Origin of the sequence: Chitinimonas koreensis, assembly GCF_014353015.1 — a bacterium.
GTDB classification, from domain to species: domain Bacteria; phylum Pseudomonadota; class Gammaproteobacteria; order Burkholderiales; family Chitinimonadaceae; genus Chitinimonas; species Chitinimonas koreensis.
Map to the genome: position 1 here is coordinate 874,373 of NZ_CP060704.1, position 54,920 is coordinate 929,292.

The following is a 54,920-nucleotide window of genomic DNA, read 5'->3' on the forward strand; positions in this document are numbered from 1 at the left end:
GCGCGTGCTGCTCGAGGGCGAGGGCGTGGTCTTCGGCGACAACGGCCGGATCGACCTGCGCCGCTTCGGTTGGGGCGAATGAATCGCATTTCTCGGACAAACGGCCATCCCACATTCGGCCCGGGCGGACTAGAGTCAAAGCTCTCGCGGCGTTGATGGCCGTCCACTGCGGATTGGAGGTCGGATGCAGGAAAGTCCCCCGATGATCGACACAAGCAGTTACCGTGGTCCGGACCGTCGCCTGCAGGAGAGGCGAGCGCCGATACACCAGGAAGACCGCGATTGGCGCGTGCTCAACCTGGCGCTGGTGGGCAGTGAACAGCGCGCCTCGCTGGGCCGGCGATTCGAAGACTACGCGTTCCTGACGGGCCTGCATGTCTAGCCCGTGATTGCGCGGCATGCCTGAATGCCGCAGCCGGCCTGGCCGGCAACCGACAAAGGCGATCGAGACCGATCGCCTTTCGTCTTTTCCGGGCCTGCCGTTTTCCGATGCTTTCCGCCGGCCGCGCTTTGCGGCATTCTCGGCCGCAGCGATCGCCGTCGCGGCGCGTTTCGGCGCCTCGGCCCGCCACAGGCAAGGATCTCCATGGACTACACCCAACTCGGCGGCTGGCTGCTCGCCATCGCGCTGATGCTGGCCGGCCTCGCCGGCAACCTGCTGCCGCTGATCCCGGCGGCGCCGCTGCTGCTGGCCGGCTTCGTGCTCGGCGCCTGGATCGACGGCTTCGAGCGCGTCGGCTGGGGCTGGCTGGCGCTGCTGACCGCGCTGGCGGTGATCATGCAGGTGATCGACTTCGTCTCCGGCGCCTGGGGCGCCAAGAAGATGGGCGCCAGCCGCCAGGCGGTGATCGGCGCCACGCTCGGCGCCATCCTCGGCCTCTTCTTCGGCATTCCCGGCCTGGTGTTCGGCCCCTTCGTCGGCGCTGCGCTGGGCGAATTGCTGGCGCGCGGCGACCTGGCCCACGCCGGCCGCGTCGGCGTCGCCGCCTGGCTCGGCATGGCGGTCGGCACGGTGGCCAAGCTCGCGCTCAGCATCATGATGATCGGCCTGTTCGCCTTCGCCTATTTCGTCTGACGTCCATCCGCCGGGCCGCCGCGCCCGGCTTCATCCTTCATTCCGGAATCCGCCATGCCCGTCCTGCTGACGCCCGACCAGTTCGCCGGTTTCCTCGCCGCCGCGCTGCTGATCACGCTCTCGCCCGGCCCCGACAACCTGATGGTGCTGAGCCTGGGCGCCGCCCGCGGCCGCCTGGCCGGCATGGTGTTCGGCCTCGGTTGCGCGCTCGGCTGCCTGAGCCACACGGTGCTGGCCGTGCTCGGCGTCAGCGCGCTGATCGCCGCCTCGCCGACCGCCTTCACCGCGCTCAAGCTGGCCGGCGGCCTGTATCTGGTCTGGCTCGGCATCCAGGCGCTGCGCAGCAGCGGCGTCAACGCGCCGGGCTCCGCCGCGGCCCGGCCCGAACGGCTGCGCGCGCTGTTCGCGCGCGGCCTCCTGGCCAACGCGATCAATCCCAAGGTGGTGCTGTTCTTCCTGGCCTTCCTGCCGCAATTCGTCGATGCCGGCCGTGGCGGCGCGGCCTGGCAGATCGGCCAGCTGGGCCTGCTGTTCACGCTGCAGGCCGCGGTGCTGTTCGGCGCGCTCGGCTACTTCGCCGGCCGCATCGGCCAGTGGCTGGTACGCAGCCCGCGCGCGGGCGTCTGGCTCGACCGGGTGGCCGGCACGGTGTTCGTCGCGCTGGGCGCCCGGCTGATCGTGGCGCGCTAGGCCGCGGACTGCGCGCGCGATCCGGCGCGGCGCCGTGCTAAGGTGCGCCGGCCGGCGCCCGGCAATGTCCGGTCGGCCGGCCCTGCCTCTCATTCCTTTGCCATCGCCATGCTCAATCACATCAATCAACTGACCGAGTCGCACGGCCCGATGCGCCGCGGCCACGGCCTCGTCTCCGGCATCTTCGCGCTCGGCCTGGCCATCCTGTGCTTCCTCGGCGTGCTGGCCTTCCATTTCCCGGCCTACCTGACCACGCCCGAGCTGCGCCACGCCTACGACGTCCATACCATCCGGCTGATCATGTTCTGGAGCCTGGCGATCGCCGGCGCCGTCTCGCTCGCCAACATCGTGCTGGGCCGCGTGCGCTGGCTGTCGGCCTGGGCCTTCGCCTTCGTCGCGCTGACCGCCCTCCTCGGCGGCCACAAGGTGCCGGTGCACGACTTCGCCGACCATACGCCCTATATCGGGCTCGACTGGTTCATCCTCGACCTGCTCGGCTCCAGCCTGATCTTCATCTTCATCGAGAAGCTGTTCCCGCTGCGCGGCGAGCAGCCGGTGTTCCGGGCCGAGTGGCAGACCGACCTGCACCACTTCATCGTCAACCACATGGTGGTCGGCTTCATCCTGCTGGCGACCAACCTGCTGGTGCACCGGCTGTTCGGCTGGGCGGTCCACGGCGGCGTGCAGGACTGGGTCAAGGATCTGCCCTTCGCGGTCGAGCTGTTCCTGATCGTCCTGGTCGCCGACCTGGTGCAGTACTGGACCCATCGCGCCTACCACGAGGTGCCGCTGCTGTGGCGGCTGCACGCCGTGCACCACAGCGTGAAGAGCATGGACTGGCTGGCCGGCTCGCGGCAGCACATCCTCGAATTGCTGATGACGCGCACGCTGGTGCTGGCGCCGATCTTCGTGCTCGGCTTCAGCAAGGAAGTGATCGACGCCTACATCGTGGTGGTCGGCTTCCAGGCGGTGTTCAACCACAGCAACGTCAGCGTGCGGCTGGGGCCGCTGCGCTACCTGATCGTCACGCCCAACTTCCATCACTGGCACCACAGCCAGGACCAGGAGGCGCTGGACCGCAACTACGCGGCCCATTTCGCCTTCCTCGACTACCTGTTCGGCACCGCGGTGAAGAGCGACCGGGCCTGGCCGACCGCCTACGGCGTGCTGGGCGATTACGTGCCGAACGGGTTCTGGAAGCAGTTCAAGTTTCCGTTCGGCTGGAAGGGCTGAGGCGGCGACGGGCGAGGCTGGCTATATATTTTCGCCATGGGATAATGCGCGCCGCCGCGACCGGCGGTGCCTCTCCCGTGCCTTGCTGGCGCCGGTCCAGCCAGCTCCCGATTACGTCTCCCATCTGTTCGGATACCTGCTCATCATGTCCTTCGCAACGCTGTTGCCCGCCCGTTTCGTCGCCTCCGCCCTGATCGCCGCCTGCGCCGTGTTCTCCACCGCCGCGACCGTGGAGGAAGATACCGATCGCTATCTGAAGGTCGTCCAGGGCGACGTCGCCCAGCACGCGCTCGAACTGCAGGACATGGCCTGGATGGGCCTGTCCGATCCGCGCCTGTTCGACGCCATCGAGCAGCGGCTGCTGGCTGACCACGTGGCGGCCGACCGCAAGGAGGGTAAGGACGGCAAGCTGGACCGGCTGCGGATCGCGCGCTATATCCTGGCGCTCGGCTTTTCCGGCCAGTCCAAGTACGTCCCCACCCTGCAGAAATTCAGGGGTGATCTGGATTACGGGCGTTTCGCCAAGGACGCGCTGGAGGACATGCCGGTCTACGCCAAGTGGAATCCGGTGATCTCCAACCGCGCGACTTTCGATCCGAAGCTCGGCGACGAGGCGAACCGGGCGATCAACATGCTGCGGTCCGACGACATGATGCTCAAGCGGCTCGGCGCCAAGCGGGTGTTCTTCCAGGTGCGCGACGATGCGGTGCTCGACGTGCTGGCCCAGCAGGTCGAGCAGAACTACATGTCCACCAAGGACGAGAACGAGGATGCGGTGGCCTGGCTGGTCAAGGCGCTGAGTCAGGCGCGCCGTACCGGTGATTTCACGCTGCTGCGCAAGGTGCAGACCCAGGCGCCGAGCGGCAAGATTCGCAGGTACGCTTATTACCAGCGCTGATCGCCGTTCCCGCCGCAAGACATGAAAAAGGCCTGCATGAATGCAGGCCTTTTTTCTTACCGGAACGAGCGCAGGCCGGGTTTCGCGTCAGGCCGCCTTGCCCGGCTTCACCAGGCCCTCGCACACCGGCTTCTGCGGATCCTTGGCCGGCAGCTTGCCGCAGATGCCGCTCAGCTGGCCCAGCACCCGCTTCACCGCCGCGTCGTGCTTCTTGTCCTTGTTCCAGCCCTGCAGCTTGGCGACCAGCTTTTCCAGCGAGCGGCGGTTGCGTTCGTAGAAGGCGTTCTGGGTGCCGGCCAGCTCGCCGATCACGCTGCTGGCGGCCTTCTCGATGCGCGCCTCGTCCTGCGGCGCCAGCTCGACCGCGCCGCTGACGTAGGTGGTGCCCCACTGCAGGCGGGTCGCCGGGCCTTCCGAGCTGGCATAGGCCTTCTCGTACCAGTCCACCGCCGCCGCCTTGTCGCCGCGCTGCTTGGCATTGCTCGCCAGCGCCAGCATGAAGTAGTAGGGCGAGTGCGAGCGCTTGAGCTCGGCCTGCAGCAGCTTGTCCGACTCCTCGAGCAGGCCGGCCTGGGCCAGCGTATAGCCGGCGGTGCTGATCACCGACTGGCGTTCGTAGCCGTTGGTGGTGCGCTTGTCGGCGTCGGCCACCGCGGCGCGCACGGTCTTCAGCAACGGTTCGGACAGCGCGCCTTCGGGCTTGCCGAGCCGGGCCAGCGCGATCTGCGCGGTGACGGCGCCGAGGCGGTCGTTGGTCGACAGCGTGGCGTCGATCGCCAGCCGCTGCAGCGCCTGGTCCCAGGCCTTGACCAGCGCATCGCGCGCGGGGCCGGATTCGCTGACGAAGCCGGCGATGTCGCCGGCGTAGTTCACCAGCACGTCGAAGTTGTCGCGCGCCAGCTTCGGATTGCCGAGCACCTTGGCCAGCGCGGCCTGGGCGGCCGGCTTGTCGAGCGCCGGCGCCTTGTCGGCGGTCGCCGCGGCGGCCAGCGCCTTCAGCTGCAGCCGCGCGGCCAGCGCCTCGTTGCCGGCCGGCACGGCGCGCGCCAGTTGCAGCAGCGTGGCGGCCAGCTTGTCCTCGGGGACCAGCTGGGCCTGGTCGGTATCCCACGAGTAGTCGGCCAGCAGTTGCCAGTCGCCGAGCGCCAGCTTGTCGCCCTTGAGGGCCGCGGCCAGCAGCGCCTTGACCGGGCGGGCGGCGGTCAGGCCGAGTTCGAGCGTGCTCAGGTAGCGCTCGCCGTCGACCTCGCCGGGCAGCCGGGTGATCTCGGTGCCGTCGGGCTTGAACAGGATCATGGTCGGATAGCCGCGTACCTTGAACTGGGCGCCGAGCTTCTGCGCGCCGGGGCTGTCGCCGTCGAGGTAGACCGGGATGAACTGGCGGGTGCGGTCGATGAAGTCCTGCCGGTTGAACAGCGTCGCCTTCACCTGATTGCACGGCGGGCACCAGACCGCGCCCCAGTAGAGGAACAGCGGCTTGTTGCTGGACTTGGCCAGCGCGAACGCGGCGTCGACGTCGCCCTGCTGCCAGGCGATGCCGGGCGGCAGCTTGTGGTCGGCGCCGGCCGGCGGCGTGACGGCCAGGGCAGGGCCGGCGGCGATCAGCCACGCGGCGATCAGGGGAGGTGGCGCTTCATGGGCGTCCTTTATGCTGGATTGGGTGATCGGATGCTAGCGCATCCGGTGTTCCGGCATAAAGGATCAGTTGGCGGCTGTTGCGGCGCCGCCGCTGACGAGCGCTTGGCCGTGTACCGCTGCCGCACAGGCGGCAGCCGGCTCACACGACGGCCAGTCCCTCGTCCTTGTCCTTTTCCTCGCTGACCAGGCTCAGGTGGTCGAGCCCGTCGGTGACCTTGCCGCTCTCGCCGAGCTTGCTCTCGAGCTTGATCTTGAGCCGCAGCTCGTTGACCGAGTCGGCGTTGCGCAGCGCCTCCTCCATGCTGATCTTGCCGGCCTCGTACAGCTCGAACAGCGCATGGTCGAAGGTCTGCATGCCGAGTTCGCGGCTCTTGCCCATCACCGTCTTGATGCCGCCGATGTCGCCCTTGAAGATCATGTCGGCCACCAGCGGCGTGTTGAGCAGGATCTCGATCGCGGCGACCCGGCCCATGCCGTCGCGGGTCGGCACCAGCCGCTGCGACACGAAGCCCTTCATGTTCAGCGACAGGTCCATGTAGAGCTGGGCGTGCCGCTCCTCGGGGAAGAAGTTGATGATCCGCTCGATCGCCTGGTTGCTCGAGTTGGCGTGCAGCGTGCCCATCGCCAGGTGGCCGGTCTCGGCGAAGGCCATCGCGTATTCCATCGTCTCGCGATCGCGGATCTCGCCGATCAGGATCACGTCGGGCGCCTGCCGCAGCGTGTTCTTCAGCGCGGCGAACCAGTGCTTGGTGTCGCGGCCGACCTCGCGGTGGGTGATCAGGCAGTTCTTCGACTTGTGCATGTACTCGACCGGGTCTTCGATCGTGATGATGTGGCCGAAGCTGTTCTCGTTGCGGTAGTCGATCATCGCCGCCAGCGTGGTCGACTTGCCCGAGCCGGTGCCGCCGATCAGGAGGATCAGGCCGCGCTTGGTCATCACCACGTCCTTGAGCACCGGCGGCAGCTTGAGGTCGTCGAAGGTCGGGATCTTGGTGGTGATGGTGCGCAGCACCATGCCGACCTGTTCCTGCTGGACGAAGACGTTGACGCGGAAGCGGCCGATGTCGGCCGGGGCGATGGCGAAGTTGCATTCCTGCTCACGCTCGAATTCGGCGCGCTGGGCCTCGCTCATCACGCTGTAGGCCAGCGCGCGGGTGTGCATGCCGCTGAGCTTCTGGCCGCCGACCGGGGTCATCTTGCCGTTGATCTTCATCGCGGGCGGGAAGTCGTCGGAGATGAACAGGTCGGACGCCTTGCGCGCCAGCATGGCGCGCAGCAGGTCGTGCATGTACTTGTGGGCGACTTCGGGCGTCATGGCGGCCTCGTGCAGGCGGGTGGCGGGATCGGACGGGTATTTTTCCCTGCGGGCGCGGCATGGTTCGAAGGCCGGGCGGAGCGCTACTCGTGCCGCTGCCGAGGAATGCGTGCTCGGCCGTCCACAGCCTCTATAGTGAATCGAACGTCCGCCGACAAGCACCGCCCCGAGGAAACGCCATGGCCACGCCCATCCAGCCCACCATTCCGCCCAACGACTACCAGCTGGCCGGCGCCGGCGGCGAATTCCTCAGCGAACTGCGCGGCCAGTTCGGCGAATCGCCGCTGCTGCGCATGTTCGACGACGCGGCGATCGAGATCCTGGCCGACTACATGCAGGTCTACCGCGTGCCGGCCGGCAAGACGCTGCTGCGCGAGGGCGAGAAGAGCGATTTCGCGCTCCTGATCCTGTCGGGCGCGGTGAACGTGATGAAGTCGCATGCCGACGGCGGCCAGCACCAGATCGCCACGGTGCTGCCGGGCCGGCTGATCGGCGAGATGTCGCTGATCGACGGCGAGCCGCGCTTCGCCAGCTGCGTGGCGGCCACCAACGCACTGGTGGCGGTGCTGGCGCGCCGCTCGGTGCTGGCGCTGCTGGACGAGCACCCCAAGCTCGGCTCGCTGCTGCTGATGCGGCTGACCGCGCTGGTCAGCAACCGGCTGCGCCAGACCAGCGCCAAGCTGGTCGACCTGATGGCGTCGGCGCAGGCGGACAAGGCCGCCGCGCATTAGACGGATCGCTACCGAATAAATGAGCCAGGTTTTCCGTAGGTCGGGCTTTATGCCCGACTGCGGTCTAGATTGGCGGCGCTGTCGGGCGTAAAGCCCGACCTACGCTGGGGTTCGCCAAACGATGTCTATCGATTGATGACTCACCCCATTTCAAAGAGGTCGTTGACGAGCGCTAGCGAGGCTCCCTCTGGACCCCCACAAAGTCTCCGACTTTGCGGGGGCCCCGGTGGCGGCGAGGGCGGGGGAGTTGGGGTGAATCAGGGGGAGATCCCGCGGTTCAGCCTGCACGAATAATGAACGCCCGGCTTTGCCGGGCGTTGCGCTGCCATCCGAGCCTGGCAACAGGCCGGGAGACCTACGGGACCGACGGGTGCGTCATCTCCAAGGGCACCATCCACGCCGCGAACTGCGCCTCGGTCAGGTAGCCGAGCTCCAGCGCGGCCTCCTTCAGCGTGCTGCCGTCGTGGTGCGCCTTCTTGGCGATCGCCGCGGCGCGGTCGTAGCCGATGTGGCGGTTCAGCGCCGTCACCAGCATCAGGTTGCGCTCGAGGTTGGCGGCGATCTTCTCGCGCGCCGGTTCGATGCCGACCGCGCACTGGTCGTGGAAGGCGTCGCAGGTGTCGGCCAGCAGCGCGATGCTCTCCAGCACGTTGTGCACCATCACCGGCTTGTAGACATTGAGCTGGAAATTGCCCTGGCTGCCGGCGAAGGCCACCGCCGCGTCGTTGCCGAACACCTGCACGCAGACCATGGTCATCGCCTCGCACTGGGTCGGGTTGACCTTGCCCGGCATGATCGACGAGCCCGGCTCGTTCTCCGGGATGGTCAACTCGCCGATGCCGCAGCGCGGCCCGCTGGCCAGCCAGCGCACGTCGTTGGCCATCTTCATCAGTCCGCCGGCCAGCGTGCGCAGCGCGGCCGAGGCGTTGACCAGCGCGTCGTGGGCCGACAGCGCGAAGAACTTGTCCGGCGCGGCGCGGAACGGCTGGCCGCTCAGCGCCGCGATGCGCGCCGCGGCGCGGTCGCCGAAGGCCGGATGGGCGTTGAGCCCGGTGCCGACCGCGGTGCCGCCGATGGCGAGGTCGTACAGGCCCGGCAGCGCGTTGCGCACGGTGGCCAGGCCGAAGTCGATCTGCGCCACCCAGGCGCCGATCTCCTGCCCCAGCGTGATCGGGGTGGCGTCCTGCAGGTGGGTGCGGCCGGTCTTGACCAGGCCGGCGTGCTCGGCGGCCTTGGCCGCCAGCGTGTCGCGCAGCCGGCCCACGGCCGGGAACAGCCGGCGCTCCAGCTCCTCGACCACCGCGATGTGCATGGCGGTCGGGAAGGTGTCGTTGGACGACTGGCCGCGGTTGACGTGGTCGTTCGGGTGCACCGGCTTCTTGCTGCCGAGCTGGCCGCCGGCCAGCTCGATGGCGCGGTTGGCGATCACCTCGTTGGCGTTCATGTTCGACTGGGTGCCCGAGCCGGTCTGGAACACCACCAGCGGGAAGTGGCCGTCGAGCCGGCCGTCGATCACCTCGTCGGCCGCGCGCACGATCAGTTGCGCCAGCTCGGCCGGCAGCTCGCCGAGCTCGGCATTGGCCTCGGCCGCTGCACGCTTGAGCAGGCCGAGCGCGCGGATGACCGGGCGCTGCCAGCGGAAGCGGTCGACCCCGATCGGGAAGTTGTCGATCGAGCGCTGCGTCTGCGCGCCCCAGTAGCGGTCGGCCGGTACGGCGACGGCGCCCATCGAGTCGGTTTCGGTACGTGGTTTGTTCGGCATGATCTTCTCCCGGTCGATCGGCTGGTCGATCGCCTTGGGGTTGCGAGGGATGGATGAGTTCCCGCGCGCTGGATGACGCGAGAGGATGTAGGTCGGAATTCATCCCGACAGCCCATGCTGGCCTGCAGCGAGGTCGGAATGCCTGGTGAAGCGGGGCCGGCCCTGAACGCCGACCTGCAGAACGCCCGCGACGCGCCGGACGGTCACGGCGCCACGAACACCGCGCCGTAGTCGCCGCGGCGGATCGCATCGTAGCTGAGCCCGATCGCTGCGCGGTAGCGCGCCTCGAGCTCGCCGCCGCGGATCAGCGCCTGTACCGCCTGCTCGTAGCGCTGCATCAGCGGCGCGGCGTCCGGGTGGTACCAGTGCAGCTGCGGCTGGGCCGCCACCAGCGGTTGCAGCAGGCGGATCTTCAGCCCCAGCTCGCGCTGCTTGTCGCGGCCCCACAGCACGTCCTCGAACTGCACGTCGACGCGCCGCGCCGACAGCTGGCGCAGGCCGTCGATGGCGTCGCCGACCATCACCGGCCGCCAGGCGCGGTAGCCGGCGATCGGCTCGGGATACAGGTAGTCGGTGACCATGGCGACGCGGGCGCCCCTGAACTGCTCGATCCGCTCGTAGCGGACCTGCGGCGACCCCGCCTGGACCCAGGCGCCGACCAGCCAGAATTCGGTCGGCACCTGGGTGCTGCGCCAGCCGGCCGGCAGCAGCTCGCGGTCGGCGAACAGCATGACGTCGATCTTGCCGGCGCGCGCCGCGGCCGCGCAGCGGCTCTGGGTGGCCGACTGGAAGCGCAGGCCGACGTCGAGCTCGGCGAACACCTCGCGCATCAGCTCGAGCGTAAGGCCGTGGTAGCCCCTGTCCGGCGTGAAGGCGGCGTAGGGCGCCCAGTCGTCGAAGCAGACGGTCAACTGCTCGCGCGCCTGCGCCGCGCCGAGCAGCAGGAGCGGCAGCAGCGCGGGCAGCAGCCGGTTGCGCGCGCGGCGCCAGGATGCGGTCGATCGGAGGGAAAGGGCGCGGACGGTGGGCATTCCTTTAGATGTATGCCCATTTGCAGCCGAAGAGAAGGAAAACCCGTCGCCTGGCGGCGCCTGGCGCCGGGCGTCCATCGCGCCGCACCGCGCCGTGGACTATGATTGCGGCAATGCCCGGCGGGCAAGGGAGAAGCAAGCACGTGAGCAAACAGGTGTTGATCGTGGACGACAGCCGGGTGTCGCGCATGTTGGCGCGCGCCTACCTGGAGGAGCGGCGGCCGCAATGGACCTTTTTCGAGGCGTCCAGCGGCGAGGAGGCCATTGCCCTGGCCGAACGCGAGGAACTCGAGCTGGTGACGCTCGACGTGAACATGCCCGGCATGTCGGGCCTGGCCGCGGGTGAACGCATCCTGCAGATCCGGCCGTCCGCCCAGGTGGTGGTGCTGACCGCCAACGTGCAGAGCAGCGTGCGCCAGCGCGCCGAATCGCTCGGCATGCGTTTCTTGCAGAAGCCGATCACCGAGGCCACCATCTCGCGCCTCCTGGAACTGGTGGACGGCTGATGTCGATCGCGCTCACCTCGTTGCAGCACGACGCGCTGAACGAGATCTTCAATATCTCGGTCGGCCGCGCGGCCGATGCGTTGAGCCAGATGGTGGGCGAGGAGATCAGCCTCAGCGTGCCGGCCATGCGCTTCTGCCTGCTGCAGGAACTCGATGCGCGCGCCGGCCTGTCGCGCTGGCGCCGCGTCGACGCGGTGGTGCAGTCGTTCAAGGGCAGTTTCGAGGGCGACGCGGTCCTGATGTTCCCGGATGACGGCGGCGACGAGGTGATCCGGCTGGTGCTGGCCGGCCTGAAGAAGCCGGTCGACATCGAGGCGCTCGGCAGCGATGCGCTGGCCGAGGTCGGTAACGTGCTGCTCAACGCCTGCCTGTCGGCGCTGGCCGACGTGCTGGCCGAGCGCTTCGATACCGGCCTGCCCAGCCTCCATGCCGGCCGCGCGCTCGACGTGCTGGTGCAGCAGGCCGGCGACGCGCGCGATCCGGTGCTGTTCCTGCACATCCAGTTCGAGCTGTGCGAGCGCCAGGTCGAGGGCTGCCTGGCCTTCCTGATGAACCTGCCTTCGCTCGAGGCGCTGCGCGACGGCGTCGACCGTTTCCTGCTGCGGCTGGGCCAGGAGCATGGCTGAGATGCAGGTCACCCCGCACGAGCTGACCATGACGGTGCTGATGACGCCCGACATGGCCAATTTCTCCGGCAACGTCCACGGCGGCGCGGTGCTCAAGCTGCTCGACCAGGTGGCCTATGCCTGCGCCAGCCGCTATGCCGGTTCCTACGTGGTCACGCTGTCGGTCGACCAGGTGACCTTCGCCCAGCCGATCCACGTCGGCGAGCTGGTCACCTTCCTCGCCTCGGTCAACTACACCGGCCGCAGCTCGATGGAGATCGGCATCAAGGTGCTGGCCGAGCACGTGACCCATGGCGTGATCCGCCATACCAACAGCTGCTTCTTCACCATGGTGGCGGTCGACGAGGACGGCAAGTCCAAGCCGGTCTCCGCGCTTGAGCTCAAGACCGACGAGCAGCGCCGCCGCTGGCGCGAGGCCGAGCTGCGCCGCCAGCATCGGCTCGACTACGCCGCGCAGCGGCAGGTGCTGAAACAGCAGGCATCCTGAGCGCCGGTCGCCTCCATGCTTCTGCCGGTTCGGGTGCCGTAGGCCGGGCTTTATGCCCGACGGCTCTCTTTGATCGACGGCGCTGCCCGGCGTAAAGCCCGACCTACCGACCGGCCCCGTTAGCCGTTGCCGCTCCTGTAGGACCGGTTCGCGCTGCTGAACCCGTTCAATTGTCGTACCAACCCGCCTCGTCGACGCCGATCACCGGCAGCCGCATGCCCGGATCCTGCCGGTAGAACTCGCGCAGCTGGGTGTAGATGGCCGGGTATTCGGTGTGCAAGAGGTGCGGCAGCTCGAAGAAGCATTCCGACAGCACGGCGAAGAACTCGGCCGGGTTCTCGGCCGCGTAGGGGTCGATCGCCATCCGCTCGCCGCGGTCGAGCCGGCGGCAGAAGTCGCGGTAGCCGCGCTCGAAGGCGCGCGTCCAGTCGGTCTGGCTCATGCCGGCGTGCAGCGGCGGGAAGCCGTTGGCGGATCCGTTCAGCATGTCGAGCTTGTGCGCGCATTCGTGGATCACCAGATTCCAGCCGTCGAGCGCCGGGCCGGCCTGGCTGTCGGCCAGGACAGCAGCAGCGGGCCGTCGCTGCGCGCCATGCCGGCGTATTCGAATTCGCCCTCGTGCACCAGGCCGATCTCGTCGCGCCAGGCGTCGCGGCTGACGAAGGCGGTCGGGTAGACCACCACGTCGAACCAGCCGTGGTAGGCGCTGTCGTCGAGGTTCATCACCGGCAGCGCGGCCTGCGCCGCGATCACCAGCAGCTTGTCCTGGTCCAGCGCCAGCCCTTGCACGGCATTGAACGACTTGTCGGCCAGGAAGGTACGCATGCGCTGCTCGAGCCGCTCCCATTCCTCCGCCGTCAGGCCTTGCAGCAGCGGCATGGCGCGGCCGATGGCGGGCCAGCGCGGCGAGGCGAGCGGATCGGGGTGGGCTTGCGGCGCAGGAAGGAGAGCATGGCGGCCATCGGTCGGGATCGGTTCTTCCCTAGATGCCGCCGTGCGACGGCAATCTCAAGTGCCGGCGTCGAGCGCCGCGATCCAGCCCTCGGCCAGCCACTGGCCCAGCAAGGCGCCGGCGCGGGCCGGCGCCGCGTCCTCGTCGTGCCAGGCGAGCAGGCTTTCGCAGGCCATGCCGAACGGCTGGCCGGCTTGCAAGGCCGCCAGCAGGGCGGCTTCGTCGCCGGCCAGCGAGCGGTAGTGCGGTTGCAGCCCGGCGCGCCAGATCGCCCAGTCAAACGCTTCGCGCGTCGGCGCGGGCGGCGCTGCATCTGCGTCGAGCGCACGCCAGACCGCTGGTGCGTTCCATTGCAGCGACAACCGCGCGAATCCCGGCTGGAAGTGCACGCGCAGCACGGGCCAGGCTTCGTCGGCGACGGCGGCCAGCGCTTCGATGCCCAGGCTCGGCGCATCGGCCGCGTCGAAGGCCAGGCCCAGCGCCCATTCGAACCGCGCCAGCTCGGCCAGCGCCGGCGTCGCGGCATAGGGCGAGGTGGCGGCCAGGAAGCCGTCCAGCCCGGCGCCGAACCAGCGGATCGAGGCCTGCCGCGACGGCTGTCCGGCCAGGTAGGCGCGCGTCAGCGCCAGGAAATCGTCGTCGCCGAGCAGCAGGTGCAGCTTGGGATAGTTGGCGCGCAGGGCCTCGTCCAGCCGCAGCAGGTAGGCGTCGGCATAGATGCCGAGCCGGGTGGCGCGCGGCACGCGCGGACTGTCGGCGACCAGGTCGGCCAGCGGATCGTCGCCGTGGCGGATCGCGGCTGCGACGCGGCGCTGCAGGGCTTCGAGCGCGCTCATGCGGCGACCTCGGCATCGGCCGTGGCCTCGCCGGCGATCGCGCGGGCGATGGCCAGCTCGTCGAGCAGTTCGGCCAGCGGCGGGATGTCGGCATCGCGCTCGATCATCGCCGCCACGCCGGGAAAGCGCCGCACCGCCTCGCGGTAGAGCGCCCACACCGGCGGCGGCACCGGCCGGTCGTGGGTGTCGACCAGGTAGTCGCCGTGGTCGCTGTGGCCGGCCAGGTGGATCTGCCGCACGCGCGCGGCCGGCAGGGCGGCCAGGTAGGCGTGCGGATCGAAACCGTGGTTCACGCTGGAGACGTGGACATTGTTGACGTCGAGCAGGATCAGGCAATCGGCGCGACGGGCGATCTCGGCCAGGAAATCCCATTCGGCCATCTCGTCGACGGTATAGCTGAGGTAGCTCGACACGTTCTCCAGCAGCAGGCGCTGGCCGATCGCGTCCTGCACGCGCTGGACGCGATCGACCACGTGGCCGATCGCCGCCTCGGTATAGGGCAGCGGCAGCAGGTCGTGCAGGTTGACGCCGTCGATGCCGGTCCAGCACAGGTGGTCCGACACCCACATCGGCTCGACGCGGTCGACCAGCGCGCGCAGATCGCGCAGGTAATCGGCCGACAGCGGCTCGGTGCCGCCGAGGTTCAGCGCCACGCCGTGCAGCGCCATCGGGTAGTCGTGGCGCAGGCGGTCGAGGAAATGCAGCGGCTTGCCGCCGGGCACCAGGTAGTTGTCGCTCAGCGCTTCGAGCCAGTCGACGCAGCCGGGCGCGGCCAGCAGGTCGTGGTAGTGCTCGGGCCTCAGGCCGAGGCCGAAGGCTGGCGGGGGAACTGCGGGACGTTCATGGCGATCGCTGGGCGAGCGGCGCGGCCGGGCATGGCCGCGCCGCCTGGCGCCTTATTCCTTCACGACCTTGCCGTTCTTGGCCTTGCATTCCTTCTCGGTCGCTTCGACCCAGCCGTGGCCCTTGCACTTGTTCTGGCCCTTGCAGCCGTTCTCGGCGGTCTTGCAGGCCGACTGGCCCTTGCAACCGTTGATGCCTTCGCACTTGACCTTGGCTTCGGCGGCCATCGAGGGCAGGGCGGCGACCGAGAAGGCGGCGGCGGCAGCGGCGGCGAGTGCGGCGGAACTGAACTTCATGGTGGTTCTCCTTTGACGGGGGATGGCGAAGCGGTGTGCTTCTGCAGCCTTCGTCGCGGGCCGGCGGCGTTCTTACGGTTGCGACGAGATTTTTTTATACGCTGTTTCGGGCAGCTCGGCAGCCGGCGAGGGAAATGGCGCTGCGGCCGCCTTGGCGCGGCTGCGGCCGGTACGGACCGGCTCCTCTTCGCGCTGTTGCCAAGTCACGATGCGCAGCTCGCCGTCCATGGTCTCGACCAGCGCGGTCAGGCTTTCCACCCAGTCGCCGTCGTTGCAGTAGAGGATGCCGTCGATGTCGCGCATCTCGGCCTTGTGGATATGGCCGCAGATCACCCCGTCGAGCCCGCGCGTCTTGGCTTCGCGCGCCACCGCCTGCTCGAACTGGCTGACGAAGTTCACCGCCTTCTTCACCTTGTGCTTGAGGAACTGCGACAGCGACCAGTAGCCCAGGCCGAGCTTGGCGCGCAGGTGGTTGAACCAGCGATTGAGCTTGAGCGTGACGGTGTAGGCATGGTCGCCGACGATGGCCAGCCAGCGCGCGCACTGGATCACGCCGTCGAACAGGTCGCCGTGCAGCACCAGAAAGCGGCGGCCGTCGGCGGTGGTGTGCACCACCTCGTCCTCGATGTCGATGCCGCCGAAGGCCAGGCCGATGAACTGGCGCACCACCTCGTCGTGGTTGCCGGCGATATAGACCACCCGGGTGCCCTTGCGCGCCTTGCGCAGGATCTTCTGGATCACGTCGTTGTGCTGCTGGTTCCAGTACCAGGAACGCTTGAGCGCCCAGCCGTCGATGATGTCGCCGACCAGATAGAGGTGATCCGAATCGTTGTGCTTGAGGAAGTCGAGCAGATAGGCCGCCTGGCAGCCGGCGGTGCCCAGGTGCACGTCGGAGATCCAGATGGCGCGGTAGTGGTGGGTGGCCTTGTCGCTCACGATGATCGCAGGTGGTGGATTGGCGCGATCATGCGGGGCGAATGTGACAGGGCGTTGAAGCCGGAAGCGGCCGCTTCGCCCTTTGCGGACAAGGGCTTGCGCGGCCGGCCGGGCAGCCCGGCCGGCACGTGCTATGGTGGGTTGAGCCTCCCTGGAACCCGCCGCGTGATGCCCTTCCTTCTCCGCCTGGCCTGCCTGCTGTGCGCGCTGCTGCTGCCGGCGCTGGCCGCCGAGCGCATCGTCCTGGCCAATGGCGAATGGCCGCCTTACCTCTCCGCCAAGCTGCCGCACTACGGCTACGCCAGCCATATCGTCAGCGAGGCCTTCCGCCAGGCCGGCATCGAGGTGCGCTACGACTTCTACCCCTGGGCCCGCGCCCAGGAGATGGTGCGCGCCGGCACGGTCGCCGGCTCGCCGGTCTGGACCGCCACGCCGGAGCGGCAGGCCTTCGCGCTGTTCAGCGAACCGGTGATCAGCGACGACGAGGTGGTGTTCCACCTGCGCAGCAAGCCGCTGCGCTGGACCCGCATGGAAGACCTGCGCGGCCTGGCCATGGTCACGCCGCTCGGCTCCAAGCTCGGTGCCTGGGAGGCGCCGATCAGGGCAGGCATCCTGAGCAATGCCTATACGCTCGACATCCGCACCGGATTCCTGCAGTTGCTGGCCGGCCGTACCGATTTCTTCCCGCTGGCCAAGGGCGTGGGCCTGCATGCGCTGAACCAGGGCTTGCCGCCGGAAGTGGCGCAGCGCATCACCTATTCGCCGACGGTGTCGGAGCGCAACGAGTACCGGCTGATGCTGAGCCGCGCTCGGCCCGACGGCGAGGAGCTGCTGCGGCGCTTCAACGACGGCCTGCGGCGCCTGCGCGACAGCGGCCGGCTGGCGCAGATGGAGCGCGAGTTCGAATCCGGCGCCTACTCGCGGCCGGGCTGGTTGCCCTGAACTTGGGCCCGGGCCGCGCGGCCCTCGCGCATGCGGTTCGAGGCCGGCCTGCGGCAAGGCGGCGGTCGACCATCTTCATCGCCCGCCTCCATCGATCGCCCTGATCACGTTCGCCCTTATCGATCAGCGCGTGGGGAATGCGCCGCCGCAACCGCCCGGCGATCCGGCCGGCGCCGGCTCAGCGCCACTCCGCCTGCTTCGGCGGCCGGGCCGGCGCCAGGTTGAGATACTGCACCAGCCGGGGCAGCGCGCCGCGGTTCGGCCCGGGGCCGTGCGGCAGCGCCTGGTGCCAGATCACCATGTCGCCGGCGCGCGCGCCGATCGGTCGGGCCTGCGATTCGAACGATTCGTGGCGCGGATCGGCGTCGGGCGGCAGCTCGGCTAGCCAGCGTTCGATCCGGTGCTGGAAGCCGGGCACTAGCGACAGTGCGCCCTGTTCGGGCGGCGTATCGGTCAGGTAGAGGATGCCCTGGGTGCCGAACGGGATCGGCGTGACCAGGCTGACGTCCCAGTGCAGCGGCGGCCGCTGGCTGCGGAAGCCGGGCCGTTCGGGCGGGTGGAAGCCGACCCGGTCGACGCTCGGCCACAGGTCGGCATGGCCCCAGAGCTGGGCGAAGGCCTTGTGGATGCGTTCGGCGCGGCGGTTGGCGCTGAAGGCCGGGTGCTGGAAGTACTGCACCATCACGCCCTGCGGCCGGCTGCCGTACCAGCTGTCCGGCTCGTCGGGCCGGGCGCCGACGTGGCGCCAGACGGCCTCGGCCGCCGCGTCGCGGCTGTCGGCCGGGATGGCGTCGCGCAGGATCACGTAGCCGTGCCGCTCCCAGTGGGCCAGGTCGGCGGCGTCGAGCACCGCGGGCAGCGCGCCGATATGGTCCAGTCGGGCGCGGGTGGCCGGCGGGATCGGCGCGCCGGCGACCGCGGCGTTGAGCCGCGCCACGGCCTCGGCCGTCGGCTCGCCGGCGGTATCGACGATCCAGCGCTCGAACGCGTCGAAATCCGGTGCGGCGGCGAACAGATGGCCCATGCCCTGCTCCAGGCCGATGCCGAGCGCGTGCAGGACCAGCGGGTCGAGCGGGTCGTCGCCGTCGTCCGGATCGGGCTGGCCGGCGCGCCGGCGCAAGGTGCGCGACCACAGCCGCTTGATCTGGCAGGCGCCGAGGCGGCCGGTTTCGGTGGCGGGGGCGAGCGGCGGAATGGGCATGCGGGGGGTGGTCAAGGACGATCCTGGAGTTTTAGAACGTAACGGCGGCGATTGCCGGCAGGCGATGCCGCTGGGGAGTGCGGCGGCGAAGGCGATGCCGCCGCCCTGCCGGGCCGGCGCGGCTTTGGGCCCGGCCGGCAAACCTTCTACACTGCCGCCATGACCGCCGACATCGAACAGGGCGTCCGCTACGACGCCCGCCACGCCGCCGCCTACGACCGCAAGATCCGCGCGCTGATCCCTGGCTACGAGGCGCTGCACGAATTGTCCGCCTTCCTGCTGGTCGAGCTGCTGCCGGCGCGCGCCAGCGTGCTGGTGGCCGGCAGCGGCACCGGCGAGGAGCTGACGCGCTATGCCGATCTGGCGCCCGACTGGCGGCTGACCGGGCTCGAGCCGTCGGGCGAGATGAATGCGCGTGCGGCCGAGCGTTGCCTGGTCGCCGGCGTGGCCGAGCGGGTGCGGCTGGTCGAGGGCAAGCCCGGCGAGACCGAACTCGGCGAGCGCTTCGACGCCGCCACCGCGCTGCTGGTGCTGCACTTCCTGCCCGACGACGGCGCCAAGGCCGCCTTCCTGGCCGCCCTCGCCCATGCGCTCGAACCGGGCGGCTGGCTGCTGCTGGCCGATTGGGCCGGCGAGCGCGGCGAGCCGATGTGCGAGCGGCTGTTCCGCGCCTGGCGCAGTCAGCAGGACGCGACCCGGCCGAAGCCGGAACAGGTCGCGCTCGATTTCGCCCACCTCGACCGCAATGTCCACCCGGTGTCGCCCGAACGGCGGATTGCGCTGCTGGCCGAGGCCGGCTTCACGGTCGAGGGCGAGTACTGGCGTGCCTACGGGCTGTCGGCCTTGCTGGCGCGCAAGACGGCTTGACCGGCCTTTGCGCCGGGCGTCGTCCCGCCATTCTTCGCCATTCACCCACACGAGCGTAGGTCGGACTTCAGTCCGACGGCGATCCCGCTTAAGGGCACCGTCGGACTGAAGCCCGACCTACGGCCGACATGCGATCCGCGACGAACCCGTAGGAGCGGCTTCAGCCGCGAATGCTCGTTCGATCCACAGGCGCGTCGCATCTCCACGATTCGCGGCTGAAGCCGCTCCTACGGGGACGTGCCCTGTGGACAGCCGCAGCGCGTCCTCCGTATGCCTTGTTTCCGCCCCTGTCCCACGGTCCTCACTGATCGAACTTCAGCTCGGCGAACACCGTGCGCTGGGTATACGGGTGGTAGGCCCAGTACTTGGCGTCGTTGAGGTTGTCGACGCCGAGCGAGACGGTCCATTGCCGCGCCAGCTGGTAGCGCAGCCGCAGGTCGGTGACGAAATAGTCGCTCACGCCGGTATAGGTCGCGCCGTTCGGGTCGCTGTTGTCGAGCGTGCCGTACTGGCGGCCGCTGTAGCGCGCGCCGACGGTGGCGCTCCAGCGCTCGCCGAGCCGGTAGGTCGCCAGCAGGTTGGCGCGCCAGCGCGGCACGCGCGGCTGCCACTTGCCGACGCTGGCCGGGAAGCGGTCGTTGCGGCGGATCTCCGAATCGGCATAGGTCAGGCTGCTCGCCAGGTCGAGCCCGGTCAGGCCGAGGTCGCTCGCCTGCCAGGCCAGCTCCAGGCCCAGCGTGCGGATCGCGTCGACGTTCTGGATATTGGTGACGCTGGGCGTGACCGTGACATTGGTCTGCGAGTAGAGCGCGTCGCGGGTGTGCTCCTGGAACGCGGTCGCGCGCAGCAGGCCGTGCTCGAGCTGGTGCTCGGTGGTCAGCTCGCTGGTCCACGAGCGTTCCGGCTTCAGGTTCGGATCGTTGTTGACGATGGTGTCGGTGGCGATGCTGCCCTGGTACAGCTCGGCCACCGTCGGCATGCGCACCGCGCGGCCGAGCGAGGCCTTCAGCGTCCAGTCCGGCGCCATCTGGTAGGCCAGCGCCGCCTTGGGCGAGAAGAAGGTCTCGCTGCGTTCGCCGAACGGCTTGGTGGTATTGGCGTTCGACAGGCTGCCGCCATAGGCCTGCCAGCGTTCGAGCCGGCCGCCCAGCGTGGTGCGCCAGTCGTCGGCGAAGCGCCAGGTGTCCTGCGCGTACAGGCTGTCCAGCCGGGTATTGCCGGTGAAGGCCGAGATGCGCGCGCCGGCTGCGCCGTGCAGCCAGTCGGCGGTCTTCGACACCCGCGTGCGCAGCGCATAGCGCTCCGATTGCAGGCCGAGGTCGACCAGATGGCTGCCGCCTTCGCCGCGCGGCCGCCAGCTGCCCTTGAGCGCCAGCGTGCGCCAGCCGGTGCCGTCCATGTCGGTGAGCTGGCCTTCGCCGCCGGACTCGGCCGCGGGTAGCGTCACGGTCGGCGTGCGCACTTGGTCGCGCCGGTAGTCGTAGGCGCTGGCCGCCACTTCCCAATCCCACAGGCCCTGGCTGTGGCTCTTCACCGACAGGCCATGCATCAGGTGCTCGAGCGCGCCGCGGCTCGGCGCGAAGTCGGACGCCTTCAGGTCGAACTGGCGGCCGTCGATGTTGACGCTGCCGCCGTAGACCGGCTGGCCGGCCGCGTCGCGCAGATAGCTGGTCGAGCTGCGGGTCGCCTCGTTGCGCCACCAGCCCAGCGTGTAGCTGGCGCGGATGGTGGGCGTGAAATCGTAGGCCAGCTTGGCCTTGGCGTGGTCCTGCACGGTGTGGGCCTGGTTGGTCGCGCCGAGGATCCACCAGTCCTGGTTCTTCGGATTGCGGTCGGCCACCGCGCCGGTCACCGCCCGGCCGCCGCTGCCGGGCTTGCCGTCGGCGACCAGCCGGTTGGCGAAGGCGATCGGCTGGCCGTCGCTGTCGAGCCGGTTGAGGTCGATCCACCAGGCCCAGTCGCCGCTGCGGTTGCCGATCGAGCCGCTGGCCTGGCTGCCGTGGTAGCGCGCGTCGGTGCCGTACTGGCGATAGCCCTGGCTGAAGCCGGAGGCCTTGAGATGCGCCTCGAAGCGGCGCGGCATGCGCGTCACGTAGTCGACCACCGCGCCGACCGCGTTGCCCGGGTAGGCGGCCGAGAACGGGCCGTACAGCACGTCGACGCGCTCGATCTCCTCGGGCGTGACCAGGCCCCAGCGCGGCGTGTAGGTGGCGCCGTTGCCGAGCAGGTTGGACAGCAGGATGCCGTCGGCGTAGACCAGCGAGCGCGCGCTGTTGCCGGTGCCCGAGGCGCGGCTGGCCAGCACGGCGTGGTCGTAGTCGCCGATGTAGCGCTTGCGCACATTGAGGCTGGGCAGGTACTTGAGCGCGTCTTCGCTGTCGGTGGCGTTGATGGCCTGCTCGACCTGGCGGCCGCTGATGCCTTCGACGGTGGTCGGAATCTGCGTCGGCAGCGAGCTGACGCGCTGGCCGGTGACGGTGATGGTGCCGAGCGTCTTGACGGGCGCGTCTTCGGCTTCGTGGGTGGCGTGGGCGGCGGTGGCGAGCGCGGCCAGCAGGGCCGCGGCGATGGGCCGGTGGCGGAATGGCATCGGAAAGGCTCCCTGATCCTGATCTTGTTCGTATGCGGTTCGGCGCCTCGGTCGCGGCGCACACGCCGCGCGCATGGCAGAAGGCCAGGCGCGACGGCGCACGGGTCGGCTGAGACCGGGCGGAGGTCGAGCGGGCGAATCAGGCAGGGAAGGGCGGCGCGCGCGGCTGCGCGCCGGGCCAGGCGAACAGCATGCGCCGGGCCTGGAAGAAGCGGGGCGGGAAACGGTGGGATTCCGCGGTGGCGGACAGAACGTCGAGCGCCGCCGGCGGCAGCCCGTCGGCGCCGGCGTGGGTGGTGCAGAACGGGCAATGCTTGGTGCGGCCCAGGCCGCCGTCGTCGGAATGGTGCTGCGGCGCATGAGCCGGCGTGGCCCAAGCCTGCGGGGACGACATGTCCATGCCGCAGGCGGACAGGCTGGCGGCCGGGCTGCCGCGCCAATGCGCCATCGCCTGGGCGGCCAGCGGCATGAAGCTGGCGGCCAGGATCGTCGCCAGGGCGATCCAGGCGAGCAGGCGATGGGTGCGCCGATCGAAGATCATCGGCGGGCCTTGGCCTCTGCAGTGCGTGCGTCGTTTCTGGTCACGGCGGGAAGGGCGGCATGGGTCCGGTTGGCGTGTGCAATATATATATGCGACGGCGGCGGATCATAACAGCGGCAGCAGGCCGGATCGGCCGATCCGCTGCGACATTCGGTCGCGGCCGGCCAGACGCAGCCCGGCCGGGGCCAGGCCGGCCAGGCGCTGTCGCCGCCGCATCGGCTGCACATCGGGCACCCCGGCTCAGAAATACGGTTTGAGCGCGTCGCACACCGTGATCGCCAGCTCCTCCTGCAGCGCGATCGCGCAGAAGAAGTGCCGGTCGAACTGGCCGGCCCAGGTGATCTGGCCTTCGTGCAGGTCGACCAGCCGCAGCGAGGCGCGGATCAGCGCGCCTTCGACCCGTACGCTGCCTTCCAGCATGTGGCTGGCGCCATGGCCTCGGGCCAGCTTGCGCGCATCGGCGTCGTTGACGCCGTCGTAGGGCAGCGGCACCGGCGAGGTCAGCTGTTCGCCGAGCGTCTGGAACAGCTGGTGGACCAGTTCCTCGTTCAGGCCCTGGCTGAAGTAGCTGCTCTCGCTGGCGGCGGTGATGCACTGGATCGGGCGCAGCGCCAGCACGTTGTGGCGCGGACGGTCGAGCGTGATCTGCGGCACGCGGCGCACGGTCGGCACGTGGGTGCCGATCGGGATATCGAAGCGAATCTCGGCATTGCAGCCGCCCGCCGCGTAATATTCCTTGAGACGATCGCGCAGCCGGCCGACCTGGACCCGCACGATCGGGTCTTCGCTCGGCGTGAAGGTCGACGCATCGCGGTCGAACACCTCGATGCCGATGGTGTATTCATTGATGTCGCGGATCGCTCCGGTGAGCAGCTTGCCGACCAGGAAGCGCAGCAGCCCGCTCATGCGCTGCGCCTTGGCGAACAGCTTGCTGTCCAGGATCGCGGCCAGCGCAGCTTCGACCTCGGGCGCGGGGATGACCACCAGGTCGCCGGCGCTGCTGGTCGGCTTGGATTTCAGGGCAATCGCCGTGTTGTCGCTCATGATCCGCTCCATCTGGAGAATGCGGCGCCGGTGGGGATCGGCCGCTGCCGCGTGATTGAAAAGACGCGCCCGGAAAACTGCTTCCGGCCCGCGTTTGCGATGGGCTAGACTCTATGGCGAGGGCTCAAACGTAACCTTCCGGTTACCTTCTGGTTTTCAAGTTGTTGATATATAACGGATATATTCCTAGTGCCGGCGGGTGTGCGAAACGGCGCAGGAACGGGGCGGGACTGCGGGAGATATGAGGAACGAGAGCTTTCGCTTCGGCGACTGGCAGGTCAGCCCTGCCACCAACAGCCTCACTCGGGGGGAAATGCGGCAGCAGGTCGAGCCGCGCGCGATGGATGTGCTGGTCGCGCTGTGCCGTCGCGCCAGCGACGTGATCAGCGCCGAGGAGCTGCTGCGCCAGTGCTGGGGCGACGCCTTCACCGGCGACAATCCGGTGCACAAGACCATCGCCCAGTTGCGCCGGGTGCTCGGCGACAACGCCTCCGAACCGACCTATATCGAGACGATCCGCAAGCGCGGCTACCGGACCGTCGCCCCGATCACCCATCCCGACGGCGGCCTGGCCACGGCCGAGAGCGGTGCCTGGCAGGCCGGTTCGCCGTTCCGCGGCCTGCAGGCCTTCGACGAGGCGCATGCCTCGGTCTTCTTCGGCCGCAACGACGCCACCTACACCCTGCTGCAGAGCGTCGACGCCCAGTCGCAGGCCGGTCGCGCGCTGCAACTGGTACTGGGCCCGAGCGGTTGCGGCAAGACTTCATTGATCCGGGCCGGCGTGCTGCCCGCGCTGATGCGGCCGAGCGGCTTCGGCAGCCTGCAGGTGCCGTCCTCGACGCTGCTCGACATGGGCGAACTCGGCGAGCAGCCGCTGCGGGCGGCGCTGGCCAGTGCGCTGCTCGATTGGGAAGTCGACGAGCAAGAGGTCTTCCCCGGCACCAGCGCCGATGCGCTCGGCCGCCGCCTGGAAGAGTCGTTCAATACCGTTGCGGCCGAACTGGCGCATGCGGCCCTGCTCCGCCAGGGCCAGCCGCGGCCGGGCGAGGCCGGCGCGCGCCGATTCGCGGTGGTGATCGACCGGATGGAGGCGGTCTTCACCGCGGCCCACGTGTCCGAAGCCGAGCGGCGCAGCTTCTTCGGCGTGCTCGACGCGCTGGCGCGCAACCCGCACGTGCTGGTCATCGCCGCCTGCCGCAACGATTTCTACCCACGCCTGGCCGAATACCCGCAGCTGATGGAAGGCAAGCTGCACGGCGGCCACTACGATCTCGGCCCGCCGACGCACGCCGAGGTCGCCCAGATCATCCGGCTGCCGGCGGTGGCGGCCAACCTCACCTTCGGTGTCGACCTGCGCACCCAGACCCGGCTCGACGACGTGTTGTGCGAGCACGCGGTCGCCAGCCCGGACGCGCTGCCGCTGCTGCAATACACGCTGCAGGAACTGTATCTGCAGCGCACGCCGGCCGGCGAACTGAGCTTCGAGGCCTTCCACCGACTCGGCGGCATCGAGGGCGCCATCGGCCAGCGCGCCGAGGAAGTGATCGCGGCCTTGAGCGAGGCCCAGCGCGGTTGCCTGCCGCGCGTGCTGTCGCTGCTGGTGACGCTGTCGGCCGACGAGGACGCCGTGACCAGCCGCCGCGCGCCGTGGTCGGCGCTGCGCAGCGAGGACGAGCGGGTGCTGGTGCAGGCGCTGGTGGAAAGCCGGCTGTTCGTGAGCGAGCTGATCGGCAGCGAATCGGGTTTCGGCGTGGCGCACGAGGCGATCCTGCGCCGCTGGCCGCGCGTCACCGAATGGATCGACCTGCATCGCCACGCGCTGCGCATCCGCGGCCGGGTCGCCGCGCTGGCCGCCCGCTGGGCCGCGGAAGGCCGGCCGCAGGATCTGTTGCTGCCGCGCGGCAAGCAGCTGTCGGAAGCGCGCGAGCTGCTCGATCTGGCGGCTTTTTCGCTGAGCGACGACGAGTTGGCGCTGATCCGAGTTTCGATCAAGCGCGCCAGGCTGCGCGAGCAACTGCGCATCGCGGCCATGACGGCGATCGTGTTGTTGTCGGTGGTGGCGTTCGCGATGGGCGTGCTGGCGCGCAGGGCGGAACACCTGGCCCAGCAGCGGCGCGCCGAGGCGGAAGGGCTGATGGGGTTCATGGTCGGCGACTTCGTCGACAAGCTAAGGCCGTTGGGGCGGCTGGACCTGCTCGATAGCGTGGGGGCGAAGGCACTGACCTATCTATCCGATTCGTCCGGGGACGACCTCAACGACGTTTCGCTACTGCAGCGGGCCAAGGCTTTGCAGGTGCTGGGGGAGGTGAAGATTGCGCGGGGAGACCCGGCCGAAGCGGAACGGGCGTTGAAAGGCGCGCGTGAAGTACTGGAAGAGGTGCTGGAGCGCGGGCCCAAGAATAAAGAAGTCCTGAAGAGCTTGGGCGCGGTGACCTTCTGGTTGGGGCAGATCGAACTGGATCAGAATCGATGGGACCTGGCGGAAGAGTTCTTTGGAGACTACAGGGAATTCAGCGATAGATTGGCCGGTCTGGATCCGGACGATGTGGATGCCTGGATTGAGCAGTCCTACGCGCATAGCAGTCTGGGCGCCGTTGCTTTGAAGAAAGGCAATGTTCAGATTGCTGCAAAAGAATTCGAGAAGTCGGTCGAATTGAAAGTCAGGGCGCTTCAGAAAAAGCCGAAAGATACGGATCTGGTCGTCGCGCTCGCGAATGGGCTATCGTGGCAGGCCTCTGCTCTGGAATTGCTGGGTCAGTTCCAGGCGGCGATGGATTTGTACGATCGTGAATTGAATACGCTGAAGGAGTTGCACGAATCCTCTCAGGAGGTGGTGTGGGCATCCCGCCTTGCCATCGCCTACCAGCATAAGGCTCGTCTGGAAGTGGCGATGGGCCGGAATCAGGACGCACTGTCGAACTTCCGGTTGGCCAATGGTCTGCATAAGCTCACCATAGATCATGAGCCCGAGAATTTGCGCTGGCAGGTCGAGCGCATGTATGTCGAGCTCGAAGAAATCAGGATCCGGCTCGATAAAAAGAGTGCCGCCGAATTTCTGCCCCGGTTGTATTCGATTGTTGGCAGGATGGAAGAATTGACGCGCCGCGATTCTAAGAATGCGGATTGGTCCAGGCAGGAGTCGATTTCGCGGCGGAGGCTTGCGGAGGCGTTGCTCCTGATTCAGGATTCCAAAGGGGCCGTTCGTTATGCCAGCGAGTCGAAGGCCGAGCTGGAGAAATTGCTGGCGGCGAATTCCGGCAATATGATGGCTCGCCAGGAATTGGCCAATACTCTTCTGGTGCTGGCCCAGGCGCAGGATCATGAAGGTAAAAAGGATGTGGCGAGAGGCCTGTGTGTTACCGCTCGGGACTTGCTCGTGCGTGAAGTTTCAAAGACGATTGACTATCGATTTCTTGATCCATGGGTTCGCGCCCATGTGTGTCTTGATCGGCGCAGTGAGATAACCGAGGTGCTCTCTAGTCTGGAGAGGATAGGTTATCGAGATGCTGCATATTTGTTTGCTCTGTCGGAGCATTGAAAAGGGGAAGTCGCATGACCGCATTCTGCAACACGGAAGTGGATGTCAAACCGAATTCGGAGGCGGGATCGATGTAAAGTTGACCCCATCGATAACCTACGTCACGACTACGAATACGGTCTTGAACTACACGTTCTCCGCCACGACTTCGCCGGACTATATTTTCGAAGGAATTACGAACGTCCAGGGGCTGGAAGGGCAGTTCAGCGCGCCGAGCGTGGCGGTCGATGGCCGCATGATGACCTTCAGCGATTGGAACAGCGTGAACGGCACCATCAATTTCTCGCTGCAGATCGCGAATCGGTCAAGTGGTGCTCGTCATCTTCATGATCCGGAAGTGGTCAATACCGGGCATTGATGCTCGAAGCCGCCTGGTATGGATGCCGGGCGGCTGTTTATTATTTGCCTGCATATGTTTGAAATAGAAAGGCCCATCGTGCAGAAGAATAAGAAATGGTCTCTGTCCGTGTTGGCAGTGTTTGCCGCGATTATGTCGATCTCGAATCATGCTGCCGAGCCGCGCGAAGTGCTGGAACGAATTGCTGTCGAAGATGATGCTTCGAGCCAAAAATCATATGGCTCGGTTGAGGAAGCTGTAGCGGTCGCAGAGCGGACCGATCATGAAATGGCTGGCCCGGATGTTGTCAATATCGGGCGATAGCGAGGTCAGGATGGGCAGGTCGCTGCGCCGATCTGTCTAATTGGGCCACTTGGCAGGTTACATGCAGGTAACTGCTGGCGACGGCCCTTACATTGCTCCGGATGTAATTGAAGATTTCGCGGTTTATACATTTTCAGATGCAAGTCAGATTATCGATAGTGAATGAACATGCTCTTCCAATCCTGCCTCATCCTCTCCGCACCATGTGCCACAAAGGCCGGCACCATTCTTCCTTCTCGACGGACTGGCCTATCGATGCCATGGCCATTCGAGCCGGCGACGTCCTACCCGTTCCTCCCGCATTTCTTCAGCAGGAATCCAGGTAACACCGGTCCGTCGCACTGCCTCGTTCAGACGTAACGTCAGCGCCGAGTTCGGCGGGCATTGTCCGGATCACGGCCGCTGACATACCTATAGTGATGCCTGTTCATTACTACTACTCGCGGCCGGCATGCCCGGCCCGACACCGGAGCCGCCATGTTCAAGCTGCGCCAACTCAGCAAGCGCTACCGCACCGGCGACATCGAGACCACCGCGCTCGACCAGATCGACCTCGACATCGAGGCCGGCGAATACCTGGCCATCACCGGCCCGTCGGGCTGCGGCAAGTCGACGCTGCTCGGCATCCTCGGTCTGCTCGATGCGCCGAGCGCCGGTGAGTACTGGTTCGAAGGCCGGAACGTGGCCGGCTGGAGCGAGGCGAAGCTGAACCGGCTGCGGCGCGGCCGGATCGGCTTCATCTTCCAGAGCTTCAACCTGATCGACGAACTGACGGTGGCCGAGAACGTCGGCCTGGCGCTCGAGTACGGCGAGGTGCCGGCGCGCGAGCGCAAGCAGCGGGTCGACGAGGCAATGGCGCGGCTGGGCGTGAGCCACCGCGCCGGCCACCGGCCGTCGCAGCTGTCGGGCGGCCAGCAGCAGCGGGTGGCGATCGCCCGCGCGCTGGTATCGCGGCCGGCCTTGCTGCTGGCCGACGAACCGACCGGCAACCTGGACAGCGCGCACGGCGACGAGGTGATGCGGCTGCTGCGCGAGATCAATGCAGAAGGGACCACGCTGGTGATGGTGACGCACTCGCCGGCGCACGCGGCGCAAGCCTCGCGCACGCTGCGGCTGCTCGACGGCCGGGTGCTGGTCGACGCGGTGGCGGCGTGAGGACGCTGGCGAAACGGTGAGGCATCCCTTGTAGGAGCGGCTTCAGCCGCGAATAGCGCCGGTGGATGCCTCCACCATTCGCGGCTGAAGCCGCTCCTACAGGGTGACAAGACGGCCAGAGGGGCGGCTGCGCAGGGACGGGCCCCACTAGATCGATAAAAACAATGAGCAGGAGGAGGCAGCAATGCCCGGATTCAACGATTTGCGCATCGGCTGGCGCCAGTTGCGGCAGGACCCGGCCTATTCGGCGGTGGTGATCGTCGGCCTTGCGGTCGGCATCGCGGTGGCCTTCCTGCTGGCCGGCTTCGTGCGCAGCGGCCTGGTGGCCGATGCCGACGTGCCGGCGCGATCGCGCATCGCGCGGGTCGAGCTGCGCTACCAGAACCCGGCGGTACGCCGGTGTGGTGGGGCGAGACGCCGGTACCGCTGAAGGAGGAGATCGAGCGCCAGACCGGCGGGATCGAGGCGCTCAGCCGCTTCTACCGGCGCGAGCTGTCGGTGCAGGCCGGCACGCGGGTGCAATCGTTCGAGCTGGCCTTCGTCGATGTCGCCTTCCCGGCCATGCTGGGCCTGGCGCCGCAGGCCGGCGACCTGGCGCAGGCACTGGCGCGGCCTGATGCGCTGGCGCTGACCGCCGACATGGCGCAGCGGCTGTTCGGCGGCCAGGACGTGGTCGGCCGCACGGTCAGCATCGCCCTCCGGCCCTACCGGGTGGCCGCCGTGCTGCCCGACCGGCCGCGCAACAGCGCCTTTCGGTTCGACGCGCTGGCTTCCACCACCTCGAGCGCCTGGGATACCCGCGAGCTGGCCTTCCGCGAATGGGGCCATCACGGCGGCCAGCTCTACCTGGAACTGGCGCACGGCGCCGACCTGGCCGCAATGGGCGGCGCGTGCAGTCGATCTTCGACGCCACCGCCTGGAGCGCCGAGTTCGAGCCGTCCAGCCGCATCAACGGCCATGCCGCCGAAATCCGCCTGATGCCGCTGCAGCGCCTGCCGTTCGACGGCGCGCGCGCGCCGGCCAGCGTCGCGCTCTACGGCGGGCTGGCGGCGCTGGCCGTGGTGATCCTGGCGCTGGCCGGCATCAACTACGTCAACCTCGGCACCGTGCGTGCGCTGCAGCGCCAGCGCGAGATCGGCATCCGCAAGTCGCTCGGCGCTTCGCCGGGCCGGGTGATGCGGCAGTTCCTGGCCGAATCGCTGCTGGCGGCGCTGCTGGCGACCGCGCTCGGCCTCGCGCTGGCACGGCTGGCCTGGCCGCTGCTGGTCGAGCAGCTGGGCAAGCGCTACGACACGCCCTTCGTGCCGTCGATGCTGCTGGCGGCCGTGCTGATCGGCGTACTGGCGGGCCTGCTGGCCGGGCTCTACCCGGCCTGGGTCGCCGCCCGCGTGCCGGCCGGCCAGGTGCTGGCCGGCCGCGATCGGCAGGAAGGCGCCGGCGGCCTGTGGCTGCGTCGCGGCCTGACCGTGCTGCAGTTCGCCGCGGCGATCGCGCTGTCGGCGCTGGCGTTGGCGATCGCGCTGCAGACGCGCCACGCGATCCGCATCGATCCGGGCTTCGATGCAGCGCCCTTGCTGGTGGTGGATGCGCCGCCGCGGCTGGTCGATGCCGAGATCGAGCAGTTGCGCGAGGCGCTGGCGCGGCTGCCCGGCGTGCGCGCGGCGGCGCGCTCGGGCGACGCGCCGGGCCGCCGCCTGGTGCGCGCCAGCAGCACCGTGGCCTTGCCGGGCAGCACGCGGATGCTCAGCTTCCGCCACGAGTCGGTCGATCCGAATTTCTTCCCGGCCTACGGCATCCGGCCGCTGGCCGGCCGCCTGTTCGCGCCCGACCGCGACACGCTGGCCGGTGGCGAGGAGGTGGTGCTGAACCGCAGCGCGGCGGCGCAGTTCGGCTTCGCTTCGCCGCAGGCCGCCATCGGACGTGCGTTCCGCCGCGACGACCTGCCGCTGCGGGTGGCCGGCGTGATCGAGGACATCCGCCACGTCTCGCTGCGCGAGCCGCCCGAGCCGACCTATTACCGCATCGAGCGTGACCAGATCCCGACCATCACGCTGCGCGCCGAGGGCGACCGGGCGGCGCTGAAGGCGGCGGTCGAGGCGCTGTGGCTGAGCCGTTACCCGGGCGAGGCGCCGCGGGTCGAATGGCTGTCGAAGCAACTCGAGGAGGTGTACGGCGACGATCTGCGGCTGTCGCAGGCGCTGCTGGCCGCGGCGGACGTGGCTACGTTGATCGCCGGCTTCGGGCTGTATGCGCTGGCGGCCTACAGCGTGCGGCGACGGGCGCGGGAGATCGCGATCCGCAAGCTGTACGGCGCCGGCCGTGGCGCGATCGCGGCGCTGCTGGTGCGGGAGTTCGGCGTGTTGCTGCTGCTTGGGGCCGTCGTGGGGTTGCCGCTCGGGTGGCTGGCGATCGGGCGTTATCTCGATGGTTTCGTCGAACGGGCGCCGCTCGGCGTCTGGCCCTTGGTGGCCGCCGTCTTGGCGGCGAGCCTGGTGGCCGCGCTGGCGGTCAGCCGGCATCTGCGGGCGGCCTTGGCATCGAGGCCGGCGCAGGTGATCGAGGGGTGAGGGGAAGGGAGAAGGGAGAAGGGTCACCCCATCCCCACCCCGGCCCTCCCCTTGAAGGGGAGGGAGGGGGACGGTGTGGGCTGAACCATCACAGTCCGCGGAGCCGTCGCTGTACTGCTTCTCCCCCTTCAAGGGGAGGTTGGGAGGGGGATGGGGTTACCCTTCCCCCTTCTCCCTTCCCGATTCCTGTCCCACAAAAGAAAAGGATCGGCCAAGGGAGTGGCCGATCCAAAAGGCGGGTCGCGGGCGGGTACCCTCGACCTCCAGGGAGACAGGCCCGGGCGCGACCCGGGCAGGCGCCGCGAGGGCGCCGGGAGCGATGAATGCTTACTGGGTCTTGACCACCAGCTCGCTCTTCACGCCCTTCACACCTTCGACGGTGGAAGCGAGCTGAAGCGCGCGTTCGCCGACTTCGGGCCGGTCGACGTGGCCGGTCAGGGTGACCACACCCTGGTTGGTGATGACCTTCACGTCGAGCGCGGAGACGGTCTTGTCGGCCACCAGCGCAGCCTTGACCTTGGCGGTCACGGTGGCGTCGTCCAGATACTGGCCGGCCTTGGCGGCCGCTTCCTTGGTGCTGGCGGCGGCCTTTTCGGTACCGGCCGCGACCTTGTCGGCTGCCTTTTCGGTGGTGGCGGCAACCTTGTCGACGACCTTGTCGGCGGTATTCGCGACGGTCGAGTCGGCGAAGCCGGGAGTGGCCAGCGCGGCGGCGAAAGCAGCCGTGGCGACCAGATGGGCGATCAGGCGGTTTTGCATGGCGATGTCCTTTCCTTTGGTTGTTTTCCTGACGGTGAGGCCAGGTGCGCAAGCAGCGCAGTCCCTCACCTTCAGCGATTACCGTGCCAGCTTGATTAATTCAATATATTTCAAATGCTTATGGTGATTTGCAATGAATCTGGCCAATGGTCGAAATGGGATCGCCGTGTAATTTGTCGCCCTATGGCGACGTAAAAATGACCTGGCCGCCCCGAAGGCGGCCAAGTGCTTGTCACAGCGTGGATTTCGCTTGTCGCTAACTGGCGACGTCGGCGTCGTCGCGGAACTGGGCCGGGTTGAGGCCGTGCTTCTGCAGCAGCCGGTAGAACTCGGTGCGATTGCGGTCGGCCAGCCGGGCGGCGTCGGCCACGTTGCCCTCGGTCAGCTTGAGCAGCCGCACCAGGTAGTCGAGCTCGAAGCGCTGCTTGGCCTCGGCATAGCTGAGCACTTCCATCGGCGGCGCGCGCAGGCCGCGCTGCACCAGCGCCAACGGCACCAGCGGGGCGGTGGCCAGCGCGCAGACCTGCTCGACCACGTTGTAGAGCTGCCGCACGTTGCCGGGCCAGGGCGCGGTGGCCAGCGCCTCGAGCGCCTCGGCCGAGAAGCCGTTCAGCGTCTTGCCGTACTTGGCCGCCAGCTTGGCCAGGAAATGGTTGGCCAGCAGCGGGATGTCCTCGCGCCGCTCGCCCAGCGTCGGCAGGTGCAGCGTCACCACGTTGAGCCGGTAGTACAGATCCTCGCGGAACTGGCCCTCGGCCATGGCCGCCTCGAGGTCGCGATGGGTGGCCGACAGCAGCCGCACGTCGACCGGGATGGCCTGGCTGGCGCCGACCGGCCGCACCTGGCGCTCCTGCAGCACGCGCAGCAGCTTCACCTGCAGCGCCAGCGGCATGTCGCCGATCTCGTCGAGGAACAGCGTGCCGCCGTCGGCTGCCTGGAACAGGCCGCGGTGGTTGGCCACCGCGCCGGTGAAGGCGCCCTTCACATGGCCGAACAGCTCGGATTCCAGCAACTGCTCGGGATGGCGCCGCAGTTGACCGCCACGAAGGGCTTGCCGGCGCGCGGGCTGGCGCGGTGGATCGCCTGCGCCAGCAGCTCCTTGCCGCTGCCGCTCTCGCCGCGGATCAGGATGCTGGCGTCGGAGCCGGCCACCAGCTTGGCCTCGGCCAGCAGCTCGGCCATGCGGCTGGAGCGGCTGACGATCGGCTCGCGCCAGCTTTCCTGCCGCGCGCTGCCGTCGGTTGTGGCCGACACCGCGATCGCCTGGCCGACCTTGTCGAGCAGCACCTTGCCGTCGAACGGCTTGGTCAGGTAGCCGAACACGCCGCGCGCGGTGGCCTCGATCGCGTCGGGGATGGTGCCGTGCGCGGTCATCAGGATCACCGGCAGCGAGGGATGGTGGTTGCGGATCTCGTCGAACAGCGCGAGGCCGTCGCGGCCGGGCAGGCGCACGTCGCTGATGACCAGCTGCGGCCGCTCGATCGCCAGCCGCGCCAGCGCGGCTTCGGCGGTCGGCACCGCGCTGACGCGGTAGCCGGCGGCGGTGAGCCGCATCGACAGCAGGCGCAGCAGGTCGGCGTCGTCGTCGACCAGCAGCAGGTGGGCGCTCATGGCGGGGTTCCTTTCACGGTGGCCGGGGCGGGCCGGGTCGGCAGGCTGCGTTCGATCGCCTTGAGCGCTTCGAGCTTCTCGTTGAGCTGATCGAACTTGCGCTGGTACTCACGCAATTGTTGGGCCTGCTTGTCCTGCAATTCGTCGATGCGGCGCTGGTCGGCCTGCAGCGCGGCCAGCAGGCCGGCCAACAGGCGCGCCAGCGGCTGGTAGGGCTGGGCCTCGGCGGCCGGGCTGCGCGCCAGCGTCTCGAGCAGGTTCAGCGCACGCGCCTGGGCGGCGGCGTCGCGCTGCTGGCCGAGCGCGATGGCCAGCTCCAGCGTGGCCGCCGGGTTGGCGGCGGGGCTGCCGGCTGCCTCGCCGAGCCGGGCGATCTCGCGGGCGATCTCGGCCTGGCCTTGCTGGCGCAGCCGGTCCTGCCGTTCGAGCAATTCGCGCAGATTGGCGTCGGGCGGCGGCGTCGGGGTGGGCGTCGGCACCGGCGTCGGCGCCGACGGCGCCTGCCGCGCGGGCAGCGCGCAGCCGGCCAGTGCCAGCAGCAGGCCGAGGAGGAGGGGCAATCTAATCGTCGACATGGGGAAGTTCGATTCGGAAACGTGCGCCGGGTTCGCCCGGCAGCAGGGTGATGTCGCCGCCGTGGGCGACGATGTATTCGCGCACGATGGACAGGCCGATGCCGCTGCCGCGCCGCGCGCCGGGCGGTTGGCGCTCGCCCTGGTAGAAGGGCTCGAACACGCGCTCGCGGTCGTTCGGCGCGACGCCGGGGCCCTGGTCGGCGATCTCGATGCGGGCGCGGCCGGACTCGCGCGCCAGGCTGAAGCGGATGGCGCCGCCGTCGGGGCTGAAGCGGATGGCGTTGGACAGCAGGTTGCCCAGCGCGGCGCCGAGCTTGTCGGGGTCGATCTCGGCGGTCAGCGGGCCGCCGTCGAGCGTCACCTCGAGCCGCTTGGCCTGCCATTGCAGCCGCTGGCCGTCGATCGTGCCGCGGATGAAGGCGGCCAGCTCGGTCGGCCGCCGCGTCAGCCGGCGCGCCTCGAAGGCGGCGGCGTTGAAGCGCAGCAGATCCTCGATCTGGTTCTGCAGCGCCAGCGTGTTCTGGCCGAGGATGCGGGCGATCTCGTGCTGGCTGTCGTTGAGCGGTCCGGCGACGCCCTCGTCGAGCAGTGACACGCCTTCGCGCAGCGCGGCCAGCGGGGTCTTCAGCTCGTGCGAGATATGGCGCAGGAAGCGCGCCTTGTCGGCATCGAGCTCGACCAGCCGCAGCCGCAGCCAGTCGAGCCGGCGGCCGAGCGCGCGCAGGTCGGCCGGGCCGGGTATGGCGATCGGCCGGTCGAGCCGGTTCTCGCCCAGCCGCACGATGGCGGCCTCGAGTTTGCGCAGCGGCCGCACCAGCCACAGGCCGAAACCGAGCGCCAGCAGCAGGGCCAGCGCGAAGGCGCCGAGCAGCTGGCGGCCGAGCGCGGCGCGGCCTTCGTCGAGGCCGGCCAGCAGCGCGTCGTTGCGCGCCTCGATGCGCTGGCGCACCTGGCCGGCGATCGCCTGGTTGAGGGTGTCGAGCGTGCGGAAATCCTCGGCCAGCGCGACGCCGCGCTGCTTGGTCGGCTGGCCCGGCTCGTCCAGCCGCGCCTCGATGGCGGCCAGCTGTTCCTGCCACTGGGTGACCGCCGTGCTGCCGGGCAGGTCGGCGGCCAGCCGCTGGTGGGCGGCGCGCGCATCGCGGCGGGCTTCGTCGAAACGCTCGCGCAAGGCGGCGTCGTCGAGCACCAGGAACTGTCGCGCCGCGCGTTCCATCGCCAGGCTGCGCTCGGCCAGCAGTTGGGCGTCGGCGCTGGCGCGCACGGCCAGGTCGGCGCCGACGCGGCTCTGCTCGACCAGTTTCTCGAGCGTGATCAGCCCGCGCAGCGCGACCGCGCCGAGCAGGCCGGCGAGCAGCAGGAAGGCGAGCAGCAGCAGTTGGCGGAAGGAGGGCAGGCGCAGCATGGCCCGCGCAGTTTAAGCCATGACGCTTTCATGAGTCTGAATGGCGGGTGAACGAGCGGGGCGTGGCCAAGTTGGCTTCGATCAAGCCGCATGCGCCAGGTCGGACTTCCATCCGACGGCGATCCTGGTCGCGGCGCTGTCGGACGGAAGTCCGACCGACGGCGAAGTTCTGTAGGAGCGGCTTCAGCCGCGAATGGCGAGGAGGCTGCCGTCGCATTCGCGGCTGAAGCCGCTCCTACTGCGACCGAAGCCGGGAAGAGGGAAGAATCTTCTATTGCGATTCCGCGGCGCGGAGGCCGGTGGTTTCAGCGCTTGGCCGGCTTGCGGCGGATGTACAGCGTCTTGGTCACCCGCGCGACCACTTCGCCCTTGGCGTCGGTGATGTCGACCACGAATTCGGGCAGGTATTTCTCGCCGTCCGCGGTGCGCGCGCGGATGGCGTCGAGCGTGGCGTCGTCGATGCGGAAGCGGGCGGTCACCAGGCCGCGGCCCGGCGCGACGAAGTCGATGCCGGCGCGCTGGTCCCAGACGAAGTAGTCGCGGCCGAGCAGCTGCATCAGCATCAGCATGTAGAACGGGTCGGTCATCGCGAACAGGCTGCCGCCGAAATGGGTGCCGACGTAGTTGCGGTTGTACCAGGTCTGCTTGAGCGTGACGTCGGCCTCGCGGTAGTCGGCGCTGATGCGCGCGGCGCGGATGCCGGTGAACAGGAAGGGCGGCCACAGGTTCAGCAGCCGGCGCAGGGTGGAGGCATTCATCGGGCGATCCAGGCGGGAAGTCGCGCCGAGATTATCAAGCAAGCGCTTGGTTGTCTATCGGGGCGCCCGAAGGCCATGGATCGGCCCGGCGGGTTCAGGCCGGCTTGCGCAGTGCCATCTGCCGCGTTTCGATCTCGATGCCGCGGATCATCCTGAGCAGGGCCGGGCCGTCGATCAGCTTCATCTCGTGGCCCTGGGCGAAGCGCCGGGCGTCGTCGCCGAAGCGCCCGGCGGTCACCACGAAGCCGCCCGCCGCGCCCTCGGCCACCATGGCGCCATAGAGTTCGCGTACCGCGTCGATCCCGACGCGCTCGGCGCGCCATTGCCGCCACTGCACGAAATACTGTTCGCGGCCGCGATCGAGCGCCAGGTCGACCGCGCTGCCGGATTGCCGGCTGCGCCGGGTGCAGACCGCGTAGCCGCGGCGGCGGAAGGCCTCGGCCAGCAGCAGTTCGAATTCGCTGCTGCAGATATGGTCGAGCACGTCGAGCGCCGTGGCATCGTCGAGCCGGGCATGGCGGCGGCGCAGCCGGCTCAGCGCCAGTGTCGCGGCGAGGCAGGAGAGGGGGAACAGGTATTGCAGCAGGGCTGCGGCGCGGGCGAGGGGGGGCGGCAGCATGTCCACCGAGAAGTGGAAGACCAGATAGCCGACCAGGGCGAGCAGCGGGCCGGTCCAGCCGGCCGGGGAGGCGACGGGCGCGTGGCCGTCGTCGAAGGTCGCGTCTTGGCGTGGCATGGATTCCCTCCCCCGTTGTGTCGGCTATCTTGCCGGGCGCTATGCGCGTCGGAGTCGGCGCCATAGTAGGAGGGTGGTCGGGGACTGCCAAGGGCTTCGAGAACCGTTCGTGTTTGCCGCGCGGGCGCTTCATGCATTCCGCATCGAATATATTGGCGTGCTCGCCGGGAAGGGCAGAAGTATCTGATTTGACTGGAAAATATGACCGTGGCCGCATGCTCTCGGCATGGCCGGTGAAATGCGCCGCTGCGTCGATTGCGGCATGGATGCGACAGTGCCGGGTCAGGGACCGGTCCGGCAGGTAACACGAAGAAACACGGCGCCCTGGGGCGCCGTGTCGCTGTCGTCTGCTGCCGGGGGCTTAGCCATTGTGGTTGGCGCCGTCGTTCTGGGCGACCTGGGCGTGGGCGACCGCCGGGGCGTCGGCAGGCTGCGGGCCGCTGATCAGGGCGACGGCGAACAGGGCGGCCAGGCCGGCGATCAGGGTGCCTTCGAACAGTTCGTTGATCTTGGTCTTCATGGTGGTGTCCTCAAGTTGGTCGATTCGGTTTGCGTTGCAGCGTCGTGCTGCAGTGAGGCCATGATGCGCGAGGCGAGGACACCGTTGGAGCGGGTTGAGACCGGTATGCAGCGGCGAGGCATGAACGACGTCTGGCGGCGATGAAATGCAGCGGGCCGCCATGGGCCGGCCGGCATCGAAACTGCCGGTCCGGACGTCGGCGGCTTCGGGCTACAGCAGGTGATCCAGCAATTCCGGGCCGAACACCTCGCGCTGGATGCGGGCCGGGCCGACGCCGCGCGCCAGCAGCGCCTGCCACTGCTGGCGCATGAAGGCGGCCGGGCCGCAGAGCAGGAATTCGGCATCGTCGGCGACGCCGTCCAGTACCAGGTCCAGCTGCATGCGGCCGGCGTGGTGGTAGTCGAAGCCGACCCGGTCGGCGTCGCGCGGCGTTTCGTAGAACACCTGTTCGTGCAGTGCCGGGTAGCGGGCGCGGGCGGCAGTGAGGTCGGCACGCAAGGCGTGGCGCAGGCCGTCGCGCGCGGCATGGGCGAAATGCACCGGCCGGCGGGCGCCGCGTTCGCACAGCGTATTGAGGATGGACACCATCGGCGTGATGCCGACGCCGGCCGACAGCAGCACCAGCGGATGGTCGCCGTCGAGCGCCGGCGTGAAGTCGCCGTAGGCGGCGCCGGCCAGCAGGCTGCCGCCCTGGCGCAGGTTGGCATGCAGCCAGTTGGATACGCGGCCGGCCGGCGCATCGGCCTGGGCCGCCTCGCGCTTCACCGTGATGCGCCACCACGGCTTGCCGGGCGAGTCGGACAGGCTGTACTGGCGCAGCTGGCGCAGGTTCTCGCCGGCGAAATCCACCGCCACGCTGAGGTATTGGCCGGGCAGAAAGTTGCCCGGCGACTGGCCGTCGGGCGTCTGCAGGTAGAACGAGGTCGCGTCGGCGCTCTCATGGCGCAGCTCCATCACCCGCAGCGGCCGCAGCGCGCCGCTGGCCGCACCGGTCCGTTCGCTCAGGCGCGCCTCGGCTGCGATCAGCTCGCCGGCCAGCAGCCAGTAGGCCTCGTCCCAGGCCGACAGCAGCGCCGGCGTGGCGGCGTCGCCGAGCACTTCGACGATCGCGCCGAGCAGGTGGCGGCCGACGATCGGATAGTGCGCCGGCCGAATGCCGACCGAGACGTGCTTGTGCACGATGCGCTCGATGACCGGCGCCAGCGCTGCCGCGTCGTCGATATGGGCGGCGTAGGCGAACACCGCGGCGGCCAGCGATTGCTGCTGCGAGCCGTTGGCCTGGTTGCCGAGGTTGAACAGGTCGTTCAACTCGGGGTGGGCGGCGAACATGTTGCGGTAGAAGGCGCGCGTGATGGCGAGGCCGTGCTCGCGCAGCACCGGTACGCTGGCTTCGATATAGGGGCGGGCGGCTTGGGACAGCATGCGGTTTCCTTTTTTGAGGTATTTGAAATGCAACTTTTAATGCGCGGCCTGGCGGCGCGAGCGGCGCGCGGCAACGATCAGCGCGGGATGGCGACGATGGACGGGCCGGCGGGTGCGGGGAAGTGGCCGAGTTCGTGCATCAGCCGCAGCGACTCGCCGATGCGCTCGGCCCGGGTGATCCAGGCCCCGGCCTGCTCGGGCGCCAGCTGCGCGCGAACGACCTGGCGGAACAGTGCCAGCCAGTCGTGCAGCAGGGCGGGCGTGAAGCCGGCCTCGGCGTGGCGCGCCGGTACGGCATAGCGGTAGTCGAGGTAGCGCTCGCCGCCGAGCGTGACCCACCAAAAATGGGTCAGCCGCTCGAGATGGGCCGGCCAGTCGTCGACGCGCGCGAACGGGCCGGCCAGGGTCGGATGGCGGCGCACCTGGCGGTAGAACTCGTCCACCACCTGGCCGACGCGCTCGCGGCCGATTTCGAGGGCGATGTCACGCATGGCCGGCTCCCGGCCTGGCGGCGTCGAGGAAGCGCCGATGCATGACGACGATGGCCTCGCCGGTGCCCTGGGCGCAGACGTCGGCCAGCGTGTATTCGTCGAGCTTGGCGTAGAAGGCTTCCAGGCCGGCATTCAGCGCGCCCTTGAGCAGGCAGCGGCCGCGCAGCGCGCACGGCGGCGTGTCGCAATCGACCAGCTCGCTGCTGCCCTCGAGGCTGCGCAATACGGTGCCGAGCCGGAGGCCGTCGGCCGGCACCGCCAGCCGCAGGCCGCCGTTGCGGCCGCGCAGCGCGCTGATCCAGCCGAGTTTGCCGAGCCGGTTCACCACCTTGACCAGGTGGTTGTGCGGAATGTCGAACTGGCCGGCGATCTCGGCGATCGTCACCGGGGCCGGCAGGTCGTGCTGGTTCAGGTACATCAGTACCCGCAGGCCGAAGTCGGAGAATCGGGTCAATTGCATGGCGGCGCTCGCCGGTTGGAGATTGCGGCCATGATATTAAACATGCATTTTAAATGCAACTTATGGATGGATCGGCAGCGATTCAATCCAGGCGGCGACCCAAAAGAAACACGGCGCCCGTGGGCGCCGTGTCGCTGTCGTCTGCTGCCGGGGATTAGCCATTGTGGTTGGCGCCATCGTTCTGGGCGACCTGGGCGTGGGCGACCGCCGGGGCGTCGGCAGGCTGCGGGCCGCTGATCAGGGCGACGGCGAACAGGGCGGCCAGGCCGGCGATCAGGGTGCCTTCGAACAGTTCGTTGATCTTGGTCTTCATGGTGGTGTCCTCAAGTTGGTCGATTCGGTTTGCGTTGCAGCGTCGTGCTGCAGTGAGGCCATGATGCGCGAGGCGAGGACACCGTTGGAGCGGGTTGAGACCGGTATGCAGCGGCGAGGCATGAACGACGTCTGGCGGCGATGAAATGCAGCGGTGGCCGCGTCAGCTTCGCGGCGGCAGGGCCAGGAACATCCGGCAGCTGCCGTTCCGGAACGGCTCGGCCTGGTCGCATGCGACGAAGCCCTGCCTGGCGTAGAAGCCGCAGGCCCGCGCATTGGCGGGCAGGACGCCGAGCACCAGGCGGCCGGCGCCGAGCGCGGCCGCGCGTTCGGCCACCGCGGCGACCAGCGCCCGGCCTGCGCCGCCGCCGCGAGCCGCGGGCTCGATCCACATCGAGATCAGTTCATGGCCGTCGTCGACCGCCACGCCGCCGGCCAGCCCGATCGGGCGCGGGCCGTCCCAGGCCAGGAAGTAGCGTGGCGGCGTTTCGCCCGCAGCCCGCGCCTGCCATTGCGCGTCGTCGAACGCGGCGGCCTCGGCATGGCTCAGGCTGAAGGCTTCGGGGGCATCGAGCAGCGATGCCAGCCGGATCGCCTTCAGGGCGGGCCAGTCGTCGAACGTGGTGGGGCGGATATGCATCTGGAACGCGGCGTCTCGATGGATGAGCCCGCAGGGTAGCAGCGCGCCTGCCTGATGGCCGCCGGACGCAGCGTTTGCGTTGGCCGGAAATGCGAAACGACCGGCCTGGAGCCGGTCGTTCTGTCGGCGAGGCGGCTGTCGCGCAGCCGGTCGTCTCGCTGAAATGCGGGGCCTGGGTGCCCCGGCGCCTTGCATCGCGGTCAGCCGCGCGGAGCCGCGGCGGTTTGCGCCAGTTGTGCCGGCTGGGTCGCCTGCGGCGCCTCGGCGGTTTGCAGGCTGCTGAACAGCGCCAGCGCGAAAAGCGCGGCCAGGCTGACGATCAGGGTGCCTTCAAAGTACTCGTTGATGCGGGATTTCATGATTTTTCCTTGGTATTCACAGTATTTGCCGGTTGTTCTGCGGGTTGCGCAGTGAGGCCATGATGCCGGCGGCCTGCCAAGCCGTGGAGCACCATGAGACCGATCTACCGGGCGTCGGGATGAACGACGGCTGGCGCCGACAGAGCGCAAATCGGGTAGTCGAACGGGGATGGATGCGCCGTCGCGACGGCTTGACTTGTTCGCCGTTCGGCTGCAGGACGGGAGTGGAACGCCGTAAGGCTGTATAGTGTCGGGTTCCGGTCCCCTCGACCGGACCGACCCATCCCTTTCCAACCGTCCGCCCGGCCCGTGTGCCGCGCGGGCGATGCAACCGAAACCTTGCCGGCGGGACGACCCGCCGGCAGCGAACTGAACCCCCCGTGGCGGCTCGCCGCCCGGCAACGGAGCCCTGCATGGCCAAAGAAGAACTGATCGAAATGGAAGGCACCGTGATCGAGGTGCTGCCCGATACGCGTTTCCGCGTGAAGCTCGAGAACGGCATGGAACTGATCGCCTACGTGTCGGGCAAGATGCGCATGCACCGCATCCGCATCCTGGCCGGCGACCGCGTGACGGTCGAGCTGTCGCCCTACGATCTGACCAAGGCGCGCGTCAGCTTCCGCCACAAGGACGAGCGCGCCACCGGTGGCGGTGCCCCGCGGCATAACTATCGGCGCTGAGCGGCCGGTTGCGGCAAGACGAAACGGCACCCATCGGGTGCCGTTTTGCTTTGCATCGATCGACTCGATCGATGGGCCGCTGCAAGCGTGAATGCCTGCTGACGAGCGGCTGGCGAGGCTTCCCCGCGGTGGCGGGGACGAGAGGGGAAGGATTCAATCAGGGAGAGCCGCTGTGTCAGCGTTCTCCGACGGTGAGCCGCCGGGTTTCCCGGGGGCCTGAATTGCGCCTGTCGCTTCACCGGCGCCCGCATATCGGCAAGGCTGGTCAGAAGGTCAGGACGAAACAGGCGCCGCCGCTGGCCCGCTTGGCGTAGCGCACCGTGCCGCCCATGCCGTGCACCTGGTTGCGCACCAGCGCCAGCCCTACGCCCAGGCCTTTGTCCTTGGTGCTGAAGAAGGGCGTGAAGATGCGCGCCTCGAGCCCTGCCGGCACCCCCGGGCCGTTGTCGGCCACCTCGATCGCCAGCCGGCCGCCGCGCACCAGCCGGGCCGTCACCGCCAGCCGCGGCGCTGCCAGGCCGCGGGTGGCGTCGGCGGCGTTCTTCACCAGATTGAGCAGCGATTGCTCCAGCTGGTCCGGGTCGGCCATCAGTTCCAGCGTCGCCGGCTCGACCGTGAAGCTCGCTTCGCCGCCGCGCGCCTGCCAGTCGGCCGCCGCCCACTGGCGCAGGCGGCCGAACAGCGGCTGCAGCCGCACCGGCTCCAGCTTCGGCGCCGGCAACTGGCTGACGCTGCGATAGCTGGCGACGAATTCGACCAGGTGGGCGGCGCGGCGGGCGATGGTCTCCAGCGCCATCGCCAGGTCCGGGTCGGCATCCGGCTGCTCGGCGACCAGCGCCTGCGCGGTGCGCGACAGCGAGGCGATCGGCGTCAGCGAATTCATGATCTCGTGGGTCAGCACGTGCACCAGCTGGCGCCAGGCATCGAGCGTCTCGGCTTCGAGCTCGGACTCGATCGGCATCAGCGCCAGCAGCTTTTCCTCCTCGCCGGCCAGCGTCAGCGCGGCAGCGGCCAGCACCGCGCGCTCGTGGCCGCGCTCGCTGTCGAAACCGACCAGTTGGCGCTGGCCGCCGTGGGCCTGGCGCAGCAGGGCCAGCACCGCCTCGGGCGCGCTGGCGCGGCCCGGCGCCAGCACCCGGCGGGCGGCGGCGTTGAGCGGCTGGGCTTCGCCGGCACCGGCCCGCCACAGCGCCACCGGGGCGTGTTCGATCAGTGCTTCGAGCCGCAGCAGCGCGGCTCGGCAGGCGTCGAGATCGGTCGGCAGGCCGAAGGCCGGCTCGTCGGCGCGGATCGGCTGCGGTGCGGTCAGCCGCAGCAGCGCCTGGCCACCCCAGACCAGTGCGGCTGCGGCCAGCAGCGCGCAGATGGCGAGGCCGCGCGGCGAGCCGGGCTGCTGCGCGGCGATGGCCGCGAGGCCGGCCAGCAGCAGCGCGGCGATCGCGACGCGCAAGCGCAGGCGGCGGGCGGGGGCGGGGGCGGGATCAGAGCCCATGCTTTTCCAGCTTGCGGTACAGCGCGGCGCGGCTCACGCCGAGCAGCTTGGCGGCCTGGCTGATATTGCCGCTGGCCTGGGCCAGCGCGGCGGCGATGGCGTCGCGCTCGCGCTCCGACAGCGACAGCGCGGCCGGGCCGCCGATGTATCCGCTCGGCGAGGCGCTCGCCGTGGCCATGCCTGCCGGCGCCGCGCTGTTCGCCGCCGGGCCGCCCAGGCCGAAATCGGCCGCCTCGAACTGCGCGCCGGTCGCCAGGATCACCGCGCGCTCGCAGGCATGGCGCAAGGCGCGCACGTTGCCGGGCCAGTCGTGCGCGCTCAGCGCCGCATCGGCCGCGGCGGCCAGCGGGCGGGCCGGCTTGCCGTACTGGCGCGCGTAATGATCGAGGTAGTGCGCGGCCAGCAGCGCGATGTCGTCGCGCCGGGCGCGCAGCGGCGGCACGCGCAGCACGATGGTGTTGAGCCGGTAGAGCAGGTCGGGCCGGAAGTGGGCCGGGTCGAACAGCTGTGTCTCGTCGAGGTTGGTGGCGCTGACGATGCGCACGTCGATCGCTTCGGGCCGGTCGGCGCCGACCGGCGTGACCTCGCGCCGCTCGAGCGCGGTGAGCAGCTTGGCCTGGTTGGCCAGCGGCATGTTGCCGATCTCGTCGAGGAACAGCGTGCCGCCGCGCGCGGCCTGGAAGCGGCCCGGCCGGTCGCTGCGCGCGTCGGTGAAGCTGCCCTTGCGGTGGCCGAACAGCTCGCTCTCGAAGGTCGATTCGGGCAGCGCGCCCATATCGACCGCCAGGCACACGCCGTCGGCGCGGTGCGAGGCCTGGTGCAGCGCGCGCGCCACCAGCTCCTTGCCGACGCCGTTCTCGCCGAGGATCAGCACGTTGGCCTCGGTTGGCGCCACGCTGGCGATCAGCGCGCGCAATTCGCGCATCGGCGCCGATTCGCCGAGCAGCGCGCTGGCCGGCCCGGCCGCGGCCGGCCGGCGGCTGGCCAGCGCGGCGGCCACGGTGGCCAGCAGCTTGGCGTTGTCCCACGGCTTGGTGACGAAGTCGAAGGCGCCGAGCTTGACCGCCTCGACCGCCAGCGCGACGTCGGCATAGGCGGTCATCACGATCACCGCGGGTGTGGCGACGCCCGGCGCATCCGGCCGGCCAGCCAGCTGCCGCAGCAGCGCCAGGCCCTCGCCGCCGTCGGCGCGGCCGGCGCTGAAATTCATGTCGAGCAGCAGCACCGCCGGCCGGTGCCGTTCGAGCGCCGCGCTCAGCGCGCGCGGGTCGGCCAGCTCGGCGACTTCGCCGAAGCGGCGGCGCAGCAGAAGGCGCGCCGCGATGGCGACGTCGGGATCGTCGTCGAGGATGAGGAGGTCGGCCACGTTTGGAATCTGTCGTCGATACGGTTGGTTGGCGGGGTGTTCTGCCACGAAGGACACGACCGCGCAGGGAAGCAATGCCTGCAACGGGCGCCTGGCCTTCCTTCCTGTCCTTCGCGGCTCGCCCCGGCCCCGGTGCGCCGCACGTTACCAGCGCCTGCCGGCGCCGCGCAAACCGCCGTCCGCTTCCGGACACGGCCGACTGTCCGCTTCCGGACACTGTCCGCGTCGCTCGCCGGACAGGTGCGCGCAAACCGCTGATTCGACAGGGCCGCGCTGGCTGGCACGGCGCTTGCGACAAGGCCGCCGTCACCCACTTCCCGTGCCCCTCGCCATGAATGCGCCGCTCCCTTCGCAACCGTCCATCCCCCGGTCTCCGGCGCCGGCATGGATCGCGTCGTCCGCCGCCGCGGCCGGCGCTGGCTGCCGCTGGCCATCGTCGGCGCGGTCGCGGCGCTGGCCGGGCTCGGCTGGTGGGCCGTGCCGCGCGGCCAGGCGGTCGATGCGGCGGCGCTCGAGATCGCCACGGTCGAGGCCGGCCAGTTCCACGACGAGCTGCTGCTGCGCGCCAACGCGGTGCCGCTGAGCTCGGTGATGCTCGATGCCACCGAGGGCGGCCGGGTCGAGGCGGTGTATGCGCGCGACGGCGCGACGGTGAAGAAGGGCGAGCTGCTGTTCAAGCTGTCCAATCCGCAGCGCCAGCAGGAGATGCTGGCGCGCGAATCGGACGTGGCGCAGCAGGTGGCCAACCTGGCCACGCTCAAGGTCGGCATGGAAGCGAGCCGCGCCGAGCACCGCCGCCAGCTGGCCGCGCTCGAATACGAGCTGGACCGCGTGCGCAAGCGCCATGCGCGCGACAGCCAGCTGGCCGAGCGCGGCTTCCTGTCGGCCGCCGCGCTGGAGGAATCGCGCGACCAGCTGGCGCAGCAGCAGCGGCTGCTGGCCGAATCGCGCGCCGACATGCAGGCCGAGCTCGGCACCCGGCAGCAGGCGATCGCCCAGATGGACCGCGCGATCGTCGGGCTCGACGCCGGCCTCAAGCTGGTGCGCGCCACCGCCGACGCCTTGGCGGTACGGGCGCCGAACGACGGCCGGCTGACCGATTTCCGGCTGGAGGAGGGCGAATCGGTCAAGCCGGGCGACCGGCTCGGCCGCATCGATTCGCCGGGCCGCTACAAGCTGGCGGCCAGCGTCGACGAGTTCTACCTGAACCGCGTGGCGCTGGGCCTGCGCGGCGAGGCGACGCTGGCCGGCCGGGCCTGGCCGCTGGCGCTGGCGCGGCTCAATCCGCAGGTGAAGGACGGCCGCTTCGGCATCGAGCTGCAGTTCGACGCCGCCGGCGCGATGCCGGCCGGCCTGCAGCCGGGCCAGGGGGTGGAGGCGCGGCTGACGCTGGGCCAGCCTGCGCGTGCGCTGCTGCTGCCCGACGGCGCCTTCTATGCCGACACCGGCGGCAGCTGGCTGTTCGTGCTCGACGCCGGCGGCAGCCGGGCCGAGCGCCGCGCGGTGCGGCTGGGCCGGCGCGCCGCCAACCGGGTCGAAGTGCTCGGCGGATTGCGCGCCGGCGAGCGGGTGATCGTGTCGAGCTACCGCGATTTCCGCGAGGCCGAGCGGCTGCGCATCGAGGGGGCGACATGAGCCTGCTGATCGCGCCGCGCCTGCTGGCGCGCATCGCCTGCGCCGGGTTGGAAATGCCGCCGTCGCCGATGCGCCCGCCCATCGCTCCGCTCCAGGCAGATCCGCGGCCCGTGCCGCCGCCGGCGCCGCTGCGCGCCGCGCCGGCCGCCGTCTGAACGTTTTCCCAAATCCCCAAGGCAGGAACCGCCATGCTCAAACTCCGCAACATCAGCAAGGTGCACCGCACCGGCGACATCGAGACCACCGCGCTCGACCAGATCGACCTCGACATCGAGGCCGGCGAATACCTGGCCATCACCGGCCCGTCGGGCTGCGGCAAGTCGACGCTGCTCGGCATCCTCGGCCTGCTCGACGCGCCGAGCGCCGGCGAGTACTGGTTCGAAGGCCGGAACGTGGCCGGCTGGAGCGAGGCGAAGCTGAACCAGCTGCGGCGCGGCCGGATCGGCTTCATCTTCCAGAGCTTCAACCTGATCGACGAACTGACGGTGGCCGAGAACGTCGGCCTGGCGCTCGAGTACGGCGAGGTGCCGGCGCGCGAGCGCAAGCAGCGGGTCGACGAGGCAATGGCGCGGCTGGGCGTGAGCCACCGCGCCGGCCACCGGCCGTCGCAGCTGTCGGGCGGCCAGCAGCAGCGGGTGGCGATCGCCCGCGCGCTGGTATCGCGGCCGGCCTTGCTGCTGGCCGACGAACCGACCGGCAACCTGGACAGCGCGCACGGCGACGAGGTGATGCGGCTGCTGCGCGAGATCAATGCAGAAGGGACCACGCTGGTGATGGTGACGCACTCGCCGGCGCACGCGGCGCAAGCCTCGCGCACGCTGCGGCTGCTCGACGGCCGGGTGCTGGTCGATGCGGTGGCGGCGTGAGGACGCTGGCGAAACGGTGAAGCATCCCTTGTAGGAGCGGCTTCAGCCGCGAATGGTGGAGGCATCCACCGGCGCCATTCGCGGCTGAAGCCGCTCCTGCAGGGGCCTCGATCCGACTCGCCGCCGCCATCGCGATCCGGCCAGGCGCGCCGTCTCTGCAACGGCCGCCCGGCAAGCAAACAAAACAAAGGAAACAACCATGATCCGCCCCAACGATCTGCGCATCGGCTGGCGCCAGCTGTGGCAGGACCCCGGCTACTCGGCCGTGGTGATCCTCGGCCTCGCCATCGGCATCGCGGTGGCCTTCGTGCTGGCCAGCTTCGTCGAGGCCGAGCTGGCGGTCGACCGCGACCCGGCCGCCGCGCGGCTGTACCAGCTCGAGCTGCGCTACCGCAATCCGGACGGCGCGCCGAGCTGGCAATCGCAGGTGCCGGTACCGTTCCGCGCCGAGGTCGATCGCGCCGCGCCGGTGGCGGCCAGCAGCGTGCTGTATCGCCGCGCCTATTCGCTGCGCGTCGGCGAACGCGTGCAGCGCTATGTGATCGGTTTCGTCGATCCGTCGTTCGCCGCCATGCTCGGCGCGACGCCGCAGGCCGGCGACCTGGCCGAGGCGCTGGCGCGACCCGATGCGCTGGCGCTCAGCAGCTCGACCGCGGTCGCGCTGTTCGGCCGAGCCGACGTGGTCGGCCGCAGCGTCAACATCCAGGGCCGCGCCTACCGTGTCGCCGCCGTGCTGGCCGATCGCGCGCCCAACAGCGTGTTCCGCTTCGAGGTGCTGGCCTCGACCCGCTCCGCCGCCTGGGACAACCGCGAGTTCGCCTATTCCGAGTGGGGCCACCACTCGGGCCGGCTGTTCGTCCAGCTGCGTCCCGGCGCCGACACGGCGGCGGCCGCCGCGCTGCTGCAGCGGCTGTACGATGATGCGCCGCGCGGCGAACAGGTGCCGGACGAATTCCGCCTCGCCGGCCACGTCGCCGAAGTTCGGCTGATGGCGGTGCCGCGGCTCAAGCTCGACGGCGCCGGTTCCGAGGGCAACGCCGCGCTGTATGCCGGCCTGGCCGGCCTCGCGCTGCTGATCCTGCTGCTGGCGGCGATCAACTACGTCAACCTCAGCACCGTGCGCACGCTCAAGCGCCAGCGCGAGATCGGCATCCGCAAGGCGCTCGGCGCCTCGCCCGGCCGCATCGTGGCGCAGTTCCTGACCGAGTCGGTGCTGGTGGCGGCGCTTGCCACCGCGCTCGGACTGCTGCTGGCCTGGCTGTGCTGGCCGCTGCTGATGGAATCGCTGGGCCTGCGCTTCGCCGCGCCGTTCGGCTGGCCGATGTTGCCGCTGGCGGTGGCCGCCGGACTGCTCACCGGCCTGCTGGCCGGGCTCTACCCGGCCTGGGTGGCCTGCCGGGTGCCGGTGGCGCAGGCGCTGGCCGGCCGCGACCGGCAGGAGACCCGCGGCGGCCTGTGGCTGCGCCGCGGCCTGACCGTGCTGCAGTTCGGCGCCGCCATCGGCCTGTCGGCCTTCGCGCTGGTGATCTTCCTGCAGGCGCGCTACGCCACGCGCATCGATCCCGGCTTCGCGACGCGGCCGCTGCTGCTGGTCTACTCGCCGTCCGGGCTCGATCCGGCGCGCAGCGAGCAGTTCCGCCGCGCGCTGGCGCAACTGCCCGGCGTGGCCGCGGCCGGCCGCTCGCTCGACGCGCCGGGCCGCAACGACACCAGCAGCGCGACCAGCGTGACGCTCGCCGATGGCCGTCTCCTCAACATCCGCTGGGAGCCGGTCGATCCGTATTTCTTCCTCGCCTACGGCCTTGCGCCGATCGCCGGCCGGGCCTTCGAGCCGCAGCGCGACACGCTGAGCAGCCTCGACCGCATCGTGCTCAACCGCAGCGCGGTGCGCCAGCTCGGTTATGTCTCGCCGCAGGCGGCGGTCGGCCAGTCGCTCAAGGTCGGCGACGGGTACAAGCAGATCGTCGGCGTGATCGAGGACATCCGCTACCAGTCGGTGCGCGAGCCGGCCGTGCCGATGTTCTATGCGATCGGCGAAACCTGGCTGTACACCATCACGCTGCGCGCCGACGGCGATCCGGCGCGCGTCAAGGCGGCCGCCGAGTCGCTGTGGCGTACCCGCTTCCCGGACGAGACGCCGCAGGTGGAAGGCTTCGAGCGCATGCTGGAGAACGCCTACCAGAACGACATGCGGCTGGCCCGGCTGCTGAGCGGCGCGGCGGCCATCGCCACGCTGATCGCCGGCTTCGGCCTGTATGCGCTGGCGGCCTACGGCGTGCGGCGGCGGGCGCGCGAGATCGTCATCCGCAAGCTCTACGGCGCCGGCGCCGGCGCGATCGCCGGCCTGCTCGGCCGCGAGTTCGGCGCGCTGGTGCTGGCCGGCGCCGGCCTCGGCCTGCCGCTGGCCTGGCTGGCGACCCAGCACTACCTCGACGGCTTCGTCGACCGCGCGCCGATCGGCGTCTGGCCGCTGGCTGCCGCGCTGGCCGCCGCCGCGCTGGTGGCGCTGCTGGCGACCTTGCGGCACATGCTGACGGCGCTGGCGATGCCGCCGGTGCATGCCTTGCAGGGTTGAGCCTGCCTGGTGCCCGACGATCGCATATAGGGGCGGCTTCTGCCGCGATTGGTAGGAAGGTCGCCATACCGTTGGCGCTCCACCCTTCGCGGCTGAAGCCGCTCCTGCACGCCTCTGCCGTGCGATCCCGGTCGGTTTTGTAGGTCGGGCTTCATGCCCGACAGCGGCCTGGAATCCGCGGCGCCGTCGGGCATAAAGCCCGACCTGCATCAGTCCGGCCTGCGGCAATCGGCGCGATGGATGCCGCCGCGAATCCGACGGTTGCGGGCGGGCCCGCCGGACACGCCGCTCAGCGCGGCTTGTAGTTCGCCAGCCGCCGCGCATTGGCGGTGGCGGCGCGGTGGACCGGCTTGAGGCTGGCATGCATCACCTGCAGGCCGGCGTGCGACAGGCGCTTGAGCTGGGTCGCGTCGCTGAGCAGGGCGACCAGGCGGGCCTGGCCGTGGCGGTTGGCGCCGGCCGGGCTGGCCAGCAGCCGCAGCATCGTGGCCGAGCTCTTCACCGCCTGCTGCCAGCCGTACAGCGCCAGCCGCGGGTAGAGCGTCATCCACTTCAACAGCGCGCCCTGCCAGGCGGCCGCGGCGGCCTCGATCTTCTCGTTGCCCATGCGGGCGAATTCCTGCCGGTCGGGCGCGTTCGGCTGCGGGCCGGCGGCGGCCAGGCGCCCCAGGCGGTGCTGGATGACCTGGGCGGAAGCCAGCAGCATCTGCTGGCTTTTCAGGGCGTAATCGGCCCACAGGGCGAAGGGATGGTTGGCCATGATGGATTCCTTGCAGGAGACGAAGGGGTCTTCAGGTCCGAGCCATCGACGGGGGCCCGAGTTCCGCCGCGTCCGCTCGATCGCCGCCGGTTTGCGATGCCGCGTGAAATCGCCCGCCGCAGGCCCTAGAATCGGCGGCTTGCCCGGCCGGCACGCCGCCGGGCCCACTCACAAGGTGTTCCATGACGCTCTTTGGCCTCGTCGGCGGCTATATCCGCCAGAACTGGCGTCCTTACTTCCTGTCGGCGCTGATGCTGGCCTCGGTCGCCGCGCTGACGGTGTGGATCCCGCGCCAGGTCGGCCACATCGTCGACGCGCTGGTGGCGCACGCGCTGGCCGGACCGGCGCTGCTGGCCGAGCTGGCCAAGCTCTTGGCGGCCGGCGCGGCGATCTACTTCCTGCGCGTGGGCTGGCGGCTGCAGCTGTTCGCCGCCAGCTACCGGCTCGGCGTCGAGCTGCGCACCCGGCTGTACCGCCGGCTCAGCCTGCAGGGGCCGGCCTTCTACCAGCAGCAGCGCACCGGCGACCTGATGGCGCTGGCCACCAACGACGTCGACGCGGTCGAGATGGCGGCCGGCGAGGCCATGCTGGCCGGCTTCGACGGCACGCTGACGCTGGTGATGGTGATCGCCATGATGGCGCTCGGCCTCGACGGCCGGCTCACCGCGGTGGCGCTGCTGCCGTTCCCGGTCATGGCCTACGCCTTCTGGCGCATCTCCAACCGCATCCACCATGCCTCCAAGGACGCGCTCGACCGCTTCAGCGACCTCAACGACCACGTGCAGGAGACGCTGTCGGGCGTGCGCACGGTGCGCGCGCTGGGGCTGGAGGCGCGCTCGGCCGCCCATTTCGCCACCCTGGCCGAAGGCGCCGCCGAAGCCAGCCTGCGCGCCCAGCGCTGGGAGGCGGCCTACGAACCGGCGGTGGGGGTGACGCTGACCTTCGCCCAGCTGTTCGCGCTGGCGCTCGGTGGCTGGCTGGTGTGGCGGGGCGAACTGACGGTCGGCGCGCTGACCGCCTTCTCGATGTACCTGGGCCAGTTGATCTGGCCGATGTTCGCCGCCGGCTGGGTGCTGAGCCTGATCGAGCGCGGCCGCGCCGCCTGGGGCCGGCTCGAGCCGGTGCTGGCGCAGGCGCTGAGCATCGACGACCACGGCACGGTCGAGACGATGGCGGCCGGGCCGCTGTGCTTCGACGCGGTGCGCTTCCGCTATCCGGGCCAGCAGCACGACGCGCTGGCCGGCGTGTCCTTCGCGCTCGAGCCGGGCCGCACGCTGGGCCTGGTCGGCCCGACCGGCGCCGGCAAGTCGACCGTGGTGCGGCTGATCCTGCGCCAGTACGCGGCCCAGGCCGGCCTCCTCGATTGGGGCGGCGTGCCGCTGGCCGACTACCGGCTGGAGAAGCTGCACCAGGCGATCGCCTGGGTGCCGCAGGAGGCTTTCCTGTTCTCCGCCTCGATCGCCGACAACATCGCGCTCGGCAAGCCCGGCGCTAGCCGCGCCGAGATCGAGCGGGCGGCCAGGCTGGCCAGCGTGCACGACGACATCGCGCGCTTCCCGCAGGGCTACGACACGCCGGTCGGCGAGCGCGGCATCACGCTGTCGGGCGGCCAGCGCCAGCGCGTGGCGATCGCCCGCGCACTGCTGACCGACGCGCCGCTGCTGCTGCTCGACGACGCGCTGTCGGCGGTCGACACCCAGACCGAGACCGACATCCTGCATCACCTGCGCGCGGCCCGGCTCAACCGCACGGTGATCATCGTCAGCCATCGGCTGAGCGCGGTGATGGACGCCGACCAGACGCTGGTGCTCAGGCACGGGCAGGTGGTCGAGGCGGGCAGCCACGAGGCGCTGCTGGCGCTGGACGGCTGGTATGCGGGGCAGTGGCGCTACCAGCAGCTCGAGGCGAGTCTCGATGCGGATTGAATCGATAGGACGGTGGGTTAGCCATGATTTATCATGGGCTTACCTTTTGTCTTACTTGGCTTGCGAGGAGTCGCCATGCTGACCGTGAAAATGTCGAGCAAGGGCCAGATCGTCATCCCGAAATCGGTGCGCGAAGCGCGGCACCTGGAGAGCGGTGCGGAATTCACGCTGGCCGTGGTGGGCGACGAGTTGCGCCTGCTGCCGGCGCCCAAGTTCGCTGCCAGCAGCATCGAACAGGCGGCCGGCGCATTGGCGCACGACGGCCGCGATCGGCTGTCGGACGAGCAGACCGAGCGCGCGATCGCCGACCTGCTGGGGCCGAGGACGAAGCGAGCAAGCCATGATCGTGCTCGACACTAATGTGCTTGCCCGCTTCCTGCTCAAGGACGAGCCGGTGCAGCACGCGGCGGCAGTGCGGCTGCTGGGCGGCCCGCGCGACTGTACGGCACCGCCGACGGTGCTGCTTGAACTGAGCTGGGTACTCAAGGTGAACGGCTGCAGCCCGGCCGAGATCGCCAAGGGATTGCGCCTGCTGCTCGGCCTGCCGCATTTCAAGCCGATCGAGCCCGAGGCGATCGCCTATGCGCTACGCTGGTTCGAGGCCGGCATTGACTTCGGCGACGCACTGCACCTGGCCTTGTCGGCCGGCCACGATCGTTTCCTGACCTTCGACAAGGCTTTCGACAAGCTGGCGGGAGAGCTGGGCGCCTTTCCGCCGGTATCTCGACCGCAGTGATTCTCTATCGCGGTGCCGATCACCCACAACGAACGCGACTTCCTCGGCTATCCGGGCCTGCGCCTGGAGAACTGGGTCGGCGCACAGCATTGAATCGAATCCCTACCCGATGACGAATCCCGCCACGCAGGACAAACGCCAGGCCATCGCGCTGCTGCGCGAATCGGCCGCCCCCGAGCGCCGCCACCTGTGGCACGGCGCCTTCTGGCTGCTGGTCGCCGCCGGGCTGGAGTCGCTCGGCCCGCTGCTGGGCAAGCATTTCATCGACGACTACCTGCTGCCGCGCACGGCCGACCTGACCGCGGTCGCCTGCCTGCTGATCGCCATGCTGGCCACCGGCGCGATCGCCAGCGTGCTGCGCTACCTGCAGCTGACCCGGCTGGCCGGCGTCGCCATGCGTTCGGTGCGGCGGCTGCGCGAGCGCGTCTACGGCCACGTGCTGCGGCTGCCGATGGCCTTCTTCGACCGCGCCATCACCGGCCAGCTGGTCAGCCGCGTCACCAACGACACCGAGCAGGTCAAGAGCCTCTACGTGCAGGTGCTGTTCGTGATGCTCGACAGCAGCATCGTGGTGTTCGGCGCCATCCTGGCGATGGCCTGGCTCGACTGGCGGCTGATGCTGATCGTGGCGGTGATGCTGCCGGCGGTGATCGTGATCGTCTGGTTCTACCAGCGCTGGAGCGCGCCGGCGGTGGCGCGGGCGCGCGAATTGCGCAGCGAGATCAACGCCCAGGTGGCCGAGAGCATCGCCGGCATGGCGGTGCTGCAGGCCAGCAATGCCGAAGAGCGCTTCAACCGCCGCTTCGGCGAGACCAGCACGCGCCACTACCACGCCCGGCTGGCCGAGCTGCGCGCCAACGCCTGGCTGCTGCGGCCGATGCTCGACCTCTTGAACGTAATCCTGCTGACCGTGGTGATCTACCGCTTCGGCCTGCGCGAACTGAGCGGGCTCGAGGTCGGCATCCTGTACGCCTTCGTCAGCTATATCGGCCGGGTGGTCGATCCGCTGATCCAGATCACGCTGCAGTTCAGCCAGCTGCAGCAGGCGGTGGTGGCGGCCTCGCGCGTCAACACGCTGCTGCGCGAGCCGCGCGCCGAGGCGGTCGCGGGCGAGGGTGCGGCAACCGGCGCCATCCGCCACGGCGCCATCGAGATCCGCGACCTGACCTTCGGCTACACGCCGGCGCAGCCGGTCATCCACGACCTGAGCCTGAGCATCCCGGCCGGCCGCTTCTTCGGCATCGTCGGCCATACCGGCAGCGGCAAGTCGACGCTGCTGAGCCTGCTGCTGCGCTTCTACACCCAGCAGGCCGGCCGCATCGAGATCGACGGCGTGCCGCTGGCCACGCTCGGCGACGAGGCCTTCCGCGCCGAGGTCGGGCTGGTGCCGCAGGACCCGTTCCTGCTCGCCGCCAGCGCGCGCGAGAACATCGACATGGGCCGCGGCCTGACCGACGCCGAGGTCGAGGCCGCCGCGCGCGCCGCGCGCTGCCACGATTTCATCCTGCAGCTGGAGCACGGCTACGCCACGCCGCTGGGCGAGGGCGGGGCGCGGCTGTCGGTCGGCCAGAAGCAGCTGGTCGCCATCGCCCGCGCGCTGGCCGGCAAGCCGCGCATCCTGCTGCTGGACGAGGCCACCAGCCATATCGACAGCGAGACCGAGCAGGTCGTCCAGCAGGCGCTCGACGACCTGCGCGGCAAGGTCACGCTGATCGCCATCGCGCACCGGCTGTCGACCATCCGCGACGCCGACGCCATCGTGGTGCTCAACCACGGCCGCATCGCCGAACAGGGCGACCACGAGGCGCTGATGGCGCGCGAGGGGGGATTTATCAGCGGCTGTATCTGCTGCAGCAGGTGGAGAGCGAAAGCGTGT

General features: G+C 69.6%; 56 protein-coding genes and 2 pseudogenes (2 of these 58 running past the window's edge). 28 read left to right on the plus strand and 30 right to left on the minus strand.

The window, feature by feature from the left end; translation table 11 throughout:
* The 6 genes from H9L41_RS03540 to H9L41_RS03565 form a co-directional block, all read left to right on the plus strand.
* Positions 1–82, plus strand: the end of a protein-coding gene (locus H9L41_RS03540) for an MGMT family protein (RefSeq protein WP_028446229.1). It extends 227 nt beyond the left edge of the window; only the last 82 of its 309 coding nucleotides appear in the window; its start codon lies off the left edge, out of view; the stop codon is at positions 80–82.
* Positions 83–202: 120 nt separating this feature from the next.
* Complete coding sequence (locus H9L41_RS03545; RefSeq protein ID WP_028446228.1) at positions 203–382, plus strand: hypothetical protein; 180 nt, start codon at positions 203–205, stop codon at positions 380–382.
* A 204-nt stretch (positions 383–586) separates the two neighbouring features.
* Positions 587–1,075 (plus strand): DUF456 domain-containing protein, encoded by a 489-nt coding sequence (locus H9L41_RS03550; RefSeq protein ID WP_028446227.1) that lies wholly within the window; start codon positions 587–589, stop codon positions 1,073–1,075.
* A gap of 54 nt (positions 1,076–1,129) precedes the next feature.
* The gene (locus H9L41_RS03555) at positions 1,130–1,765 is read left to right on the plus strand and encodes a LysE family translocator (protein WP_034606931.1); all 636 of its coding nucleotides are present in this window, start codon (positions 1,130–1,132) and stop codon (positions 1,763–1,765) included.
* A gap of 108 nt (positions 1,766–1,873) precedes the next feature.
* Positions 1,874–2,998: a sterol desaturase family protein gene (locus tag H9L41_RS03560; RefSeq protein ID WP_028446225.1), complete on the plus strand. Its 1,125-nt coding sequence runs from the start codon at positions 1,874–1,876 to the stop codon at positions 2,996–2,998.
* A gap of 145 nt (positions 2,999–3,143) precedes the next feature.
* Complete coding sequence (locus H9L41_RS03565) at positions 3,144–3,896, plus strand: hypothetical protein (protein ID WP_028446224.1); 753 nt, start codon at positions 3,144–3,146, stop codon at positions 3,894–3,896.
* A gap of 87 nt (positions 3,897–3,983) precedes the next feature.
* On the opposite strand, the gene H9L41_RS03570 is transcribed toward H9L41_RS03565, so the two are convergent.
* Positions 3,984–5,561 (minus strand): thioredoxin family protein, encoded by a 1,578-nt coding sequence (locus H9L41_RS03570; protein WP_265584021.1) that lies wholly within the window; start codon positions 5,559–5,561, stop codon positions 3,984–3,986.
* A gap of 112 nt (positions 5,562–5,673) precedes the next feature.
* On the minus strand, positions 5,674–6,849 hold the full coding sequence (locus H9L41_RS03575) for a PilT/PilU family type 4a pilus ATPase (RefSeq protein WP_028446222.1): 1,176 nt from the start codon (positions 6,847–6,849) through the stop codon (positions 5,674–5,676).
* A gap of 179 nt (positions 6,850–7,028) precedes the next feature.
* On the opposite strand from H9L41_RS03575, the gene H9L41_RS03580 reads away from it, so the two are divergent.
* Positions 7,029–7,580, plus strand: coding sequence for a Crp/Fnr family transcriptional regulator (locus tag H9L41_RS03580; protein WP_051319004.1), 552 nt, complete (start codon positions 7,029–7,031; stop codon positions 7,578–7,580).
* A 355-nt stretch (positions 7,581–7,935) separates the two neighbouring features.
* On the opposite strand, the gene fumC is transcribed toward H9L41_RS03580, so the two are convergent.
* A complete protein-coding gene (gene fumC / locus H9L41_RS03585) occupies positions 7,936–9,342 on the minus strand; it encodes a class II fumarate hydratase (RefSeq protein WP_028446221.1) in 1,407 nt (468 codons plus the stop codon).
* A 203-nt stretch (positions 9,343–9,545) separates the two neighbouring features.
* Entirely contained in the window at positions 9,546–10,373 is an 828-nt protein-coding gene (locus H9L41_RS03590; RefSeq protein ID WP_028446220.1) for a substrate-binding periplasmic protein, read from the minus strand.
* A gap of 143 nt (positions 10,374–10,516) precedes the next feature.
* Here H9L41_RS03590 and H9L41_RS03595 point away from each other — a divergent pair, with 143 nt between their 5' ends.
* Genes H9L41_RS03595 through H9L41_RS03605 form a run of 3 tightly spaced genes read left to right on the plus strand, consistent with a single transcriptional unit; the run spans position 10,517 to position 11,992 of the window.
* Positions 10,517–10,879: a response regulator transcription factor gene (locus H9L41_RS03595; RefSeq protein WP_028446219.1), complete on the plus strand. Its 363-nt coding sequence runs from the start codon at positions 10,517–10,519 to the stop codon at positions 10,877–10,879.
* Positions 10,879–11,505 carry a chemotaxis protein CheC gene (locus tag H9L41_RS03600; protein WP_028446218.1) on the plus strand — a complete coding sequence of 209 codons (627 nt, stop codon included), beginning with the start codon at positions 10,879–10,881 and terminating at the stop codon, positions 11,503–11,505. Before H9L41_RS03595 ends, H9L41_RS03600 begins: the two co-directional genes overlap by 1 nt.
* Complete coding sequence (locus H9L41_RS03605) at positions 11,498–11,992, plus strand: acyl-CoA thioesterase (protein ID WP_308417314.1); 495 nt, start codon at positions 11,498–11,500, stop codon at positions 11,990–11,992. Before H9L41_RS03600 ends, H9L41_RS03605 begins: the two co-directional genes overlap by 8 nt.
* Positions 11,993–12,158: 166 nt before the next feature.
* Here the strand turns inward: H9L41_RS03605 and H9L41_RS24345 are convergent.
* The 5 genes and pseudogenes from H9L41_RS24345 to H9L41_RS03635 all read right to left on the minus strand — a co-directional run bounded on the left by H9L41_RS24345 (position 12,159) and on the right by H9L41_RS03635 (position 15,855).
* Positions 12,159–12,871 (minus strand): annotated as a pseudogene (locus tag H9L41_RS24345) (M90 family metallopeptidase).
* A gap of 129 nt (positions 12,872–13,000) precedes the next feature.
* Positions 13,001–13,780 carry an HvfC/BufC N-terminal domain-containing protein gene (locus H9L41_RS03620; protein WP_051319002.1) on the minus strand — a complete coding sequence of 260 codons (780 nt, stop codon included), beginning with the start codon at positions 13,778–13,780 and terminating at the stop codon, positions 13,001–13,003.
* Complete coding sequence (gene bufB / locus H9L41_RS03625) at positions 13,777–14,583, minus strand: MNIO family bufferin maturase (RefSeq protein WP_187523866.1); 807 nt, start codon at positions 14,581–14,583, stop codon at positions 13,777–13,779. Before bufB ends, H9L41_RS03620 begins: the two co-directional genes overlap by 4 nt.
* A gap of 93 nt (positions 14,584–14,676) precedes the next feature.
* Positions 14,677–14,919, minus strand: a complete 243-nt coding sequence (bufA2, locus tag H9L41_RS03630) for a BufA2 family periplasmic bufferin-type metallophore (protein WP_028446214.1) — start codon at positions 14,917–14,919, stop codon at positions 14,677–14,679.
* Positions 14,920–14,991: 72 nt separating this feature from the next.
* Positions 14,992–15,855 (minus strand): UDP-2,3-diacylglucosamine diphosphatase, encoded by an 864-nt coding sequence (locus tag H9L41_RS03635; protein ID WP_245589205.1) that lies wholly within the window; start codon positions 15,853–15,855, stop codon positions 14,992–14,994.
* A gap of 168 nt (positions 15,856–16,023) precedes the next feature.
* On the opposite strand from H9L41_RS03635, the gene H9L41_RS03640 reads away from it, so the two are divergent.
* Positions 16,024–16,797 (plus strand): substrate-binding periplasmic protein, encoded by a 774-nt coding sequence (locus H9L41_RS03640; protein ID WP_028446213.1) that lies wholly within the window; start codon positions 16,024–16,026, stop codon positions 16,795–16,797.
* A gap of 178 nt (positions 16,798–16,975) precedes the next feature.
* On the opposite strand, the gene H9L41_RS03645 is transcribed toward H9L41_RS03640, so the two are convergent.
* Complete coding sequence (locus H9L41_RS03645; RefSeq protein ID WP_028446212.1) at positions 16,976–18,013, minus strand: phytanoyl-CoA dioxygenase family protein; 1,038 nt, start codon at positions 18,011–18,013, stop codon at positions 16,976–16,978.
* A gap of 144 nt (positions 18,014–18,157) precedes the next feature.
* Between H9L41_RS03645 and H9L41_RS03650 the strand changes: the two genes are divergently transcribed.
* Complete coding sequence (locus tag H9L41_RS03650; RefSeq protein ID WP_157461968.1) at positions 18,158–18,865, plus strand: class I SAM-dependent methyltransferase; 708 nt, start codon at positions 18,158–18,160, stop codon at positions 18,863–18,865.
* Between the two features lie 301 nt (positions 18,866–19,166).
* On the opposite strand, the gene H9L41_RS03655 is transcribed toward H9L41_RS03650, so the two are convergent.
* The 3 genes from H9L41_RS03655 to H9L41_RS03665 all read right to left on the minus strand — a co-directional run bounded on the left by H9L41_RS03655 (position 19,167) and on the right by H9L41_RS03665 (position 23,040).
* On the minus strand, positions 19,167–21,455 hold the full coding sequence (locus H9L41_RS03655; protein ID WP_028446211.1) for a TonB-dependent receptor: 2,289 nt from the start codon (positions 21,453–21,455) through the stop codon (positions 19,167–19,169).
* 139 nt (positions 21,456–21,594) lie between these two features.
* Entirely contained in the window at positions 21,595–21,996 is a 402-nt protein-coding gene (locus tag H9L41_RS03660; protein WP_051319000.1) for a DUF2946 domain-containing protein, read from the minus strand.
* A gap of 240 nt (positions 21,997–22,236) precedes the next feature.
* Positions 22,237–23,040 carry a hypothetical protein gene (locus H9L41_RS03665; protein WP_051318999.1) on the minus strand — a complete coding sequence of 268 codons (804 nt, stop codon included), beginning with the start codon at positions 23,038–23,040 and terminating at the stop codon, positions 22,237–22,239.
* Positions 23,041–23,281: 241 nt separating this feature from the next.
* Here H9L41_RS03665 and H9L41_RS03670 point away from each other — a divergent pair, with 241 nt between their 5' ends.
* From H9L41_RS03670 to H9L41_RS03700, 7 genes are all read left to right on the plus strand, one after another.
* A complete protein-coding gene (locus tag H9L41_RS03670) occupies positions 23,282–26,578 on the plus strand; it encodes an nSTAND1 domain-containing NTPase (protein ID WP_034606926.1) in 3,297 nt (1,098 codons plus the stop codon).
* Positions 26,579–26,699: 121 nt separating this feature from the next.
* Positions 26,700–26,936 (plus strand): hypothetical protein, encoded by a 237-nt coding sequence (locus tag H9L41_RS03675; protein WP_169730178.1) that lies wholly within the window; start codon positions 26,700–26,702, stop codon positions 26,934–26,936.
* Between the two features lie 18 nt (positions 26,937–26,954).
* On the plus strand, positions 26,955–27,239 hold the full coding sequence (locus H9L41_RS03680) for a hypothetical protein (protein WP_157461967.1): 285 nt from the start codon (positions 26,955–26,957) through the stop codon (positions 27,237–27,239).
* Positions 27,240–27,716: 477 nt separating this feature from the next.
* Positions 27,717–28,394, plus strand: coding sequence for an ABC transporter ATP-binding protein (locus tag H9L41_RS03685; protein ID WP_187523677.1), 678 nt, complete (start codon positions 27,717–27,719; stop codon positions 28,392–28,394).
* A 184-nt stretch (positions 28,395–28,578) separates the two neighbouring features.
* Complete coding sequence (locus H9L41_RS03690; protein ID WP_187523678.1) at positions 28,579–28,824, plus strand: hypothetical protein; 246 nt, start codon at positions 28,579–28,581, stop codon at positions 28,822–28,824.
* Positions 28,794–29,372, plus strand: a complete 579-nt coding sequence (locus H9L41_RS03695) for an ABC transporter permease (RefSeq protein WP_265583929.1) — start codon at positions 28,794–28,796, stop codon at positions 29,370–29,372. Before H9L41_RS03690 ends, H9L41_RS03695 begins: the two co-directional genes overlap by 31 nt.
* On the plus strand, positions 29,285–30,961 hold the full coding sequence (locus H9L41_RS03700) for an FtsX-like permease family protein (protein ID WP_187523679.1): 1,677 nt from the start codon (positions 29,285–29,287) through the stop codon (positions 30,959–30,961). Before H9L41_RS03695 ends, H9L41_RS03700 begins: the two co-directional genes overlap by 88 nt.
* A gap of 327 nt (positions 30,962–31,288) precedes the next feature.
* Here the strand turns inward: H9L41_RS03700 and H9L41_RS03705 are convergent, their stop codons facing one another.
* The 14 genes and pseudogenes from H9L41_RS03705 to H9L41_RS03765 form a co-directional block, all read right to left on the minus strand.
* Complete coding sequence (locus tag H9L41_RS03705) at positions 31,289–31,720, minus strand: BON domain-containing protein (RefSeq protein ID WP_051319020.1); 432 nt, start codon at positions 31,718–31,720, stop codon at positions 31,289–31,291.
* Between the two features lie 256 nt (positions 31,721–31,976).
* On the minus strand, positions 31,977–32,426 hold the full coding sequence (locus H9L41_RS26405; RefSeq protein WP_444542111.1) for an AAA-type ATPase lid domain-containing protein: 450 nt from the start codon (positions 32,424–32,426) through the stop codon (positions 31,977–31,979).
* A 5-nt stretch (positions 32,427–32,431) separates the two neighbouring features.
* Positions 32,432–33,331: pseudogene (locus tag H9L41_RS25485) on the minus strand (sigma-54-dependent transcriptional regulator); the annotation flags it as partial.
* Entirely contained in the window at positions 33,328–33,891 is a 564-nt protein-coding gene (locus tag H9L41_RS03715; RefSeq protein WP_051319021.1) for a hypothetical protein, read from the minus strand. The pseudogene H9L41_RS25485 and the gene H9L41_RS03715, both read right to left, overlap by 4 nt.
* A gap of 1 nt (position 33,892) precedes the next feature.
* A complete protein-coding gene (locus H9L41_RS03720; protein ID WP_028446280.1) occupies positions 33,893–35,311 on the minus strand; it encodes a sensor histidine kinase in 1,419 nt (472 codons plus the stop codon).
* A gap of 305 nt (positions 35,312–35,616) precedes the next feature.
* Positions 35,617–36,069 carry a DUF4442 domain-containing protein gene (locus tag H9L41_RS03725; RefSeq protein WP_028446281.1) on the minus strand — a complete coding sequence of 151 codons (453 nt, stop codon included), beginning with the start codon at positions 36,067–36,069 and terminating at the stop codon, positions 35,617–35,619.
* 94 nt (positions 36,070–36,163) lie between these two features.
* Positions 36,164–36,805, minus strand: coding sequence for a restriction endonuclease (locus H9L41_RS03730; protein ID WP_051319022.1), 642 nt, complete (start codon positions 36,803–36,805; stop codon positions 36,164–36,166).
* A gap of 361 nt (positions 36,806–37,166) precedes the next feature.
* Positions 37,167–37,325, minus strand: coding sequence for a hypothetical protein (locus H9L41_RS03735; protein WP_157461980.1), 159 nt, complete (start codon positions 37,323–37,325; stop codon positions 37,167–37,169).
* A 210-nt stretch (positions 37,326–37,535) separates the two neighbouring features.
* A complete protein-coding gene (locus H9L41_RS03740) occupies positions 37,536–38,747 on the minus strand; it encodes a globin domain-containing protein (protein WP_028446282.1) in 1,212 nt (403 codons plus the stop codon).
* A gap of 77 nt (positions 38,748–38,824) precedes the next feature.
* Entirely contained in the window at positions 38,825–39,238 is a 414-nt protein-coding gene (locus H9L41_RS03745) for a group III truncated hemoglobin (RefSeq protein ID WP_051319023.1), read from the minus strand.
* Entirely contained in the window at positions 39,231–39,698 is a 468-nt protein-coding gene (locus tag H9L41_RS03750) for an RrF2 family transcriptional regulator (RefSeq protein ID WP_028446283.1), read from the minus strand. Before H9L41_RS03750 ends, H9L41_RS03745 begins: the two co-directional genes overlap by 8 nt.
* 154 nt (positions 39,699–39,852) lie before the next feature.
* Positions 39,853–40,011, minus strand: coding sequence for a hypothetical protein (locus tag H9L41_RS03755; protein ID WP_157461980.1), 159 nt, complete (start codon positions 40,009–40,011; stop codon positions 39,853–39,855).
* Between the two features lie 162 nt (positions 40,012–40,173).
* Entirely contained in the window at positions 40,174–40,650 is a 477-nt protein-coding gene (locus H9L41_RS03760) for a GNAT family N-acetyltransferase (RefSeq protein ID WP_051319024.1), read from the minus strand.
* Positions 40,651–40,850: 200 nt separating this feature from the next.
* On the minus strand, positions 40,851–41,009 hold the full coding sequence (locus H9L41_RS03765; RefSeq protein ID WP_157461981.1) for a hypothetical protein: 159 nt from the start codon (positions 41,007–41,009) through the stop codon (positions 40,851–40,853).
* Between the two features lie 413 nt (positions 41,010–41,422).
* On the opposite strand from H9L41_RS03765, the gene infA reads away from it, so the two are divergent.
* Positions 41,423–41,689 carry a translation initiation factor IF-1 gene (gene infA, locus H9L41_RS03770; protein WP_028446284.1) on the plus strand — a complete coding sequence of 89 codons (267 nt, stop codon included), beginning with the start codon at positions 41,423–41,425 and terminating at the stop codon, positions 41,687–41,689.
* 265 nt (positions 41,690–41,954) lie between these two features.
* On the opposite strand, the gene H9L41_RS03775 is transcribed toward infA, so the two are convergent.
* A complete protein-coding gene (locus H9L41_RS03775; RefSeq protein ID WP_034606993.1) occupies positions 41,955–43,181 on the minus strand; it encodes a sensor histidine kinase in 1,227 nt (408 codons plus the stop codon).
* Entirely contained in the window at positions 43,171–44,547 is a 1,377-nt protein-coding gene (locus tag H9L41_RS03780; RefSeq protein WP_245589207.1) for a sigma-54-dependent transcriptional regulator, read from the minus strand. The genes H9L41_RS03775 and H9L41_RS03780 overlap by 11 nt, the downstream gene beginning before the upstream one ends.
* Positions 44,548–44,931: 384 nt before the next feature.
* Here H9L41_RS03780 and H9L41_RS03785 point away from each other — a divergent pair, with 384 nt between their 5' ends.
* The 4 genes from H9L41_RS03785 to H9L41_RS03800 all read left to right on the plus strand — a co-directional run bounded on the left by H9L41_RS03785 (position 44,932) and on the right by H9L41_RS03800 (position 49,623).
* Entirely contained in the window at positions 44,932–46,182 is a 1,251-nt protein-coding gene (locus tag H9L41_RS03785; protein ID WP_051319025.1) for an efflux RND transporter periplasmic adaptor subunit, read from the plus strand.
* Positions 46,179–46,337: a hypothetical protein gene (locus H9L41_RS03790; protein WP_157461982.1), complete on the plus strand. Its 159-nt coding sequence runs from the start codon at positions 46,179–46,181 to the stop codon at positions 46,335–46,337. Before H9L41_RS03785 ends, H9L41_RS03790 begins: the two co-directional genes overlap by 4 nt.
* Positions 46,338–46,370: 33 nt before the next feature.
* Positions 46,371–47,048 carry an ABC transporter ATP-binding protein gene (locus H9L41_RS03795; protein ID WP_187523680.1) on the plus strand — a complete coding sequence of 226 codons (678 nt, stop codon included), beginning with the start codon at positions 46,371–46,373 and terminating at the stop codon, positions 47,046–47,048.
* A gap of 199 nt (positions 47,049–47,247) precedes the next feature.
* On the plus strand, positions 47,248–49,623 hold the full coding sequence (locus H9L41_RS03800) for an ABC transporter permease (RefSeq protein WP_034606433.1): 2,376 nt from the start codon (positions 47,248–47,250) through the stop codon (positions 49,621–49,623).
* 289 nt (positions 49,624–49,912) lie between these two features.
* Here the strand turns inward: H9L41_RS03800 and H9L41_RS03805 are convergent, their stop codons facing one another.
* Complete coding sequence (locus H9L41_RS03805; RefSeq protein ID WP_034606435.1) at positions 49,913–50,383, minus strand: polyhydroxyalkanoate granule-associated phasin; 471 nt, start codon at positions 50,381–50,383, stop codon at positions 49,913–49,915.
* Between the two features lie 182 nt (positions 50,384–50,565).
* Between H9L41_RS03805 and H9L41_RS03810 the strand changes: the two genes are divergently transcribed.
* The 4 genes from H9L41_RS03810 to H9L41_RS03825 form a co-directional block, all read left to right on the plus strand.
* On the plus strand, positions 50,566–52,308 hold the full coding sequence (locus H9L41_RS03810; RefSeq protein ID WP_028445383.1) for an ABC transporter transmembrane domain-containing protein: 1,743 nt from the start codon (positions 50,566–50,568) through the stop codon (positions 52,306–52,308).
* Between the two features lie 75 nt (positions 52,309–52,383).
* Positions 52,384–52,668, plus strand: a complete 285-nt coding sequence (locus H9L41_RS03815) for an AbrB/MazE/SpoVT family DNA-binding domain-containing protein (RefSeq protein ID WP_187523681.1) — start codon at positions 52,384–52,386, stop codon at positions 52,666–52,668.
* Entirely contained in the window at positions 52,649–53,044 is a 396-nt protein-coding gene (locus tag H9L41_RS03820) for a type II toxin-antitoxin system VapC family toxin (protein WP_028445384.1), read from the plus strand. The genes H9L41_RS03815 and H9L41_RS03820 overlap by 20 nt, the downstream gene beginning before the upstream one ends.
* Positions 53,045–53,153: 109 nt before the next feature.
* Positions 53,154–54,920, plus strand: partial view of an ABC transporter ATP-binding protein gene (locus tag H9L41_RS03825; protein WP_308419587.1) — the 5' portion only. 9 nt of this gene lie beyond the right edge of the window; 1,767 of the gene's 1,776 nt are visible here — the first part of the coding sequence; it begins with the start codon at positions 53,154–53,156; its stop codon lies beyond the right edge, outside the window.

Excerpts from the sequence above, each read along its gene's own strand:
- H9L41_RS03545 (WP_028446228.1), top strand. The coding sequence starts at position 203 with ATGATCGACACAAGCAGTTACCGTGGTCCGGACCGTCGCCTGCAGGAG.
- H9L41_RS03550 (WP_028446227.1), top strand. The coding sequence starts at position 587 with ATGGACTACACCCAACTCGGCGGCTGGCTGCTCGCCATCGCGCTGATG.
- H9L41_RS03555 (WP_034606931.1), top strand. The coding sequence starts at position 1,130 with ATGCCCGTCCTGCTGACGCCCGACCAGTTCGCCGGTTTCCTCGCCGCC.
- H9L41_RS03560 (WP_028446225.1), top strand. The coding sequence starts at position 1,874 with ATGCTCAATCACATCAATCAACTGACCGAGTCGCACGGCCCGATGCGC.
- H9L41_RS03565 (WP_028446224.1), top strand. The coding sequence starts at position 3,144 with ATGTCCTTCGCAACGCTGTTGCCCGCCCGTTTCGTCGCCTCCGCCCTG.
- H9L41_RS03575 (WP_028446222.1), bottom strand. The coding sequence starts at position 6,849 with ATGACGCCCGAAGTCGCCCACAAGTACATGCACGACCTGCTGCGCGCC.
- H9L41_RS03580 (WP_051319004.1), top strand. The coding sequence starts at position 7,029 with ATGGCCACGCCCATCCAGCCCACCATTCCGCCCAACGACTACCAGCTG.
- fumC (WP_028446221.1), bottom strand. The coding sequence starts at position 9,342 with ATGCCGAACAAACCACGTACCGAAACCGACTCGATGGGCGCCGTCGCC.
- H9L41_RS03590 (WP_028446220.1), bottom strand. The coding sequence starts at position 10,373 with ATGCCCACCGTCCGCGCCCTTTCCCTCCGATCGACCGCATCCTGGCGC.
- H9L41_RS03600 (WP_028446218.1), top strand. The coding sequence starts at position 10,879 with ATGTCGATCGCGCTCACCTCGTTGCAGCACGACGCGCTGAACGAGATC.
- H9L41_RS03605 (WP_308417314.1), top strand. The coding sequence starts at position 11,498 with ATGGCTGAGATGCAGGTCACCCCGCACGAGCTGACCATGACGGTGCTG.
- H9L41_RS03620 (WP_051319002.1), bottom strand. The coding sequence starts at position 13,780 with ATGAGCGCGCTCGAAGCCCTGCAGCGCCGCGTCGCAGCCGCGATCCGC.
- bufA2 (WP_028446214.1), bottom strand. The coding sequence starts at position 14,919 with ATGAAGTTCAGTTCCGCCGCACTCGCCGCCGCTGCCGCCGCCGCCTTC.
- H9L41_RS03640 (WP_028446213.1), top strand. The coding sequence starts at position 16,024 with ATGCCCTTCCTTCTCCGCCTGGCCTGCCTGCTGTGCGCGCTGCTGCTG.
- H9L41_RS03650 (WP_157461968.1), top strand. The coding sequence starts at position 18,158 with ATGACCGCCGACATCGAACAGGGCGTCCGCTACGACGCCCGCCACGCC.
- H9L41_RS03655 (WP_028446211.1), bottom strand. The coding sequence starts at position 21,455 with ATGCCATTCCGCCACCGGCCCATCGCCGCGGCCCTGCTGGCCGCGCTC.
- H9L41_RS03660 (WP_051319000.1), bottom strand. The coding sequence starts at position 21,996 with ATGATCTTCGATCGGCGCACCCATCGCCTGCTCGCCTGGATCGCCCTG.
- H9L41_RS03665 (WP_051318999.1), bottom strand. The coding sequence starts at position 23,040 with ATGAGCGACAACACGGCGATTGCCCTGAAATCCAAGCCGACCAGCAGC.
- H9L41_RS03670 (WP_034606926.1), top strand. The coding sequence starts at position 23,282 with ATGAGGAACGAGAGCTTTCGCTTCGGCGACTGGCAGGTCAGCCCTGCC.
- H9L41_RS03680 (WP_157461967.1), top strand. The coding sequence starts at position 26,955 with ATGGATGCCGGGCGGCTGTTTATTATTTGCCTGCATATGTTTGAAATA.
- H9L41_RS03685 (WP_187523677.1), top strand. The coding sequence starts at position 27,717 with ATGTTCAAGCTGCGCCAACTCAGCAAGCGCTACCGCACCGGCGACATC.
- H9L41_RS03690 (WP_187523678.1), top strand. The coding sequence starts at position 28,579 with ATGCCCGGATTCAACGATTTGCGCATCGGCTGGCGCCAGTTGCGGCAG.
- H9L41_RS03705 (WP_051319020.1), bottom strand. The coding sequence starts at position 31,720 with ATGCAAAACCGCCTGATCGCCCATCTGGTCGCCACGGCTGCTTTCGCC.
- H9L41_RS03720 (WP_028446280.1), bottom strand. The coding sequence starts at position 35,311 with ATGCTGCGCCTGCCCTCCTTCCGCCAACTGCTGCTGCTCGCCTTCCTG.
- H9L41_RS03725 (WP_028446281.1), bottom strand. The coding sequence starts at position 36,069 with ATGAATGCCTCCACCCTGCGCCGGCTGCTGAACCTGTGGCCGCCCTTC.
- H9L41_RS03730 (WP_051319022.1), bottom strand. The coding sequence starts at position 36,805 with ATGCCACGCCAAGACGCGACCTTCGACGACGGCCACGCGCCCGTCGCC.
- H9L41_RS03735 (WP_157461980.1), bottom strand. The coding sequence starts at position 37,325 with ATGAAGACCAAGATCAACGAACTGTTCGAAGGCACCCTGATCGCCGGC.
- H9L41_RS03740 (WP_028446282.1), bottom strand. The coding sequence starts at position 38,747 with ATGCTGTCCCAAGCCGCCCGCCCCTATATCGAAGCCAGCGTACCGGTG.
- H9L41_RS03745 (WP_051319023.1), bottom strand. The coding sequence starts at position 39,238 with ATGCGTGACATCGCCCTCGAAATCGGCCGCGAGCGCGTCGGCCAGGTG.
- H9L41_RS03750 (WP_028446283.1), bottom strand. The coding sequence starts at position 39,698 with ATGCAATTGACCCGATTCTCCGACTTCGGCCTGCGGGTACTGATGTAC.
- H9L41_RS03755 (WP_157461980.1), bottom strand. The coding sequence starts at position 40,011 with ATGAAGACCAAGATCAACGAACTGTTCGAAGGCACCCTGATCGCCGGC.
- H9L41_RS03760 (WP_051319024.1), bottom strand. The coding sequence starts at position 40,650 with ATGCATATCCGCCCCACCACGTTCGACGACTGGCCCGCCCTGAAGGCG.
- H9L41_RS03765 (WP_157461981.1), bottom strand. The coding sequence starts at position 41,009 with ATGAAATCCCGCATCAACGAGTACTTTGAAGGCACCCTGATCGTCAGC.
- infA (WP_028446284.1), top strand. The coding sequence starts at position 41,423 with ATGGCCAAAGAAGAACTGATCGAAATGGAAGGCACCGTGATCGAGGTG.
- H9L41_RS03775 (WP_034606993.1), bottom strand. The coding sequence starts at position 43,181 with ATGGGCTCTGATCCCGCCCCCGCCCCCGCCCGCCGCCTGCGCTTGCGC.
- H9L41_RS03785 (WP_051319025.1), top strand. The coding sequence starts at position 44,932 with ATGGATCGCGTCGTCCGCCGCCGCGGCCGGCGCTGGCTGCCGCTGGCC.
- H9L41_RS03790 (WP_157461982.1), top strand. The coding sequence starts at position 46,179 with ATGAGCCTGCTGATCGCGCCGCGCCTGCTGGCGCGCATCGCCTGCGCC.
- H9L41_RS03795 (WP_187523680.1), top strand. The coding sequence starts at position 46,371 with ATGCTCAAACTCCGCAACATCAGCAAGGTGCACCGCACCGGCGACATC.
- H9L41_RS03800 (WP_034606433.1), top strand. The coding sequence starts at position 47,248 with ATGATCCGCCCCAACGATCTGCGCATCGGCTGGCGCCAGCTGTGGCAG.
- H9L41_RS03805 (WP_034606435.1), bottom strand. The coding sequence starts at position 50,383 with ATGGCCAACCATCCCTTCGCCCTGTGGGCCGATTACGCCCTGAAAAGC.
- H9L41_RS03810 (WP_028445383.1), top strand. The coding sequence starts at position 50,566 with ATGACGCTCTTTGGCCTCGTCGGCGGCTATATCCGCCAGAACTGGCGT.
- H9L41_RS03815 (WP_187523681.1), top strand. The coding sequence starts at position 52,384 with ATGCTGACCGTGAAAATGTCGAGCAAGGGCCAGATCGTCATCCCGAAA.
- H9L41_RS03820 (WP_028445384.1), top strand. The coding sequence starts at position 52,649 with ATGATCGTGCTCGACACTAATGTGCTTGCCCGCTTCCTGCTCAAGGAC.